General features: G+C 64.4%; 37 protein-coding genes and 2 pseudogenes (1 of these 39 running past the window's edge). 22 read left to right on the top strand and 17 right to left on the bottom strand.

Annotated elements, in window-relative coordinates:
* From N3J91_10990 to N3J91_10980, 3 genes are all read left to right on the top strand, one after another.
* Positions 1 to 639 carry the 3' portion of a squalene/phytoene synthase family protein gene (locus N3J91_10990; GenBank protein MCX8156952.1) on the top strand. It extends 381 nt beyond the left edge of the window, so only the last 639 of its 1,020 coding nucleotides appear in the window; its start codon lies beyond the left edge, outside the window; it ends in the stop codon at positions 637 to 639.
* 44 nt (positions 640 to 683) lie between these two features.
* Positions 684 to 2,564, top strand: coding sequence for a hypothetical protein (locus N3J91_10985; protein ID MCX8156951.1), 1,881 nt, complete (start codon positions 684 to 686; stop codon positions 2,562 to 2,564).
* A gap of 72 nt (positions 2,565 to 2,636) precedes the next feature.
* Positions 2,637 to 3,440 (top strand): ABC transporter ATP-binding protein, encoded by an 804-nt coding sequence (locus tag N3J91_10980; protein MCX8156950.1) that lies wholly within the window; start codon positions 2,637 to 2,639, stop codon positions 3,438 to 3,440.
* Here N3J91_10980 and N3J91_10975 read toward each other — a convergent pair.
* The 5 genes from N3J91_10975 to frr all read right to left on the bottom strand — a co-directional run bounded on the left by N3J91_10975 (position 3,437) and on the right by frr (position 9,973).
* Positions 3,437 to 4,336 carry a PfkB family carbohydrate kinase gene (locus tag N3J91_10975; GenBank protein ID MCX8156949.1) on the bottom strand — a complete coding sequence of 300 codons (900 nt, stop codon included), beginning with the start codon at positions 4,334 to 4,336 and terminating at the stop codon, positions 3,437 to 3,439. The two genes, N3J91_10980 and N3J91_10975, sit on opposite strands and share 4 nt — an antisense overlap.
* A gap of 177 nt (positions 4,337 to 4,513) precedes the next feature.
* Entirely contained in the window at positions 4,514 to 4,981 is a 468-nt protein-coding gene (locus tag N3J91_10970) for a Uma2 family endonuclease (protein MCX8156948.1), read from the bottom strand.
* Positions 4,978 to 7,671 (bottom strand): ATP-binding cassette domain-containing protein, encoded by a 2,694-nt coding sequence (locus tag N3J91_10965; GenBank protein ID MCX8156947.1) that lies wholly within the window; start codon positions 7,669 to 7,671, stop codon positions 4,978 to 4,980. The genes N3J91_10970 and N3J91_10965 overlap by 4 nt, the downstream gene beginning before the upstream one ends.
* A gap of 153 nt (positions 7,672 to 7,824) precedes the next feature.
* Positions 7,825 to 9,351, bottom strand: coding sequence for an ASKHA domain-containing protein (locus N3J91_10960; protein MCX8156946.1), 1,527 nt, complete (start codon positions 9,349 to 9,351; stop codon positions 7,825 to 7,827).
* A gap of 58 nt (positions 9,352 to 9,409) precedes the next feature.
* Positions 9,410 to 9,973 (bottom strand): ribosome recycling factor, encoded by a 564-nt coding sequence (frr, locus tag N3J91_10955; protein MCX8156945.1) that lies wholly within the window; start codon positions 9,971 to 9,973, stop codon positions 9,410 to 9,412.
* Positions 9,974 to 10,158: 185 nt separating this feature from the next.
* Here frr and N3J91_10950 point away from each other — a divergent pair, with 185 nt between their 5' ends.
* The 3 genes from N3J91_10950 to N3J91_10940 are packed head-to-tail and all read left to right on the top strand — an operon-like array spanning position 10,159 to position 12,571.
* Positions 10,159 to 10,932: an ABC transporter ATP-binding protein gene (locus N3J91_10950; protein ID MCX8156944.1), complete on the top strand. Its 774-nt coding sequence runs from the start codon at positions 10,159 to 10,161 to the stop codon at positions 10,930 to 10,932.
* Positions 10,929 to 11,705 (top strand): ABC transporter permease, encoded by a 777-nt coding sequence (locus tag N3J91_10945; GenBank protein ID MCX8156943.1) that lies wholly within the window; start codon positions 10,929 to 10,931, stop codon positions 11,703 to 11,705. The genes N3J91_10950 and N3J91_10945 overlap by 4 nt, the downstream gene beginning before the upstream one ends.
* Positions 11,706 to 11,707: 2 nt before the next feature.
* Positions 11,708 to 12,571, top strand: coding sequence for a hypothetical protein (locus N3J91_10940; GenBank protein MCX8156942.1), 864 nt, complete (start codon positions 11,708 to 11,710; stop codon positions 12,569 to 12,571).
* Positions 12,572 to 12,600: 29 nt separating this feature from the next.
* Here N3J91_10940 and N3J91_10935 read toward each other — a convergent pair whose 3' ends face one another.
* Both N3J91_10935 and nrdR read right to left on the bottom strand, forming a co-directional pair.
* Positions 12,601 to 13,149, bottom strand: coding sequence for a hypothetical protein (locus N3J91_10935; GenBank protein ID MCX8156941.1), 549 nt, complete (start codon positions 13,147 to 13,149; stop codon positions 12,601 to 12,603).
* Complete coding sequence (gene nrdR / locus N3J91_10930) at positions 13,115 to 13,600, bottom strand: transcriptional regulator NrdR (protein MCX8156940.1); 486 nt, start codon at positions 13,598 to 13,600, stop codon at positions 13,115 to 13,117. The genes N3J91_10935 and nrdR overlap by 35 nt, the downstream gene beginning before the upstream one ends.
* 306 nt (positions 13,601 to 13,906) lie before the next feature.
* On the opposite strand from nrdR, the gene glgB reads away from it, so the two are divergent.
* Positions 13,907 to 16,108 (top strand): 1,4-alpha-glucan branching protein GlgB, encoded by a 2,202-nt coding sequence (gene glgB / locus N3J91_10925; GenBank protein MCX8156939.1) that lies wholly within the window; start codon positions 13,907 to 13,909, stop codon positions 16,106 to 16,108.
* A 73-nt stretch (positions 16,109 to 16,181) separates the two neighbouring features.
* Positions 16,182 to 16,901: an FAD-binding oxidoreductase gene (locus N3J91_10920; protein MCX8156938.1), complete on the top strand. Its 720-nt coding sequence runs from the start codon at positions 16,182 to 16,184 to the stop codon at positions 16,899 to 16,901.
* A gap of 321 nt (positions 16,902 to 17,222) precedes the next feature.
* Here the strand turns inward: N3J91_10920 and N3J91_10915 are convergent, their stop codons facing one another.
* On the bottom strand, positions 17,223 to 17,783 hold the full coding sequence (locus N3J91_10915) for a cob(I)yrinic acid a,c-diamide adenosyltransferase (protein MCX8156937.1): 561 nt from the start codon (positions 17,781 to 17,783) through the stop codon (positions 17,223 to 17,225).
* A 108-nt stretch (positions 17,784 to 17,891) separates the two neighbouring features.
* Here N3J91_10915 and nadA point away from each other — a divergent pair, with 108 nt between their 5' ends.
* Complete coding sequence (nadA, locus tag N3J91_10910; protein ID MCX8156936.1) at positions 17,892 to 18,905, top strand: quinolinate synthase NadA; 1,014 nt, start codon at positions 17,892 to 17,894, stop codon at positions 18,903 to 18,905.
* Between the two features lie 20 nt (positions 18,906 to 18,925).
* Here the strand turns inward: nadA and waaF are convergent, their stop codons facing one another.
* Genes waaF through lpxK form a run of 3 tightly spaced genes read right to left on the bottom strand, consistent with a single transcriptional unit; the run spans position 18,926 to position 22,148 of the window.
* A complete protein-coding gene (gene waaF / locus N3J91_10905; GenBank protein MCX8156935.1) occupies positions 18,926 to 20,041 on the bottom strand; it encodes a lipopolysaccharide heptosyltransferase II in 1,116 nt (371 codons plus the stop codon).
* A gap of 5 nt (positions 20,042 to 20,046) precedes the next feature.
* Positions 20,047 to 20,964, bottom strand: a complete 918-nt coding sequence (locus tag N3J91_10900) for a hypothetical protein (GenBank protein MCX8156934.1) — start codon at positions 20,962 to 20,964, stop codon at positions 20,047 to 20,049.
* An 8-nt stretch (positions 20,965 to 20,972) separates the two neighbouring features.
* A complete protein-coding gene (gene lpxK / locus N3J91_10895) occupies positions 20,973 to 22,148 on the bottom strand; it encodes a tetraacyldisaccharide 4'-kinase (protein MCX8156933.1) in 1,176 nt (391 codons plus the stop codon).
* Between the two features lie 137 nt (positions 22,149 to 22,285).
* On the opposite strand from lpxK, the gene N3J91_10890 reads away from it, so the two are divergent.
* Complete coding sequence (locus N3J91_10890; protein ID MCX8156932.1) at positions 22,286 to 23,098, top strand: hypothetical protein; 813 nt, start codon at positions 22,286 to 22,288, stop codon at positions 23,096 to 23,098.
* A 12-nt stretch (positions 23,099 to 23,110) separates the two neighbouring features.
* On the opposite strand, the gene N3J91_10885 is transcribed toward N3J91_10890, so the two are convergent.
* Positions 23,111 to 23,872 carry an SDR family oxidoreductase gene (locus N3J91_10885; protein ID MCX8156931.1) on the bottom strand — a complete coding sequence of 254 codons (762 nt, stop codon included), beginning with the start codon at positions 23,870 to 23,872 and terminating at the stop codon, positions 23,111 to 23,113.
* A gap of 137 nt (positions 23,873 to 24,009) precedes the next feature.
* On the opposite strand from N3J91_10885, the gene N3J91_10880 reads away from it, so the two are divergent.
* The 7 genes from N3J91_10880 (at position 24,010) to eno (ending at position 32,721) form a co-directional block, all read left to right on the top strand.
* Positions 24,010 to 25,221, top strand: coding sequence for a serpin family protein (locus N3J91_10880; protein MCX8156930.1), 1,212 nt, complete (start codon positions 24,010 to 24,012; stop codon positions 25,219 to 25,221).
* Positions 25,222 to 25,270: 49 nt separating this feature from the next.
* Positions 25,271 to 25,606: a zinc ABC transporter substrate-binding protein gene (locus N3J91_10875; protein ID MCX8156929.1), complete on the top strand. Its 336-nt coding sequence runs from the start codon at positions 25,271 to 25,273 to the stop codon at positions 25,604 to 25,606.
* 12 nt (positions 25,607 to 25,618) lie between these two features.
* Positions 25,619 to 26,374, top strand: a complete 756-nt coding sequence (locus N3J91_10870) for a hypothetical protein (GenBank protein ID MCX8156928.1) — start codon at positions 25,619 to 25,621, stop codon at positions 26,372 to 26,374.
* 115 nt (positions 26,375 to 26,489) lie between these two features.
* Complete coding sequence (gene acnA / locus N3J91_10865; protein MCX8156927.1) at positions 26,490 to 29,201, top strand: aconitate hydratase AcnA; 2,712 nt, start codon at positions 26,490 to 26,492, stop codon at positions 29,199 to 29,201.
* A 21-nt stretch (positions 29,202 to 29,222) separates the two neighbouring features.
* The gene (locus N3J91_10860; protein MCX8156926.1) at positions 29,223 to 30,410 is read left to right on the top strand and encodes an RsmB/NOP family class I SAM-dependent RNA methyltransferase; all 1,188 of its coding nucleotides are present in this window, start codon (positions 29,223 to 29,225) and stop codon (positions 30,408 to 30,410) included.
* Between the two features lie 69 nt (positions 30,411 to 30,479).
* A complete protein-coding gene (locus N3J91_10855; GenBank protein ID MCX8156925.1) occupies positions 30,480 to 31,403 on the top strand; it encodes an 8-oxoguanine DNA glycosylase in 924 nt (307 codons plus the stop codon).
* 37 nt (positions 31,404 to 31,440) lie between these two features.
* Positions 31,441 to 32,721, top strand: a complete 1,281-nt coding sequence (eno, locus tag N3J91_10850; protein ID MCX8156924.1) for a phosphopyruvate hydratase — start codon at positions 31,441 to 31,443, stop codon at positions 32,719 to 32,721.
* 77 nt (positions 32,722 to 32,798) lie between these two features.
* On the opposite strand, the gene hemA is transcribed toward eno, so the two are convergent.
* The 3 genes and pseudogenes from hemA to N3J91_10835 all read right to left on the bottom strand — a co-directional run bounded on the left by hemA (position 32,799) and on the right by N3J91_10835 (position 38,958).
* Complete coding sequence (hemA, locus tag N3J91_10845) at positions 32,799 to 33,851, bottom strand: glutamyl-tRNA reductase (GenBank protein MCX8156923.1); 1,053 nt, start codon at positions 33,849 to 33,851, stop codon at positions 32,799 to 32,801.
* Positions 33,848 to 34,669 (bottom strand): cytochrome c biogenesis protein CcsA, encoded by an 822-nt coding sequence (gene ccsA, locus N3J91_10840; GenBank protein MCX8156922.1) that lies wholly within the window; start codon positions 34,667 to 34,669, stop codon positions 33,848 to 33,850. The genes hemA and ccsA overlap by 4 nt, the downstream gene beginning before the upstream one ends.
* A 1,343-nt stretch (positions 34,670 to 36,012) precedes the next feature.
* Positions 36,013 to 38,958 (bottom strand): annotated as a pseudogene (locus N3J91_10835) (TIR domain-containing protein).
* A 589-nt stretch (positions 38,959 to 39,547) separates the two neighbouring features.
* Between N3J91_10835 and glmS the strand changes: the two are divergent.
* Together glmS and N3J91_10825 are read left to right on the top strand one after the other, a co-directional pair.
* A complete protein-coding gene (gene glmS, locus N3J91_10830; GenBank protein ID MCX8156921.1) occupies positions 39,548 to 41,401 on the top strand; it encodes a glutamine--fructose-6-phosphate transaminase (isomerizing) in 1,854 nt (617 codons plus the stop codon).
* Between the two features lie 127 nt (positions 41,402 to 41,528).
* A complete protein-coding gene (locus tag N3J91_10825) occupies positions 41,529 to 42,317 on the top strand; it encodes an HNH endonuclease (GenBank protein MCX8156920.1) in 789 nt (262 codons plus the stop codon).
* A gap of 66 nt (positions 42,318 to 42,383) precedes the next feature.
* Here the strand turns inward: N3J91_10825 and N3J91_10820 are convergent, their stop codons facing one another.
* Together N3J91_10820 and N3J91_10815 are read right to left on the bottom strand one after the other, a co-directional pair.
* Entirely contained in the window at positions 42,384 to 43,298 is a 915-nt protein-coding gene (locus N3J91_10820) for an HNH endonuclease (GenBank protein ID MCX8156919.1), read from the bottom strand.
* A gap of 299 nt (positions 43,299 to 43,597) precedes the next feature.
* Entirely contained in the window at positions 43,598 to 44,782 is a 1,185-nt protein-coding gene (locus N3J91_10815; GenBank protein MCX8156918.1) for a DNA-binding transcriptional regulator, read from the bottom strand.
* A gap of 404 nt (positions 44,783 to 45,186) precedes the next feature.
* Between N3J91_10815 and N3J91_10810 the strand changes: the two genes are divergently transcribed.
* The 3 genes and pseudogenes from N3J91_10810 to N3J91_10800 all read left to right on the top strand — a co-directional run.
* Positions 45,187 to 50,598, top strand: a complete 5,412-nt coding sequence (locus N3J91_10810; protein ID MCX8156917.1) for an autotransporter-associated beta strand repeat-containing protein — start codon at positions 45,187 to 45,189, stop codon at positions 50,596 to 50,598.
* A gap of 116 nt (positions 50,599 to 50,714) precedes the next feature.
* Positions 50,715 to 52,046: pseudogene (locus tag N3J91_10805) on the top strand (Ig-like domain-containing protein).
* 123 nt (positions 52,047 to 52,169) lie between these two features.
* On the top strand, positions 52,170 to 57,671 hold a 5,502-nt coding region (locus tag N3J91_10800; GenBank protein MCX8156916.1), incomplete at its 3' end, for a lamin tail domain-containing protein.

Raw genomic sequence — 57,671 nt, 5'->3', positions numbered from 1 at the left:
GTCCTGGACCTGCAACGTTTCGGCAGCCCATCCCACCCCCACCAGCTCCAGGCCCTGCGCCACCGCGCCGAGCTGGTGGATTACACCTTCCGCGTGGCCGGCTGCGTCGGGGATTTTTGGACCCGCCTCTGCCGGGCGCATTTGCGCCCCGTCCCCTCCCTCGACATCGCTCAGCACGTGGCCCTGGGCGTGAACTTCGGCCAGGGGCTGCAACTGGTCAACATCCTCCGCGACCTGCCCCGCGACTTGCGCCAGGGACGTTGCTACCTGCCCGCCGACGAATTGCGCGAGGCCGGCCTGTTGCCAGGCGACCTGCTGGACCCGCGCAACGAAGCGCGTTTGCGGCCCGTCTATGAACGCTGGCTCGCCCACGCGCGCCACTGGCTGGATGACGGCTGGCGCTACACCCTGGCCCTCCCCACGGCCTGGCACCGTGTACGCCTGGCCTGTGCCCTCCCCATTTTATTGGGCATAAAAACACTGGCTAAACTGCAGGAAAATGCTATACTCAACCCCGATTTGCGCCTTAAAGTAACCCGAAAAGAATTGCGGGGCATTCTTTGGCGCATGTTATTATGCCATCCGTGGCCCAAACATTGGCAACAGTTGCCGGTCAGCTCGTTTTTCGTAAAGCCTTGATTTGTATTGCATTTTGAGTGTAAAAAAAGCCCAATAATACAGCTATGAAACTAACCCAAATCCTCACGGTGACGCTGGTGGCTGGCTTTTGTACCCTCGCTGTAGCGGCGGACAGCAGCGCGGAAAAAGCCGCCAAGGCCAAGGCTGCCGCCGAGGCCAAAGCCAGGGCCGACGCCGAGAAAAAAGCTCAGGAGGCGGCCAAGCGCGCCGCGGCTGAACAGTTGAAAGCCCAAAAGGAGGCGGAAGCCAAAGCCAAAAAGGCCGCCGAGGAACGCGCCAAGGCTGAGGCCAGAGCGCAAGCCGAAGCCAAACGCAAGGCCGAGCTGGGAGCCAAAGCCCAGGCTGAGGCCTCCAAAAAGGCCCAGGCCGAGATTAAACGTGAGGCCGAATTACAGGCCAAGGCGCAGGCCGAAGCAGCCCGCAAAGCCCAGGAGGCCGAAAAAGCCCGCGCCGCCGCCGAAGCCAAGGCCAAGCGGGAAATGGAAGCCAAGGCCAAAGCCGAGGCCGAAAAACAGGCCCGCGCCAAAGCCGAAGCCGAACGCCTGGCCAAGGCCGAGGCCGAGCGCAAAGCCGCCGAACAGGCCAAAGCCGCCAAGTTGCGCGAAGAACAGCGCAAGAAAGAAGAGGCCGCCCGCCGCAAACAGGAGGCGGAGATGCGGAAGAAGACCGCCCAACAGGCCGCGGCAACCAAACCCAAGACGCAACCTTCGACCGCCAAGGCCGCCCCTGCCAAAACAACCACCTCCAAAACCGCCACCACCCGGACTACTGCCGCCAAAACCACCAAACCTAAAGCCAATATCATGACCCCTGAGGAGGCCAACGCCGAGCTCCTCCGCAACCGCGATGCCGCACGCCGTGCCGCCGAAATCGGCGCCGCCGCCGCCCGCGCCCGCGCCGAGCAGGCCGCCCGTCAGGAGGCCGAAGCCAAGCTCCAAATCTTGCAACGCATGCGCACCACCGACACCGCCGCGCCCCCGCCGCCGCCGCCCGCCGCCAAACCGGCCGCCCCGGCGCCCGCCGCCAAACCCGCGGTCAAACCTGCTCCCGCCGCCCCCAAACGCACGGCCGATGATTCCAAACGCCTGGCGGAGGAAAAACGCCGCGCCGCCGAGCAGCAGAAAGCCGCCGCCAAGGCCAAGGCCGAAGCCGAAAAACGCGCCAGGGAAGAAGCCGCCGCCCGCGCCGCCGCGCAAAAGAAGGCCGAACAGGAGGCCGCCGCCCGCGCCGAAGCGGAGCGTAAAGCCAAGGCTGAAGCCGAGCGCAAGGCCAAGTTGGAGGCGGAAAAACGTGCCAAGGAAGAAGCCGCTGCCCGCGCGGCCGCCGAGAAAAAAGCTCGTGAGGAAGCTGCCGCCCGCGCCGCCGCCGAGAAAAAAGCGCGCGAAGAAGCCGCCAAAGCCACCAAGCCGCCCGTGGTGGAAAGCAAGCCCGTCAAAGTCGAACCTTCCGCGGCGGAAAAAGAGGCCGCCCGCCTGAAGGCGCAACAGGAGGTGGAGGCCAAAAAGGCCCAAAAAGCCCGTGAAGAAGCCCAGGCCAAAGAGCAGGCCCGCCTTCGCGCCGAGGCCAAGGCCCGCGAAGAGGCCGAAGCCCGCATTCGCCGCGAACAACAGGCCCGCCTCCGCGCCGAAATGAAGGCCCAGGAGGAGGCCCGCGCGCGTGAACAGGCCCGCCTCCGCGCCGAGGAAAAACGCAAAGCCGAGCTGCAGTTGCAGGCCCGCAAGGAAGCCGAGGCCCAGGCCAAGGCTGCCGCCAAAGCCGCCGAGGCGAAAAAAACCACGGCCAAAGCCCCCGCCGCCCCCGCCGCCACCAGCTCCGCCCGGAGCAAGGAGCAGCGCCTGGCTGAATTGTTGGAGCTTTATAAAGCCGACAAAATCACGCCCGCTGAATATCATCAGCGCCGCCAGCAAATCCTCAGCGGCAACTAATGCCCAACCCATTCATCAAAACCCGTCAGGATGGCCTGACGGGTTTTTTATTGGCCATCACCCCGCCGCTCTATGCGCCTTGAACTGCAGGGCTTGACCCGCCATTTCCCCGGCACCGCCCGGCCGGCCGTGGACAATTTCTCGCTGGTCATTCCCGCGGGCACGACCATGGTCCTCGCCGGCCCGTCGGGTTGTGGCAAAACCACCCTCCTCCGTCTCATCGCCGGCTTGGAACAGCCCGATGCCGGGGACATCCTCGCCGACGGCCAGACCTGGCATGGCCTCCCCCCGGAGCGGCGCCCCGTGGCCTTGGTTTTTCAAAACGGCGCCCTGTTTCCCCATTTGACCGTCCGCGAAAACCTGACCCTCGGACTCGTCCTGCGAAAAACGCCCCCCCCGCAAATCGCCGCCCGCCTGGCCGAAATCGTGAACCTCCTGGGACTTTCCGGCTTGTTGGGACGCTGGCCGGAACATCTCTCGGGCGGTGAACGCCAGCGCGTCGCCCTGGGCCGGGCGCTGATCCGGCGTCCCCAACTGCTGCTCCTGGACGAGCCCCTGGCCGGCCTCGACGCCCCACAGCGGCGCGCCTTGCGCGGCGAAATGATCCGCCTTTGCCGTCCCTGGGTCCCCACGCTCCTCTGGGTCACGCACGATCAGGAGGAAGCCCTCGAAATGGCTGACTGGCTCGGCATCATGCACGCCGGCCGGCTGCTCCAGTGCGGCCCCCCCGCGGAAGTTTGCCTCCGGCCTGCGAACCCCTTTGTCGCACAATTCCTGGCGCCCGTTTTAACCCCGCGCTCCTGGCCATGGCAGGCCGGCGCCGCCCCGGCGCAGGATACGGCACCCAAAGAACCACGCCCGTCAGCGACAGCCTAAAACCGGCACATCCGCTCCAGCTCGGCCATCCGTTGCTCGATCTCCGCGAGGGTCAAACGATCCGTGCGCTGCAAACCAAAACCTTCACAACAAAAACTGGCCACCACCGTCCCAAACATCACCGCCCGCCGCACGTTGCGTTTGATGCCCCCTTCGCTCGACGCCAGATAACCCACCAGCCCCCCCACAAACGAATCCCCGGCCCCCGTCGGATCCACCACTTTCCGCAGCGGATACGCCGGGGCCAGAAACAGCCCCTCCGGCCCCGACAGCATCGCCCCGTGCGAACCCTTCTTGATGATCACCCACGCCGGCCCCAGCCGGTGAATCCGCTCCGCCGCCACCCGCAGGTTGTCCGTTTTGGTGAGCATCTGCGCCTCACTCTCATTCAACACCAGCGCGTCCACCCGCTTCAGCAGCTTCAATAAATCCGGCAGCGCAATGTTCAACCACAAGTCCATCGTGTCCGCCACCACGAATCGGGGGCGCCGCACCTGTTCGAGCACCTCCAGTTGCAGGGCGGGCGAAACGTTGGCCAGCAGCACATACGGGGAATCCCGGTAGGCCGGCGGCAGGGCAGGGGAGAACTGCTCCAGCACGCCCAGCTCCGTCTTCAACGTGCGCCGCTGATTCATGTCCGCCAGGTATTCGCCCGACCAGTGAAAGGTCTTGCCCTCCGCCCGCTGCAACCCCTGCAAGTCTATGCCATGCCGCTCGTACAGCCGCCAGTAGGCCGCGGGAAAGTCGCTCCCCACCACCCCCACCAGCCGCACCGGTGCCACAAAACTCGCCGCCACCGCCGCATGACTGGCCGAGCCGCCCAGCAGCCGCGGATTTTCCCGCCGGGGCGTCTTGATGGAATCCAAGGCCGTGGTGCCGACAACGAGTACGCTCATGGTTTTCAATTTTTAACGCAGCAAAACTAAAAGACACCCCGCCCGCGCCGCAAGCTTTTACCACTCCGGATGCCCCGTCAGCTCCAAGTTGCATTCCCCATGGGCTTTGCTTCCTCCCTGAAAAACTGAACCAGCGGCCCAACGGCCCGCGCCTCTCCCCGTGGCCTCAATCCCGGCCTAGTCCGCAAACAAGTCGCGGATGGTGATCCCCAGTTTCGGCAGCAGGGCCTCGGTCAGCCGCTCCCGCCCCGCCAGAATGTGGCGCAGCGCCATGCCATACGGGCTCCCGTGGTACACTTCCACATTGTCATACCGCGGATCCACCATCCACAAACGCGGCAGGCGCGCCTCCTCGTACACATTCTTTTTCACCACCGTATCCGCCCGATGGTCATCCGAATCCACCACCTCCGCAATCAGCCACGCCTTGCCCGTCGCGCTCGTGACCAGCGTGATGTCCGGCCGCACTATCGTCCCCGGCCGCAACTCAATCGGCGCCCGCACCTCCAGCAGGCGGCTGGTGGTCACACCCTCCAGCGCCTCGGCCACCAGCGCATGCAGCCGCTCGCAGATCAGCTCATGGCGGGGACCCGGCGGATACCGCAGCAACGTCTCGCCATCCACCACTTCTTCGTAATAGTTCATGGGCGCGCAGGGGTTGGGCGATTCAACACCGGCCGCAGATATTGGCCGGTGTAAGATTGAGGACAGGCGGCCACTTCTTCCGGCGTCCCTTCCACCACGATCCGCCCCCCGCCGCTGCCGCCTTCCGGGCCTAAATCAATGATCCAGTCGGCCTCCGCAATCAAATCCAGGTTGTGTTCGATCACCACCACTGTGTGCCCGGCGTCCACCAGCCGGTGCAACACGTCCACCAGCCGCTGCACATCGGCCATGTGCAATCCAATCGTCGGCTCCTCCAGAATAAACACATCCCCTTTGGCCGTCTTGTTGCCCGGGGCACGACTCTCCCTCGTGGCGCTCAGCCCCCCCAGCAGATGCGTCACCAGCTTGACCCGCTGAGCCTCCCCGCCGCTCAGCGTCGGACTGGTCTGGCCCAGTTTGAGGTAATCCAGGCCGGTGTCATGCAGCGCCTCCAGCGCCCGCCGCACCCGCGGCACCGCCCCAAAAAACTCCAGGGCCTCCGCCACGCTCAGCTCCAGCACCTCGGCAATGTTCTTCCCCCCATACGTGACCTCCAGCGTTTCCGCATTGAAGCGCAAGCCCTGGCACCGGCTGCATTTGACCAGCGCCGGCGGCATGAAACTCATTTCCAGTTTGATCACTCCCGCCCCTTCGCACTCGGGACACCGGCCCTGCGCGCTGTTAAAACTGAAGCGCCCCGGCCCATAACCCCTCATGCGGGCCTCGGGCGTCTGCGCAAACAACGCCCGAATCTCATCCAAAAAACCCACATACGTCGCCGGCGTCGAGCGCGGCGTGCGCCCAATCGGCGATTGATCCACCTCATGCACCGCCCGCACCCGCGCCAGACCGGCCGTGATCTGCCCGCAGGCCTTCGCCGGCTCGCGTTGCTTCAACGCCGCCTGCAGCGCCGGCAATAAACAATCCCGGATCAGCGTGCTCTTCCCGGAGCCGCTGATGCCCGTGATCACCACCAAACGCTGCCACGGAAACCGCACCGTCAGATTTTGTAAATTGTGCCACCGGGCCCCCTTCAAGGTCAGATACTGCCCCGCCCGAAACTCCACCGGCCGCCGCTGACCCCGGCTCGGATGCGCCACCGGATGACTCAAACAATGCCCGGTGAGCGAATTCGGATGCCGCAGCAATTCCTGCAACGTGCCCGTGGCCACCACCTGCCCGCCATGGATGCCGGCCCCGGGGCCAAGATCCACAATGAAATCCGCCTGCCGCATCGTGGCGTCGTCGTGCTCCACCACAATGACCGAATTGCCCCGCCCCTTCAGCCGGGCCAAAACCCGCAACAATCGGTCATTATCCCGCGGATGCAGCCCAATCGTCGGCTCATCCAGTATGTACAACACCCCCGTCAGATTTGAGCCAAGCTGCGCCGCCAGCCGGATCCGCTGCGCTTCCCCACCCGAAAGACTCGGCACCCCCCGGCCCAGCTCCAAATACCCCAGCCCCACCTCCTGCAAAAACCGCAGGCGCTCGCGTATCTCCGGCAGAATGTCTCGCGCAATCCGGGCCGCATCCCCCTCAAACTCCAGCTTCTCAAAATATTCCTGCGCCTCCGCAATCGTCATCCGCCCGAAGGTTTCTATCGTGGGCGCCCGGGCCAGCTCCCGATCCGTGGCCTCCGGATCCGTCGGCAGGCGCACCGCCCGCGCAACCGGATTCAACCGCGCCCCGTGACACGCCGGACACAGCTCCCGCCGGCCCTCCATCCACTCATACCACGATTCCTCAATCGCCTCCGCCCGCGCCCCACGATCCACCTCCGGCATCTCAAAAATCTCCCCAAAACCCCGGCATTCGGGACACCACCCCACCGCCGAATTGTAGCTGAAGTGCTTCGGATCCAGCGCCTCAAACGATCGCCCACAGTGGGCGCAGCACCGCTCCGTCGAATACACCACCAGCCGCCGCCTGGCATCCAGCGTCATCAGCGTCCCTCGCCCCACCTCCAATGCCTCCAGCAATAGTTTTTTCCCGGCCTCCTCCGCCGCGGTGCCGGCGGTCCGCCCGCGGGGCCTCGCCAGACGCCCAATCGCCGCCTCAATGGTGTGCTCCCGATAACGATCCAGCCGCAATTCCGGCGTGACCTCCATCAGCTTGCCGTCCACCCGCAACTGGCTGTATCCCCGCCGGTGCGCCCACTGCCCAATGTCGGAATGAAACCCCTTCCGATGCCGCACCAGCGGCGCCAGCACCAGCAGCTCCCCCTGCCGCGCCACCTCGCGCCATACCCGCTGGCACACCTCCTCCGCGCTCTGCCGGCGCACCGGCGCCTGGCAGTCGGGACAAAAAATCACGCCCAGCCGCGCAAACAACAACCGCAGAAAATGTTGAATCTCCGTGACCGTGGCCACCGTGCTTTTGCCCCCGCCCCGGCTGTTGCGCTGCTCAATGCTCACCGTCGGCGGCAGCCCGGCGATCAAATCCACCTCCGGCCGGCTCAGTTGCTCCACAAACTGCCGCGCATACGTGTTCATGGAATCCAGAAAGCGCCGCTGGCCCTCCGCAAACAGCAAATCAAACGCCAGCGTGCTCTTGCCCGAACCGCTCACCCCCGTGATCACCACCAGTTGCCCCCGCGGAATGGCCAGCGAAATATTCTTCAGGTTATGCTCACGCGCCCCCTGAATCCAGATGCACCCGCCATGGTCCATGTCTTCTCGCCCACGCACACCCTATCAGTACCACTATTTTCCGGATTCTCAACGTCCAACTCCGTCCCCGCTCGCGGCCCGGCAGGGCAGGGGACGCCCCCGGCCTGCGCTGAGGTACTCCGCCCCCTGGCTCCTCGCCCCAATTTTCTCAGCACGGCCACCCCTGCCTTCTCAGCCGGCCACGCCTGCCGACGGAAATAGCATGGCCTCCCCATACACCTCCTCGAAGCCCGCACACTCATGCAGGGAGATATGCCGGCCTGCCCGCCGCAACTCAGGATACCCCTCCAGCACGCGCTCCCACTCAAACAACGCCAGTTTCGCCCCGCGCAGCGCCGTATTGCCCGCCGGCGTCACCTTCTCCGGCGGCAGCGGCAGCAACCCGATGCGATAGGCACTCGCCCGGCTGATGTAATTGCCAAACGCCCCCGCCAGCCACACGTTCTCCAACTCGCTCAGCTCGGCGCCCTGTTGCTGCAGCAACAGCCGAATCCCCGCCGCTATCGCCCCTTTCGCCAGTTGCAATTCCCGCACGTCCTGTTGCGTCAGGCCAAGCCCCGCGGCCAAGGGCAGAAGGCTCCCACACGTCAACCGTCCTGACGGCGCAATCCAGTTTAATTCCAACCCCGCTGCCACTGCGTCCACCAGCCCGCTGCCACACACCCCCCGCGGCGGCCCTCCCCCCAACGTGTGACATTCTACCCCGCCATTTTTCACTGCCACCGCAGAAATCGCGCCCGCGTCGGCCCGCATCCCGCACGAAATGCGTGCCCCTTCAAAGGCCGGCCCCGCGGCGGTGGAAGCGCAGAGAAATCCCTCCTTGTTGCCCAGCACCATCTCCCCATTGGTGCCCAAATCCATCAGCAACCCCAGTCCGCTTTGCCGGTGCAGCCCCGTGGCCAGCAGGCCCGCCAGAATATCACTCCCCACAAACCCGCCCAGGCACGGTAAAAACGCAATGCTCACGTGATCTGGCAGCATCCACCTCAGCTCGAAGGGACTGAAAACCAAGGTCTCCTCCCTTTCCGGCACGAAAGGATGGCGGGCCAGCGGCGCAAGCTGCAACCCGCCAAAAAGATGATGCATCACCGTGTTCCCCACCAGCGCAATCCGCCGCAGCCGCTCGGGAGACGCATGGGCCTCGATAATTAAATCCGTGAGCATGTCGCTGATCTTCTCACGGATCATCCGCGTCAGCCTTTTGGCGCCCTCGGGCTGCAGCGCGTATTCCACCCGGCTCATGATGTCCGCCCCATGCCGCGCCTGGGGATTCAGCCCCGTCGCCACAGCCAGCACGTGGCCCTTCTCCATGTCAATGAGTTGCGCCGCCAGCGTGGTGGTGCCCACATCCACCGCTATCCCCAAACCCTCCTGCGGCTCGAAAGGAAATGGCGCCTCATCCTGCAGCACCGAAGCCTCCCATTGCGCCATCTCCAGCCGCAAGGGGCCGGTCACGGCATGCCGGCAGCTCAGCCGCCAGCCCTCGGCCAGCCTGCCCGATCCCAGCAAACGCTCCTCCTCCGGCGTCGGCCGCAGCTCCCCCTCCAACAACTTCACCCGGCAGCCACGGCACTTGCCCCGCCCACCACAGGGAAACTCCACCCCCAGCGGAAACAACACATCCGCCAGCGCCGCGCCCGCCTCCGCCTCCACCTTGCGCCCCCAGGGAAGCAACTCGACTGGGTAATGAACCTTCATGGGGTGCAAGGACGGCTTCGGCGCCAGCCCCTCATCCCGGGGCGGCTCCGGCCCCCGCTCAGACGGTCATAATCTCTTTTTCTTTGTGGGCCAGATGCTGGTCAATCTTCTGGATGTAAGTGTCGTGCAGCTTCTGCAAATCTTTCTCGGCGTGCTCCACGTCCTCCTCACTGACCCCGCCTTGTTTGGACTCCTTCTTGATATGCTCCAGCGCGTCGCGGCGAATGTGCCGGATCGCAATCCGGGATTCTTCCGCCATCTTGTGCGCCACCTTGACCAGCTCCTTGCGGCGCTCCTCGCTCAGCTCCGGAAACACCAGGCGGATGACCTTGCCTTGCACCACCGGATTCAATCCAATGTTGGCCTTCTGGATCGCCTTCTCTATCGCCGACGTCGTGCTCGCATCCCACGGCTGGATCACCAGCATCCGCGGCTCCGGCGAGGTGATGCCCGCCAGCTCCCGTATCCGCATCACCGACCCGCCATACACCTCGGCGGTGATGTTCTCCACCAGGGCCGGCGAGGCCTTGCCCGTCCGCAGCCCCGCAAATTCACGATGCAAAACCTCCTCGGTCTTGATCATTTTCTCTTCCGCTTCCAATAAGATGTCGTCGAGTGCCATAGGTTCTGAAGGCTACAACTACCAAAGAGCCGCCCCGCTGGCAAGCGCCGGTTCTCCCTCGCCGCCCCCGCCGGCCCTCCCTTGCCGCCTCCCCATCCACCCCGCGCGTTGACGAAGCAAAGCCGGTTCATTACATTATCGCCGCTGACTTGTTCATTAACGTTTTTGGGTGTTTCAGGGACTTTATGACCGCACCGAGCCAGACGGTGATCGAGGTGGAAAACCTGGTGGTGGAATACCCCGCCCGCGAGCGCAACAGCCCACCCGTCCGGGCCGTGGATGGCCTCAACCTCCAGGTGCGCCAAGGCGAGGTGTTTGGCTTCCTCGGCCCCAACGGCGCCGGCAAAACCACCACCATGCAGGTCCTCCTGGGCTTCCTGCCCCCCACCCGCGGCGCCGCCCGCCTCTTCGGCACCGATGTCCGCCAGCCCATCGCCCGCCAGCGCCTGGGCTACCTCCCCGAAATGACCTACTACTACAAGTTCCTCACCGCCGAGGAGCTCCTGCAGTTTTATGCCGACCTCTTCCAACTCCCGCCCGATACCGCCCGCCGCCGCATTGACGAGTTGTTGCAACTGGTGGAACTGAACCACGTCCGCAAGCGCCTCATCCGCACCTATTCCAAAGGCATGCAGCAGCGCGTCGGCCTCGCCCAGGCCCTCATCAATGACCCCGATCTGCTCATCCTCGACGAACCCACCAGCGGCCTCGACCCCTTGGGCCGCATGAAAGTGCGCGACATCATCCAGCGCCTCAAAAACCAGGGTAAAACCGTCCTCTTCTCCTCCCACGAGCTGGGCGAAGTCGAGCTGGTCTGCGACCGCGTCGCCATCCTCCACCAGGGCCGCTTGCGCGCGGTGGGGGCCGTCAAGGATTTGCTCGGCCAGTATCAAATGAATCTCGAGCAGGTCTTCCTGCATCTGGTGGGATTCTCGGAGCCAAAGGAGGTTGCCCCATGAAAATCATCTGGGCCATGGCCCGCGTAGTGATTCTGGAACTGATCCGGCGCAAGGATTTCTATGTGCTCTTTACCCTCGCCGCCGTCCTCACCCTCCTGGCCGGTTCCGTTAACATCTTTGATGACCGCCAGATCGCCCGCTACGTCGTGGAGCTGAACTATCTGCTCGTCATGCTCTCCAGCCTGGTCATCGCCGTCACCACCACCGCCCGCCAGATCCCCGCCGAATTCGAGCAGCGCACCATCCTCTCCCTGCTCGCCAAACCGGTTTCTCGCGCCCAGGTGCTCGCCGGCAAATTCGCCGGCGCCTGGATCGCCTGCGGCCTCTGCCTCATCGTCTTTTATCTTTTCATGATGCTGCTCACCTACTCCAAACAACATGGCCTCGGCTTGCCCCTCCTCATTCAAGCGGCCTGGCTGCACTGGATCATGTTGGGCGTGGTGATCGGCCTCGCCCTGGCCGGCTCGCTCGTCTTCGCCGCGCCTTCCTCCAACGCCACCATCTGCCTCGTCGTCGTCGTCGGTTTGCTGGGCGTCGGACGGTATCTCGACAAGCTGGCCCTGGCCACCGCCGAGCCGCTCCAATCCCTTCTGCTCGCCGCTTACTACGCGCTCCCCCACCTCGAGTTTTTTGATCTGCGGGAGCTGTTGATCCACCATTGGCCCCCGCCGCCCTGGTGGGCCGTGGGCCTGGCCACCCTTTACGGCCTGTTCTACATGGCCTTGCTCTACGCCCTGAGCTGCTGGCTGTTCCAACGCAAGCGCACCCAATGAGCATGATCCGACCCCCGTTCATCCTCGCGCTGCTGGCGGCCGGGGCCTTGACCCTCGCCACGCTCCTCGGACGCCTCGGCTGGGCCGCCTCGCTCACCCCGCGCCAGAGCGACTCCCTGACCGCCGTCTTTCTGGGCGAAACCCGCAAACTCCTGGCCAATCACTTCTTCATCAAAGCCGACGCCTACTTCCACGGAGGCTATTATCCCTCCATCTTCGACAACCAAAACGCCTATCAAACCGCCCACTTCGTCGAGGACGCCGGCCACGCCCCCAGCCAGAACGAGGGCGACGAGCACGATTTCCTTGGCCGCCCCCGCAACTGGCTGGACCGCTTCGGCCGCCATTTCTATCCCTCAGAGCACATCCATCTCGGCGAAAACAGCAAGCACCGCCACGAGGGGCACGGCGAAGAGCGCGAAATCCTCCCCTGGATGCGCCTGGCCGCCACCCTCGACCCCGAAAATCCGGTGACCTATGCCGCCACCGCCTACTGGCTCCGCCGCATGGGCAAGGCCCAACAGGCCGAGCAATTCTTGCGCGAAGGCTTGCGCCATCTGCCGGGCGATCCCCAAATCCTTTTCGAGCTGGGCCAAATCCACCGGGAAATCAACCAGGACCCCAACAAGGCCCGCAACCTCTGGGAGGCCGCCCTCCGCCGCTGGGACGAACGCGAAGCCCCCAAGCCCGAACCAAATGTCTTCCTCCTCAATCAAATCCTCGCCAACCTGGCCAAAATGGAGGAGGAAACCGGCCGCACGCAGCGGGCACTGGAATTATTGCAGCGGCTCAAGCAGATCTCGCCCTACCCGCAGGCCATTGAGGAATGGCGCCAACGCCTGCAATCCGGCGCCCCGCCACCTTGACCCTCCCTTTATTGCCCGCAGCCCGCGGCTCACGAAATCACCATCGCCCACACCTTCACCGCGGGCTCATCGGCCAGCCGCCGCCGCAGAAAATCCACAATCTGATCGCTCAGTTGCTCGCAATCCGGCGTCCAGCGCCGCGTGCCGCGCAGATGCTTCACACAGGCGCGCAGCCCATGCAGCCGCAACAATCGCGGCGATTTCCCCAGCGCCTTGCGCAGCTCTTGTTGCAGTGACGGGAAAAACACCAGCTCGCAGCCGCCCGAAACCTCCGTGGCCAGCCGAAATAAATCCATCTCCGCCGCCCGCATCTTCAGTTGTCCCTTGGCCGTCCATTGCAGCCCAAAGGACTTCAACGCCTGCTCCAGCGCCTGGATGAATTCCCCCAGCGTGATCGTCTCCCGTCCTTGCTCGTGTTTGAAATAATGCAACACCGCCGCCGTGGCCTGCCGCACCAGCTCCCGCGTCCCGGGTCCAAAAACATCGCCCAATATTTCCGCCGCCAGCTTCTCCACATGGGCAGGCTGTCCTTCGCCGTGGTCTTCAAACACCAGGCAATCGGAGTGTAGCTGTATCATTTTTTATCTCCAATTTCTTCACCGCCTGCACAAAGTCCGTGGCTTCCTGAAAACGGCGGTACACGCTGGCATACCGAACATACGCCACTTCATCCACCTCGCGCAACACATTCATTACTTTTTCCCCAATCGCCGTCGAGGGCACCTCCGATTCAAACTCGGCCGCAATCTGGTCCAGGACCCGGCTGCCAATGTCATGCAGTTGTTCGTTGCTGATCGGCCGCTTCTCAAACGCCTTCTGAATCCCGGCCATCAATTTGTCCCGGCTCAACACCTCCCGCCGCCCATCCCGCTTGACCACCATCAAATGCGTATGCTCTATCTCCTCGTAGGTGGTAAAACGATGCCCGCATTTCAGACATTCACGCCGCCGGCGAATAGTCGCCCCCTCGCGCGAACTGCGCGAATCAATCACCTTGTCATCTTGACCACCGCACTTGGGGCAACGCATAAATTAACCATCAATAACCAACCCCACAGGTAGTGCCACAAGCCAAATAAATACACAAGCCCTAGCGGTGTCAATGCTCAATTTTCCCCACGCCATTGCTCCTCCCTCGGCTGCCCCTCCCGGCTCTGCGCCAGGCCCCCTCCCGTCATTTGTTTTATCCCACATCCCACTCCCCCCAGCCCCTGCCGGAATCCTCTCCAGCCCGATAAGTATCTGGCGCGAATCCTGCCTGCCCCCGCCGCTCCGCCGGAATCCACGCAATTTTTTACTGCTCCCGCCCGCCGGTTGGGGCATAATGCCGAAGCTATGATTCTGACCGAGGCCGAGCTGTTAAGTCTGGTTCAACTGCAGCATCCCAATCCGCATCAATTGTTGGGGATGCATCCCCTGGGGGACGGCCTGGGGGTGGTGGCCCGCGCCATGATCCCGGATGCCGCCAAAGTCGAGCTGCGGCCCGTGCACGAACCCTCCAAACCCTCATTCGAATTAAAACTCATTCATCCCGCCGGCATCTTCGAGGGCTTGACCACCCAGACCCGGCAGGTGTACGCCTACGATCTGCTCATCACCGATCGCCAGGGGCGCACCCGCATCACCCGCGATCCCTATTCCTTTCTCCCCTCCTTGGGCGAGGCAGACCTGTACCTGTTCAATCAAGGCAACGAGCGCCGCATTTACGACAAGCTGGGCGCCCAACTGAAGACCTTCGACGGCGTCTCCGGCACATCCTTCGCCGTCTGGGCGCCCAACGCCGCCCGCGTCAGCGTCGTCGGCGATTTTAACGGCTGGGACGGCCGCTTTCATCCCATGCGCCTCATGGGCCTTTCCGGCGTCTGGGAAATCTTCATCCCCGGCGTCGGCGAAGGCGCCCATTACAAGTTTGAAATCCGCGATGTCCACGGCAACGTCCGCCTCCGCGCCGATCCCTACGGATTCTTCTTCGAAGTCGCCCCCAAAAATGCCTCCATCGTCTGGAACAACCGCCGCTTTGCCTGGTCCGACGACGCCTGGCTCAAACACCGCCGCGAAGCCAATCCCTTCAAGTCGCCCATGAGCATCTATGAAGTGCACCTGGGCTCCTGGCGCAAAAAAAGCATCGCCGAATCCTTCGGCTACCGCGAGCTCGCCGGCCCGCTCATTGACTACGTGCGCCAGATGGGCTTCACCCACGTCGAGTTTCTGCCCGTCAGCGAGCATGCCTACTATCCCTCCTGGGGCTATCAGGTCACCGGTTTTTATGCCCCCACCAGCCGCTACGGCACCCCCGACGATTTCCAGTACCTCGTCAACGCCCTCCACGAGGCCGGCATCGGCGTACTGGTGGACTGGGTGCCCGCCCATTTCCCGCGCGACGAATGGGCCCTGGCCCGCTTTGACGGCACCGCCCTCTACGAGCATGAAGACCCCCGCAAGGGCGCCCATGCCGACTGGGGCACGCTCATCTTCAATTACAGCCGCCACGAGGTCCGCAATTTCCTCGCCGCCAACGCCCTCTTCTGGTGTGACCGCTTCCACATTGACGGCCTCCGCGTGGACGCCGTCGCCTCCATGCTCTACCTCGACTACTCCCGCAAACCCGGCGAATGGGTGCCCAATCCTTACGGCGGCAACGAAAACCTCGAAGCCGTCGAGTTCTTGCGGCACTTCAATCACCTCGTCCACACCGAGCATCCCGGCGTCGTGACCATCGCCGAGGAGTCCACCGCCTGGCCCCAGGTCACCCGCCCCGATTACCTCGGCGGCCTCGGCTTCTCCTTCAAGTGGAACATGGGCTGGATGCACGACACGCTCAACTACTTCAAACGCGATCCCATCTACCGCAAATACCACCACAACGACCTCACGTTTGCCATGATTTACCACTACTCCGAAAACTTCATCCTGCCCCTCTCCCATGATGAAGTGGTCCATGGCAAACGCTCCCTCCTCGGGCGCATGCCCGGCGACGACTGGCAGCGCTTCGCCAACCTCCGCGCCTTGCTCGCCTATCAATGGCTCTTCCCCGGCAAAAAATTGCTCTTCATGGGCGGCGAATTCGGCCAGAGCGGCGAATGGAATGAAAACAGCGGCCTCCAATGGTGGCTCCTCGACGAAGGCCCCTATCACCGCGGCGTCCAGCGCTTCGTCCAGGACCTCAATCAACTCTACCGCCAGGAACCGGCCCTCTGGCAGGGCGACTACGACCGCGAAGGTTTCTTCTGGGTGGACTGCAACGACGCCGAGCACAGCGTCCTCTCCTTCATGCGCCAAACCCCTGACGGCGCCACCCAGTTGTTGGTGATCCTCAATCTCACCCCCGTGCCCCGCGACCATTCCCGCGTCGGCTTGACCCGCCCCGGCTTCTGGCAGGAGGTCCTGAACAGCGACTCCGCCATCTACGGCGGCTCCAACCAGGGCAACCTCGGCGGCGTCCAGGCCGAGCCTTATTGCGTGCATCACCAGCCCTTTTCCGCCGCCATCCTGCTGCCCCCGCTCTCCGTGGTCGTGTTCAAAAGCCCCCCGGTTTAGACACCACCCCCAGCCGCCGCGCCGGCTGTTTTTTTGCGGCGGCCACAACCTGCGCTAGATTACCCGCTTAACTATGGCGCGTGAAGCTGTCGAAATGGTGGTCGAGGCCGTGACGCAGGAAACCCCTGAAGTCAAATCCGTCCGCTTGAAATGGCCGGAGGGCTACGACGTGGACTTCAAAACGGGCCAGTTCATCACCCTCCACTGGCCCGATACACCCAACTACAAACGGGCATACAGCCTCTCCTCCTGCGCCCTCGACCGCGGCTTTTACGAGGTCACCGTCAAGCGCGAGGGCAAAATGGGCACCCGCCTCGTGGACTGGGCCGAGGTCGGCAACCGCCTCATGGTCCTCCCGCCCACCGGCGTTTTCCTCCCGGTGTACGAGCCCGATAAACACCTCCTCTGCATGGCCGGCGGCTCCGGCGTCACCCCCTTTCGCGGTTTCGTCCGCGAAGCCTGGCTCCGCCACCTGACCACCCGCATCACCGTCCTCTACAGCGTCAAAACGCCCGACGAAATCATCTTCAAAAAGGACTTTGAAGCCCTCGCCGCCGCTTACCCTCACTTCCGTTTCCTGGTCACCTGCACCCGCGTGCCCGAGGGCGATCCCTCCTGGAGCGGTCGCCGCGGGCGCATCACCCTCGACTGGATTCAGGAGCAAATCACCGACCTGCCCAATACCATCTTCTATGCCTGCGGCTCCAACGAAATGGTGGACGCTCTGAAATCGCTCGTCCTCAATGAACTCAAAGCCGACAAGCGCCAGATGAAAGTGGAAAAATGGGGCTGAACCACCGCCGCCCTTCCCCTTGCGGCGCCCGTCTCGCCGACGTGCCACGGGCTTGCAGCCGCTGTAACTTCCCATCCCCCAACAACTTGGCCATCCACCGGCCCCCCGGCCGGCTTGTCCCCCATTTATTTTCGCAGTTTTGTTGAACAAACCCCCGCCTCGCTTCGTCCAAAGCTGTGGAGACTGTTGCGTGAGTCCCACCATATCATCAACAGTCACCCTCCGGCAAACCGGAGCACCTGCATTGGACGCAAGTCCAAAGGAGGCGTTTGGTTGTTTGGGTTGCAGCGGGCACTGAAAACACAGTGCCCGCTGTTCTTTTCATCCACCCCCGACCGGCGGACGGCCCCCTCCGCTCCGCGTCTCATCCCGCCGCGCCAGCAGCCACAGCAAATCACTCAGACGGTTGAGAAAAATGATGATTTCCGTGTTCTGAAGCTGCCCCTGCTCCACCAAATCACACACCCGCCGCTCCGCCCGGCGGCACACCGTCCGCCCCAGATCCAGCGCCGCCGCATGCACCGTGGCCCCCGGCGTCGCCCACCCTTTGAACGAAATTTTTTCCCCCTCGATCTCCTTGATCCACTGCTCCAGCCGCGCCGTCAATTCGGGCGTCACCCGCGGATACCCCTCCCGCGTGTAACGCTCCAAATCCTCCGGCAGCGTGGCCAGCTCCCCCATCAGCGTCACCAAATCCTTCTGCACCCCCAGCAGCACCGCCCTCGCATACTCCTCCGTCGCGCTCGCCCGCGCCAGCCCCAGCGCCGCATTCAACTCATCCACGCTCCCATAAGCCTCCACCCGGGGATGGTTTTTCGGCACACGCCGATTGTACATCAGCCCCGTCTGCCCGCCGTCGCCGGTCTTGGTCACCACGCTCATGCGCCGCAAAGATGCGCCCGTTTTTGCCCCCTGCCAAGCTTTCATCGCGCCCCAACCCCCCAGCCCGGCCGGTTGACGATCGCCGGCCGGAGGGATAGGCTTCCAGTAATGAGTGACGCGATCACCATCACGCCGCCGGAACTGCGCGTGCGAACCTGTGCCCCGCCGCCCCCGGCCCGCCTGGATGCCTTGTCCCGCGAGATCCTCGCGCTCAAGCGCCGGCTCAACGCCGTCATCCTGGCCCATAATTACCAGGTGCCGGAAATCCAGGACATCGCCGATTTTGTCGGCGACTCCCTCGGCTTGTCCCAACAGGCCGCCCGCACCAGCGCCGAGGTCATCGTCTTCTGCGGCGTCCATTTCATGGCCGAGACCGCCAAAATCCTCAACCCCGGCAAGCTCGTCATTCTGCCCGACCGCGAGGCCGGCTGCTCCCTGGAGGAAAGCTGCCCCGCGGACAAATTGCAGGCCCTGCAGGCCACCAACCCCAATTTCTACACCGTCTCCTACATCAACTGCAGCGCCGCCGTGAAGGCCCTCAGCGATGTCATCTGCACCAGCGGCAACGCCGAGCAAATCGTCCGCGCCTGTCCGCCCCAACGCGACCTCCTCTTCGTCCCCGATGAAAACCTCGGCGCTTGGGTCATGGAAAAAACCGGCCGCCCCATGACCCTCTGGAAGGGCAACTGCTATGTGCATGTCGAATGGACCCACGCCGCCCTCGTCCGCATCCGCCAGCAATATCCCGACGCCCCCATCGTGGCCCATCCCGAATGCCCCCGCTCGGTCCGCATGCTCGCCGACGAAGTCTGCTCCACCGAAAAAATGGTGGCCTATTGCAAACAATCCCCGGCCCGTTGCCTCATCGTGGCCACCGAGCCGGGCATGATCCATCGCCTGCAGAAGGAATGTCCCGATAAAATCTTCGTCGCCGCCCCCACCGAGCGTTGCGCCTGCAATAATTGCAAATACATGAAACTTAACACCCTGGAGAAACTCCTCGATTGCATGCTCCAGCTCGAGCCGCGGGTGGAACTAAGCCCGGACATCCTCCAGCGCGCCCGCCTCCCCATCGAGCGCATGTTGCAGGTCTCCTCCGGCCTCCTCCAGCAATTGCCCTGACCCGTTCTCCCGCCGCCGGGTCATTCCGTTCTCAAATAAGCCGCCGCCGCCTCCAGCACCTCCGCCACGCGGAGATTTTTCAAACACCGATAACCCACCGGACACTCCCGCAAAAAACACGGCGAGCACGGAACTTTTTGATACAAGATCGCATGCCGCTTCTCCCCCGGCAGCCCGGGCGCCGTCAAATGCGGCGACGTGCTGCCAAACAGGGCCACCACCGGCGTCCCCACCGCCGCCGCCAGATGCATCGGCCCGCTGTCATTGGCAATCACCACCCGGCACGCTCCCAACACCGCCGCCAGCTCGCCCAGCGAGGTCTGCCCCGCCCAGTCCCGGATACGCCCCCCCACGGCCCGCGCAATCTGGCCGGTCACCTGGGCATCATGATGACCGCCCACCAAAAGAATTTCCGCCTGCCACTGGCGCTGCAGCTCCTTCGCCAGTTCAATGAAGTTTTCCCGCGGCCAACGCTTGGCCGGCCCATACTCCGCCCCCGGACATAACGCCACCACCGGGCCCGACACGCCGGCCAGCCGCGCCCGAATGCGCTCGGCGCAATCCGGCGCCACGGCAATCTGCGGCGCCAGCGGCTCGGTGCGGGCGCCCACCGCCCCCACGATATGCAGATAATGATACAGGTGATGCGCCTCCCGCGGCGGCGGCGCTTCCGCCCGCAGGCTCCCCGCCAACAACCCTTGTATCTCCTCCGGCGTCCGCTTCCGCATCCGCACATGCCCCGCGCGCGGCGGCACCGCGTGGGTCAAAAGCCATCGGCGCCACGGGGCCGCCATCCCCACTCGCACCGGCACCCGCCCCAGCCACACCTGCAGGGCGGAGCGGGGGGAGTTGGGAAAAATAACCGCCGCATCAAACCGCTCCCGCGCCAGCCGCCGCCCCGTTTTCCACGCGCTCTCCTCGCTGCTGAACGTCAGCACCTCATCCACCGCCGGATGCGCCTGCCACAGCTCGCCCAGCTTCTCATGGCACAGCAGGGTGATGCGCGCCTCCGCGCAATATTCGCGCAGCCGCATCACCGCCGGCGTGGACATCACCGCATCCCCCAGCCAGTTCACCCCACGAATCAGCAGGTGTCGGGCTTGGCGAAATATCTCGGGCAGTGGCGGCTTCCGCATGGCTCTTACTCCTTGGCTGGGACAAGGGCAGGGGAGGGCGCCGGCGCCCGTCCCGGCGTTTTCCAACGATTGTGCACCCAGAACCAGTTGGCCGGATCCCGGCGAATCGCCTGCTCAAACGCCCGATTCACATCCCGCATGATCTCCGCCACCGCCCGCGGCCGGCCCTCCACCATCGTCGGTATCTGCTCCCCCACCTCCAGCCGCCACCGCCCCAGCCCCGTCCGAAAACAATACCCCATGAACAGCGGCAGCCGGTATCGCAGCGCAAATATCGCCGGCGCCGGGTTGGTCGAGGCCTCCCGCCCAAAAAACGGCAGCCGCAAACCCCGCCGCCCCCCATGCTGATCACTCAGCAATCCCAGAATCAACCGCTCCTGCTGAAGCTGCCGCCGCAGCCGCTCCCCGTCCGTCCGCCGTTCAAAATACAGGCAGCCCGTCCGCTCCCGCAACCCCTGCAAAAGTTGATTCAACCGCGGCTGCCGCAGCGCCCGGTAAGTCGTGGCCATCTGCCACCCCGGCAACAGCCGCCGGGCGCGGGCGTACAACTCAAAGTTGCCAAAGTGCCCAATCGCAAACACCACCGACCGCGGCTGCTGCTGCAACACCGCCGGCAGCTCACCCACCCCCCCAAATTCCAGATGCGCCGCCAGCGCCTCATCCGGCATCGCCGCCGTCTTCACGGCGCAGGCAAAGTTCTCCCCAATCCGCTGGAAGTTCTCGCGCGCCAAAGCCCGCACCTCGCGCGCCGAAAGCTCGGGAAACGCCGCCGCCAGATTCCGCCGCGCCATCCGCCGATGCCGCGCATCCAGGCCATACACCAGTCCCCCGCAAAAACGCCCCAGCCGCGCCACCCACCGCAGCGGCAGCGCCTGCAATAAAGCCACCATGCCCCGCGCCACCCAGTATAACAAAAATTCCATAATCTCTTTCAGCGCAGGAAACAGATCCGGCGCACGTAATCGTTGAAGTCCTTGGCGCCCGCAATGATCTTGATCTCCACCCGCATGAAATAAATCGGCAAATCCCGCCGGTCCAGCTTCGGAAAACGCACCGCGTCCTTCTGTGTCGTGAGGATCATCTCCGCCTGCCGCTTCTTGCTCCGGTTGATCACGTTCAGCACCTCCTGCTGCGTAAACCGGTGATGATCCGCAAAGCGTTTCGCATACACCAGCACCCCTCCCAGCCGGGCCAGCCCCGCCTCAAAACTCTCCGGCTGCGCTATGCCGCTCAGCGCGGCAATCTTCCGGCCCTTGATCAACTCCAGCCCCTCTCGCTCGCCCGTGAACACATCCTCAAAATAAAGCGGATGATGCACGCATTCAATAATCGGCGCATGCGGATTGTACCGGGCAATCCGCGCCCGCAGCTCCGCCGTCCGCCCGTCGCTCTTGGTGATGAAAATCGTGCTCGCCCGCGCCAGATGGCTCGGCGGCTCGCGCAGCGTCCCCCGCGGCAGCAGATGCCCGTTGCCAAACGGCTGCTGGCAGTCCACCAGCACCACATCATGCCGCCGCCCCCGCAATTCCCAGTACTGAAACCCGTCATCCAGCAGCAGCGTGTCGCACCCAAACTTCTCAATCGCAAACCGCCCCGCCTTCACCCGGTCCTTGTCCACCAGCACCACCACATCCCGCAGGTTCGACGCCAGCATGTAGGGCTCATCCCCCGCCGTCTCCGAATCCAGCAGCAGATTCTTCCCGTCCGACACAATGCGCGGCGGCGTTTGATCCTCCCGCAGCAGCACCTTGTTGATCAGCCGCTCCCGCAGCGGCGGCGGCCGTGACCGGTAGCCCCGCGACAAAATCGCCACATTCCGCCCCAAATCCCGCAGCTCCCGCGCAAAACGCTCCACCACCGGCGTCTTCCCCGTCCCTCCCACCGACAGATTCCCGATCGCTATCACCTGCACCCCCAGCGTGGTGTCCCGCAATATCCGCACATTGTACAGCCACTGCCGCAGCCGCACCACCACCCCAAACACCCGGCTCAGCACATACAACAGCGCCCGCAAGACCGGCGTCCACCCGCCTCGTCGCTCTCCGACGATGACTTCCAGGACGTAGGTCTCCACCCGTTCTATCCATTCACGCAGCGCGTGACCCATAAACGCGCAGTCTGCCAAGACCCGCGCCCGGCTTCAACCTTTGGTTCGGATTTTATGCCGCCCCGCCCCCCGCCTCCCGGCAGGGCAGGGGACGCATTTGGCATTCCCCCCCATTGCTGCTATGCTATTTTAGTCCTATGAAAGCGTTCTCTTGCGGCACGGCCCTGGCCTTGGCGGCAGTTGTCACCACGCTCTCACTCCCGGCCCAACCGGGCAGCCCCGACGGCATCACCTATCGCACCGGTTATTCGGTCATCATGTCCCTGGGCGCCGACCTCCATAAATCGCTCGATAAAAAATACCAGAAAATCATCCACAAACAGCCCATCTTCCTCGAAACCGACATGATGCCCAGCATCAAACTCGTCGAGTACGAGGACGAAACCGAACCCATGCGCGCCGTTTTCATCTCGGCGGGCTTTATTGACCTGATGAACTACGTCGCCCACGCCCGCGCCATTGACCGCCTCGAAAAGGGTTACTTCCAGAAGTATATCGTCTCCCTCGCCCAGGAAACCGGCGAAAAAGAACTCCACGAACCCCCCAACCTCAAAGACAAACGTTACTGGTCCGATGACATGCTTAACGAGCAAAAGAGCAACTTCAATCAAATGGTCGGCATGGTCGTCGCCATCGAATTGTCCCATCACTACCTCGGCCACTACAAAAAATACAAAAGCAAGCTCGAGGACGCCCAGGGCAAAACCTCTCCCATCAACAATTTCCTCACCCCCGCCGAATGGGAGGAATCCCTCAAATCGGGCGTCCGCAACGCCCTCGATGCCGGCCTCGGCGTCGAGGGCATCAAGGCGCTCTATGATGCCATTGATAAAATGCCCCAGCGCCCCCCCTGGACCGCCTATTTCCTCCCCAACAACGTGAAAGTGGACAAGGTCAAAAAGGACCTGGAAAAGTGGGAAAAACGATTCTTCGCCGGCCAGTCCTTCTAAACCCCTCCGCCCTTATTGCGCCGTCCATCCGCCATCCACCAGGATATCCGCGCCGGTGATGAATCGCGCGTGCTCCGAGCACAGGAACACCGCCAGCGCCCCAATGTCCTCCACCTGCCCCCATTGCCCCAGCGGTATCCGGCTCAGAAAAAACTGGCTCAGCTCAGGATTGCTTAACAGGGGGCGATTCATCTCCGTGGCAAACGGCCCCGGACTGATGCCGTTCACCGTGATCCCCTCCGGCGCCAGCTCCAGTGCCAGCGCCTTCGTAAATCCCAGCAGCCCCGCTTTGCTGGCCGCATAAGCCGCGCGCCCCGCCAGCGCCACATGGCTCATGATCGACGTCATGTTCAATATCCGCCCCCACCCCTGGCCCCGCATCAACGGCACCACCGCCCGGCACATCAAAAAGGCCCCCGTCAGATTGGTGTCCAGCACCTGCCGCCACTCGGCCAGCGTAAATTCCGTCACCGCTTTGCGCACATTTACCCCCGCATTGTTGATGAGGATTTGCACCTTCCCATGATCCTCTGCCAGCCGCACGCCCAACTGATTCACCGCCTCCTCCTGCAGAATGTCCACCACATACGTCCAGGCCTCGCTCCCGCACGCCCGCACCTCCCCCGCCGTCTGCTCCAGCAGCCGGGCATCGCGCGAAACCAGCGCCAGCCGCGCCCCGGCCCGCCCCAGCGCCAGCGCCATCGCCTTGCCCAATCCCTTGCTCGCGCCGGTGATCACCGCCGTCTTGCCCCGCAGGGAGATGCTTTCGCTCATGGCCCGTCATCCAACCACAAAACGGCCGTCCCCTCAACCTTTTCCCCCGGCGTCCCCGCCGCGGCCGGCCGGCGGCCATCAGCCTGGCCTCCGCTTCCTCGGAGCATTCATCCCGCGCTCGCGTCTAACCCCTCAGCATGAAAAATGTCATCATCGTTGCCCTGAGTTGCGCGATCTTTGCGTTCAACCACCTGCAGGCCGCAGAACCCGCCCCGGCGGACAGTTCACCGGCCCGCGCCAACAATGCCTTCGCGCTGGATTTATACCGCCAGCTCCAGGGCCAGCCCGGCAATCTGTTCTTCTCCCCCTACAGCCTGGCCACCGCCCTCACCATGACCCACGCCGGCGCTCGCGACCACACCGCTGCGCAAATGGCGCGCGTGTTGCACCTGGAAACCCTCGCCGATCCCCCCGCCGCATGGCGCCGCTTCACCCAGGGCCTCGACGAGTCCGCCCGCACCAGCGGCATCCAATGGCATGTGGCCAATGCTTTGTGGCCCCAGGCAGGCTACCCCTTCCGTGAAGAGTTCCTGCGCACCATCAAAAATCAGTTCCAGGCCGGCGTGTTCCCCTGTGACTACGCCCGCGACCCCGAAGCCGCCCGCCAGCGCATCAACACCTGGGTGGAAGAGCAGACCCAGCGCAAAATCACCGAACTGATCTCCCCCGGTGTCCTCACCCCCCTCACCCGCATGGTCTTGGTCAATGCCATCTACCTCAAAGGCCGGTGGGAGTATGCCTTCCCCGCCCGCGACACAGCGGATGCCCCATTTCACCTGCCCGGCGGGCGCACCCGCCTCGTCCCCATGATGACCCAAAAACAAACCCTGGGTTATGCCGAAAACCCGGACTGGCAGGCCTTGTCTCTCCCCTACCAAGGCGGACGCTGGGCCATGGTGTTTCTCCTCCCCCGGCGCGTGGACGGACTGGCGGCCCTCGAGGAGCAGATGACCGCGGAAAAACTCGCTCAATGGTTGCAGGGGCTGCGCCCCCGCCAGGTCACCCTCTTCCTCCCGCGCTTCAAGCTCACCAGCCAGTTTCAGTTGAACCAAAAACTCGCCGCCCTGGGCATGACCGATGCCTTCGACATGAATCAGGCCGATTTCTCCGGCATGGACGGCCGCAAAGCCAACCTCTACCTCACCGCCGTCGTGCACAAGGCCGCAGTCGAAATCAATGAGGAGGGCGCCGAGGCCGCAGCCGCTTCCGGCGTTGTCGTGGGCGTGCGCTCGGCACCCCCCCAGCAACCGTTGGTCTTCCGCGCTGATCATCCCTTCCTTTTTCTCATCCGCGATCAAACCACCGGCGCCATCATTTTCCTCGGCCGCCTCACCCAGCCGGAAATCTGACGGGATTTGCCCCTTTCCTGCCGGCCCGCCCCGCGCTATCCTCCGCCGCGTGAGCCGGAAACAGGAAATCTACCAAGAAATGCTCCGCTGGGGGTTGCCGTACATTCGGGACGTGCTCGCCCAGGGCGCCTGGGCCCGCCTGAAAGACCGCTCCGCCCTGCTGGAAGCCCAGCTCCTTCACTCGCTGCCCCACTCCATCCTCGACCCTGATTTTACCGATAATGATCTCTGGTTTCTCAACCACCATGCGCGCGCCTACCTCACCGAAGCCAGCCCCGCCCTCTGCCGCAACTACGACCTCCACCGCAAATTGATCGCGGAGTTGTTCCTGTTGGTGCCCCCCCCACGCCGCGCCGAGCTGAAATGGAACGGCCCGGAATCCTGACCCGCACCCCCTATGCCCCTGGATCCCCGCCCCAAAATCCGCGTGCGCCTCAAACCCCGCACGCCCCCCGCCGATGCCGCCAACTTCCAGGCCGCCGTCCAAGACACCCTCCGCCAGAAAGTCCAGGAAACCGTCACCGCCAATCTGACCGGCGGGCTTTTGATTTGCGGCGCCGCCCTCCTGGCCGCCCTCTTCACCTACTGGATGGCTTTTGCCTTGCTCAGCTTCACCACCGGCTGGCTCTTCACCCTCCCTTACTGGCTCAAGCGCCTGCTCTCCCTGGCCGTGGTGGTGGGGCTTTTCGTCCTCCATGCCCGCACCAACATGGATGAATTGATGGAACTCAAAGTCGCCACCCGCGACGGCAACCCCCCGTTCTCCATCAAATGGCCCGCCGTCGGGCTCCTGCACAATGTGCAGTTGTTTGCCCCGGAAACCCTCCGCAGCCTGATCCGCCTCATCGCCGCCTTCTGGCTCCTCAGCCCCCAGCTCCTTTGGGCCGGCCTCCAGGACATCCGCCGCGCCCAACGCCTCCGCCAGTTGGACATCCCCGCCTGCGCCACCGTCATCAGCATGATGCTGGGCAAAAATAAAAAAGTCTCTTTCGAGGAAATCCTCGCCGCCTACCCCCACCTCGACGTCTGCGGTGTCGCCGCGCAACTCCTGGAATTGGACGGCGTCGTCCCCCTCCGCGAAGACCCCCCCGGCCTGACCCTCACGCCGGATTTGCGCCAGGACTTCCTCGCCGGCTGCGGTTTGTCCGTTTAAGCCTCCCTCCCGGGCCGCTCGCTCCCGACCGGCTTGACATCGCCCTCCTTGGCTCACACTATCAACCGGCTTGGCTGCGCATGGCAGTCCATCATCACTTGAATGATTAAAACTTATGAGTCTATTGCATGACCCTTTCGGTGTGCGCCGCAATTTTGATCTCGGCAACGGGCGCACGGGCGTTCTTTATTCGCTGCCCGCCCTCGAACAGGCCGGCGTCGGCCGCATCTCCCGCCTGCCCGTCTCCTTGCGCCTCGTCCTCGAAGCCGTCCTGCGCCACTGCGATGGCCGCCGCGTCACCGAGCAAAACGTTCGCGACCTGGCCAACTGGCAGCCCCAGGCCCCTCGCACCGCCGAAATCCCCTTCGTCGTCGCCCGCATCGTCCTCCAGGACTTCACCGGCGTCCCCCTCCTGGTGGACCTCGCCGCCATGCGCTCCGCCATGGCCCGCATGGGCCGGGACCCCAAACGCATCGAACCCCTCGTCCCCGTGGATTTGGTGGTGGATCATTCCGTCCAGGTGGATTTCGCCGGCACCCCTGATGCCTTCGCCCGCAACCTCGAGTTGGAATTCCAGCGCAACCGCGAGCGTTACCAGCTCCTCAAATGGGGCATGCAAGCCTTCAAAACCTTCAAAGTCGTGCCCCCCGGCATCGGCATCATCCACCAGGTCAACCTCGAATACCTCGCCAAGGGCGTGCTCGAGCAGCACGGCGTTTATTACCCGGATACCCTCGTCGGCACCGACTCCCACACCACCATGATCAACGGCCTCGGCATCGTCGGCTGGGGCGTCGGCGGCATCGAAGCCGAGGCCGGCATGTTGGGGCAGCCCGTCTATTTCCTCACCCCCGATGTCGTCGGCGTCCACCTCACCGGCAGCCTGCGCGAAGGCGTCACCGCCACCGATGTGGCCTTGACCGTCACCCAGATGCTCCGCAAGGCCAAAGTCGTCGGCAAATTCGTGGAGTTCTTTGGCCCCGGCGCGGCCGCGCTCCCCGTGGTGGACCGCGCCACCATCGCCAACATGGCCCCCGAATACGGCGCCACCATGGGCTTCTTCCCCATGGACGCGGAAACCGTGGCCTACCTCCGCCAGACCGGACGCAGCGAAGACCACTGCCGCCTGTATGAAAATTACTACCAGGCCCAGGGCTTGTGGGGCATCCCCCAGGCCGGCCAGGTGGATTACTCCCAGGTGCTCGAACTGGACCTGAGCACCGTCACCCCCAGCGTCGCCGGCCCCAAGCGCCCCCAGGACCGCATCGAACTCCCCAAACTCAAGGAATCTTTCCAGGCCGCCTTCAGCCGCCCCATCACCGAGAGCGGCTACGGAAAACCGGCAGCCGAGCTGGATTCCGTGCAGGTGGAGGTGTCCCTCAACGGCCAGGGCAAGGCCCGCCTCGGCCACGGCTCGGTCCTCATCGCCTCCATCACCAGTTGCACCAACACCAGCAACCCCACCGTCATGCTCGCCGCCGGCCTGCTCGCTAAAAAAGCCGTCGAACGCGGCCTCCGCACCCCGGCCGGCGTCAAGGCCTCCCTCGCCCCCGGCTCCCGCGTGGTCACCGAATACCTGCGCGATACCGGCCTCCAGCCTTATCTCGATCAGTTGGGCTTCCATCTCGTCGGCTATGGCTGCATGACCTGCATCGGCAACTCGGGACCCCTCCCCGCCCCCGTCGAGGAGGCCGTCGTCAAGCATGACCTCGTCACCGCCGCCGTCCTCTCCGGCAACCGCAACTTCGAGGCCCGCATCCACCAAAACATCAAAGCCAACTTCCTCATGTCACCTCCGCTGGTGGTGGCCTTCGCCCTGGCCGGCCGCGTCCAGGTGGACCTCAGCCGCGAACCCCTCGGTCTCGGCCGCGACGGCCAGCCCGTCTATCTCCGCGATGTCTGGCCCACCCAGGAGGAAATCCGCCAACTCCTCGCCGCCGCCCTCAAACCGGAAACTTTCCGGCGCCTCTATCAGGACTTCGCCAGCCAGAATCCCAAGTGGAATGAAATCCCGGCCACCGTGGGCGAAGTCTTTGCCTGGGACCCCCAATCCACCTACATCCAGGAGCCGCCCTTCTTCGAAAACTTCAGCCTCCAGCCGGGCACCATCACCGAAATCCGCGGCGCCCGCGCCTTGGGCATCTTCGGCGACAGCGTCACCACTGATCACATCTCCCCCGCCGGCGCCATCAAAAAGGCCTCCCCGGCCGGCCAGTACCTGTTGCAGCACGGCGTGGCCTTTGCCGACTTCAACAGCTACGGCTCCCGCCGCGGCAACGACCGCGTCATGACCCGCGGCACCTTTGCCAACGTGCGCATCAAGAACCTCATGGTCCCCGGCGTCGAGGGCGGCGTCACCATCCATCAACCCTCCGGTGAGCAGATGAGCATCTTCGATGCCGCCATGCGCTACGCCCGCGAACAGGTCCCGCTGGTGGTCCTGGCCGGCCATGAATATGGCACCGGCAGCTCCCGCGACTGGGCGGCCAAGGGCACCCGCCTCCTCGGCGTCCGCGCCGTGGTGGCCCGCAGTTTCGAGCGCATCCACCGCTCCAACCTCGTCGGCATGGGCGTTCTGCCCCTCCAATTCCCCGAACCCATCAGCGCCCAGTCGCTCGGCCTCAACGGCACCGAAACCTATGACGTGCTCGGTCTCAACCCCCAGCTCCGCCCCCAGCAATCCCTGACCCTGCGCATCACCCGCGCCAACGGCCAAATCGAAGAAGTCCCCGTCCAATGCCGCATTGATACCCCCATCGAGATCGAATACTACCAGCACGGCGGCATCCTGCCTTTTGTCTTGCGCCAATTGGCCGCCTCGGGTTAAGTTGCGGTTAACTGCTCACTCATGAGTAATAACAAAAGGCTGCGAGATTTTGCTGTCCGGGTTATCTCTCAGTTCGACCGCGAGCATCCTGCCGATGCCATTTTGCGCCGTGAATTCCGCGGGCGCAAAGACATCAGCCGCGAGGAAAGCTGGCACATCAGCCGCCTGGTCTATTCCCATTTCCGCTGGTACGGCTGGCTGAACCCCGAAGACCCCCCGGCCAAACGCATCGAGCGCGCCCTCGAACTCGACGCCGAGTTTCAAAACAATCCCGGCCTCTTCAGCCCCACCGAACTCCGCCGGGCCGTGCCCGCTTGGATCTTTGAACACGCCGAAGTACCCCCGGACTGGCTCGCTTCCCTCCAGCAACCCGTCAAACTCTGGTTGCGCACCAAACCCGGCCAGGCCGAGGCCGTGGCCAAACTCCTGGGCAGCACCAAGCCCGGCCCGCTCCCTGACTCCCTCCTCTACACCGGCCGCGAAGACCTCTTCCGCATCCCGGAGTTTCAGGCCGGCGAATTTCAGTTGCAGGACATTGCCTCCCAGGCTGTCGGCTGGATTTGCGCCCCCCAGTCCAAACAACTCTGGTGGGACACCTGCGCCGGCGAGGGCGGCAAAATGCTCCACCTCGTTTCCCTCATGGGCACCAAAGGCTCCGTCTGGGCCACCGACCGCGCCGAATGGCGGCTCCAGCGCCTCAAACTTCGCGCCCGCCGCTGCCAGGTCTTCAATTACCGCATCGCCCTCTGGGAGGGCGGCCCGGACCTCCCCACCGATTTGAAATTCGACGGCATCTTGGTGGACGCCCCCTGCAGCGGCGTCGGCACCTGGCAGCGCAACCCCCATGCCCGCTGGACCACCTTGCCCCAGGACGTCATCGAGCTGGCCGCCAAACAAAAGGAAATGCTCCACCACGCCGTGGCCGCCCTCAAACCCGGCGGCAAACTGGTCTATTCCGTCTGCACCACCACTTGGGCCGAAACCATCGAGGTGGTCAAAGCCTTTCAAGCCGCGCATCCCGAATTCGAGCCGCTGCCTTTCCCCAACCCCTTTGATCCTGCTGCCCCTCCCGCCCCCACCCTCCAAATCTGGCCGCACCTCCACGGCGGCAACGGCATGTTTGTCGCCGCCTGGCGCAAAGCCGGCCCGCCCCCCGAAGAAGCCTCCCCCAAATCTGCGGACGGGCCTGCCACCGCCCCACCCGCCTGAGCCTTCCCCCCATGAGCCTGCCCTTCAGCGGGCCTCGCCCGGCGGACCCCTCGCCCTCAGGAGCTGCTCATGAGCAGGGCTTGCCTTAAACTGTTTCCCGTCAGGGACTATAACCTGGACCTGACCCTCTCCTGCGGCCAGGCCTTCCGCTGGCATCGCGTCGCCGACGGCTGGGAAGGCGTCGTCGCCGGCAAATGGATCTTCTTGCAATCCGTCCCCGAGGGCCTGCTGGCCACCTGCGCCGAGCCGCTCAACGACTGGCAATGGCTGGCGGATTACCTCCAAATCAACGTCTCGCTGCCCGAGATTTTGCGGACCTTTCCCCCCGATGACCCCCACCTTCAACAAGCCGTTCAATCCGCTTACGGCCTCCGCCTGTTGCGGCAGGAACCTTGGGAATGTCTTGCCTCCTTCATCCTCTCCTCCACCAAACAAATCCCCCACATCCAGCAAATCATCGCCTGCCTCTGCCAGCGATTCGGCGCGCCCGTCCCCGTCCCCCCGGGACACGCCCCCGCCCATGCCTTCCCCACCGCTGACGTCCTGGCCCGCGTCAGCGAGGCCGACTTGCGCGCCTGCCGCATGGGTTTCCGCGCCCGCGCCCTCCACCAGGCCGCCCGGCGCGTGGCGGCCGGCGAACTGCCTCTCGCGCACCTATCCCGCATGGACGAAGCCGAGGCCCGCCGGACCCTCATGACCCTCCACGGTGTCGGCCCCAAAATCGCCAACTGCGTCCTCCTCTTCGCCTGCGGCTTCCCCCGCGCCTTTCCCGTGGATGTCTGGATCATGCGCGCCCTGCGCCAGGCCTACTTTCCCCGCCGCCGCCCCTCGCCCCGGCGGCTCGAGGCCTTCATTCAAAATCACTTCGGCCCCCAGGCAGGATATGCCCAGCAATATCTTTTTCATTTCTGGCGCACCCGCCCCCGGCCGCCCCGTGGGGCAGGGGACTCCCTCCGAAAGCCTGCCTTGACGCTCCCGCAGGCTGGCTTATAGTGCCCCCCGCTGGTTTGCAAAAAACTGATTAAGCATTATGACCAAAATCGTTGACATCAAAGCCCGCGAGGTCCTCGACTCCCGCGGCAATCCCACTGTGGAAGCGGATGTTTACCTGGCTTGTGGCGCCATGGGCCGGGCGGCGGTCCCGTCCGGCGCCAGCACCGGTGAACACGAAGCCCTGGAGCTGCGCGACGGCGATAAAAAACGCTTCAATGGCAAGGGCGTCACCAAGGCCGTCCAAAACATCGTCACCAAAATCCTGCCCAAGCTCGAAGGCATGGACGCCCTCGACCAGGTGGCCGTGGACAACGCCATGCTCAAGCTCGACGGCACGGAGACCAAATCCAAACTCGGCGCCAACGCCATCCTCGCCGTGTCCCTGGCCACCGCCAAGGCGGCCGCCATCGCCACCGGCACCCCGCTTTACAAGTACCTCGGCGGCGTCAACGCCAAGGTCCTCCCCGTCCCCATGGCCAACATCATCAATGGCGGCGCCCACTCCGACGCCCCCATTGATTTCCAGGAATTCATGATCATGCCCGTCGGCTTCGACTCCTTCTCCGAGGGCTTGCGCTCCATCGTCGAAACCTTCCACGCCTTGAAGGCCGTCCTGAAGAAAAAGGGCCTCTCCACCGCTGTCGGCGATGAAGGCGGCTTCGCTCCCCAGCTCGACAGCACCGAAAGTGCCATCGAGGCCATTCTCCAGGCCATCAAGGACGCCGGCTACAAGGCGGGCAAACAAATCTACCTCGCCCTCGATGTCGCCGCCTCCGAGTTCTACAACGGCGACGGCACCTACACCTTCAAAAAGAGCACCGGCAAGACCGTCAGCGGCCCCGAGCTGGTGGACTTCTACGTCCAGTTGGTGGGCAAATATCCCATCGTCAGCATCGAAGACGGCTGCGCCGAAAGCGACTGGAAAAACTGGAAGCTGCTCACCGAAAAACTCGGCGGCAAAATCCAGTTGGTGGGCGACGATCTCTTCGTCACCAACGTCAAATTCCTCCGCAAGGGCATTGACCAGGGCGTCGCCAACTCCATCCTCGTCAAGGTCAACCAAATCGGCAGCCTCACCGAAACCCTCGACGCCGTCGAGCTGGCCAATGACCACGGTTACACCGCCGTCCTGAGCCATCGCTCCGGCGAAACCGAGGACTCCACCATCGCCGACATCGCCGTCGCCACCAACTGCGGCCAGATCAAAACCGGCAGCCTCAGCCGCAGCGATCGCGTCGCCAAGTACAATCAGTTGCTCCGCATCGAACAGGAGCTGGGCAGCCTCGCCGTGTACGGCGGCAAACTCAAAAACTTCTAATCGCCACCCGGCTGCCGATTTAAATCACACGGGCGCTGCCTCGGCGGCGCCCGTTTTCTTTTCTCTCCGCCCCTCGCTCAGGCCTCGGCCGGCCGCGCGTGCTGGGGGGCTTGCGCCGCTGCCGGTCCCTGCAGTAGCTCCCGCACCCGCTCGCGGATGATGGCCTCGCAGCGGCCCACCTCCTCCTGCCGCTGCTTCAAATAATCCGCCGCAATTTCCTGCAAATCATCAATGTTGTATAAATACACGTTCTCCAGAAAATTAACCTCCGGCTCGATGTCCCGCGGCACCGCCAGATCAATCAACAGCAGCGGCTGATTCTCCCGCAGCGCCATCAACGGCGCCAGCTTCGCCCGATCCAGTATGTAATGCGGCGCCGCCGTGCTGCTGATCACAATGTCCACCGCCGCAAACTCCGCCGCCCAATCATCAAACCGCACCGCCCGCCCCCCCAGCTCCTGCGCCAGCGCCACCGCCCGCTCGTAAGAACGGTTGGACACCAGCACGCTCTTGGCCCCGCGCGACAGCAGCGCCCGCGCCGCCTTCTCGCTCGTATCTCCCGCCCCCAGCACCATCACCACCCGCCCGCGCAGCGTATCAAAAATCTTCTCCGCCAGCTCCACCCCCACCGACGCCACCGAAATGCTGCCCCGCTGGATGTGGGTATGCGTCCGCAGATACTTCGCCGTGTTGAAGGCCCGTTGAAAGGCCTTGTTCAGCCGCGGACCGGTAAACCGCCCCTCCAGCGCCAGCTCGTACGCCTTCTTCAACTGCCCCAAAATCTCCGTCTCCCCCAGCACCATGCTGTCCAATCCCGCGGCCACCTTGAACAAATGCTCCAGGCTCTGCGGCTCCGCATATTGGTAAAACGCCTCCTCCACCACCTCCTGCTGGCCCGTGAACTCATGGAAAAAACGCAGCAACGCCCCAAAAGCCTCCGGCGCCGGCGCCGGCGTGTGCGCGTATAACTCCGTCCGGTTGCAGGTGCACACCAGCACCGCCTCCTGCGCCAGCCCCTTCTCCCGCAGCGCCTTCAACGCCTCCGGCAGCCGCGCCGGCGGCAGCGCAAATCGCTCCCGCAATTCCACGGGCGCAGTGCGATGACTGATGCCGACCACCAGAATGCTCATGGTTGATGCAACGGCGACGCCAGATTCGACCCCCAATACGTCAACAACACAAACGCAAACGCCCCCACCGCCCCCCACGCAAACCGCCGCCCCCGCGTGGCAAAACGCCAGTGCAACAACAACAGCGCCGCATACACCCCCCACACCACGCACGACCACACCACCTTGAAATCTTGGTAATAATGCACCCCCGGCGGCGGCGGTATCCCCGCAAACCCCACCACCAGCCCCGCGCTCAATAACCCCAGCCCCGCCACCGTCAGCCACGTCACCACCTTCTCCAGCCGCGTGATCGGCGGCAGCAGCGAAAACAAAATGCGCGTCCGATGCATCTTCAGATCGCGCTCCTGCGTCAGGTACATCACCCCCGCCGCCGCCGCCAGCCCAAACGACCCGTATGCCAGCAGCGTAAACGCCGCATGCAAACTCACCATCACCCCCGTGTAGCTCGTGGCCGTGCTCGGCGTGTCCAGCCCCGGCATCATCGCAAACACCCCCAATCCCACCATCACCGGATTCGCAAACACCGGCAGAAACCGAAACCGCTGCACCAGCGCCAGCCCCAGGCACGCCGACATCATCGCCCACCCAATAAAAACCGTCGCCTCGTACAGATTCGACGTGGGACAACGCTGCAGCGAATAGCCCCGCTTCATCATCGCCAGCAGATGCAGCGCATACGCCACCAGCAGGATCAAATAATGAATGCGGTCATCCCGCCGGAATCCCCGCCGCCACAAAAAAACCGAATACACCAGCCCGATTCCGTACACGATGACCGCCGCTTGAAACCACATCCGATCCGTCAGCAACGGCATGCAGGCTAAAAGTAGAAGAAGGGCCGTTGACTGCAAGGACTTTTCCGCAGGGCAGGGGAGCTGCCCCCCCCCGTCAACCTCCGCCCGCCCATCCCTCACTCCTTGACCACCGTCAGCTCCATCAGCTCCACCGACGCATCGGCCGGCAGCGTCAACAACCACTCCGCCGCAAAGTCCGTCGGCGCGCTGAACGGGATCTTGAACGGCCGCCAGCGATCCGTCGCCCGGATGGACTGCTCAATCAGTTTTTGATTGCCCCATTGCGACACCGCCCCCACGTTCACGCTCGAACCCCGCAGGCTCCGAATGTTTCCTTGCAGGATATACCGCTGCCCGGCCTTCCCGATAAACCGCGGCCCCCGCAATATCGCCTGCCCTCGCCCCTCGCTGGTGGTAACCTGCCAGATGATCCCGCCCCCCACCGGATCATTCACCTTGGCCATCGTCAGTTTCCCCGACCACCCCCCCACCCGCTCCGACCACCCCCTAGGCAGCCACCCGCTCACCATGGTTTCCTGATTCGTGCTCTGCAGCTCCCGCCCCTCCGGCCCCAACGTCTTCACGAAACGGGCATCCCCCGCCAGCGCCTTCTCCATGATGGGATACGCCTCCTCAAATCGCTTCTGCGCATGCAGCACCTGCGCACGGCCCCACAGCACTTCGCTCGTCCGATCATCATGCCGCATCGCCAGCACCGTCAACGCCTCCGCCTCCGCCGGCGCCCGGCTCAACCGCAGCAGCGCCAGTTTCGTGAGCGCCAGCGGATGATCCGGCGCCAGCTCCAACACCGTTGGCAGTTGCGCCTCCTCCCCCGCCTCCACCTGCCGCTGCACAAACTCCGGCACCGTCAACGTGCTGTGCGGCGACGTGGCCCGCCGATCCCGCGCCTCCAAAAACCAGCGCCCCCACACCTCAAAAGGATTCTCCCCGCCCGCCCCCCGGATTTTCTGCTCCAGCTCCCGCAACAAATCACAGGGACGCGGCAGGCTCTCGCTGCCCCCCGCATCACTGATCCGATACCCCCCCACCGCCTCCGCCAGCGCCGGCAGCCAGGCCGGGGCTTTCGTCGGAAAACTGATCAACCACAGCCGCGCCGCCCGGTCATTCCCCGTGGTAATCGCAAACTTCCCATCCGGACTGAAGGCCCCAAAACGCACCGCCTCCTCGTGCTGCAATGGTTCGGCCACCATCAACCCCAAATCCGCATCCCACACCCGCGCCGCCTTGTCCCGGCTGATCGTCATCAAAATATGCCCCTGCGGACTGAACACCACCTGCCGCACCGGACTGTCCAGCCGCAACGGCTCCGTCACCGGCAGCCCCGTCCGCGTATCATAAATCCGCACACTCTGATCCTCCGACCCCGTGGCCACCAGCCGCCCGTCCCGGCTGAAACTGACGCTGTTCACCGCCCCGTCATGGCGCAACCTCTCCGTCACCGGACTCCCGTCAGCCCGAAAGACCCGCGCCGTCCGATCCTCGCACGCCGTCGCCACCAGCCCCCCGTCCGCCGTCACCTCCACATCCCGCACCTCCCCCCCATGCACCAGCGGCGCGCTCAACGGTTTGCCGCTCTGCCCGTCCCAAATCCGCGCCGTCCGATCCCCCGACGCCGTCACCACCACCTTCCCGTTGGCGCTGAACCGCGCCACCCGGATGGCCCGCTCATGGCTCATCACCTCCCCCAACGCCTGCCCATTCTCCGGATTCCACAATCGCGCCGTCCGATCCTCCGAGGCCGTCAACACCCTTTGCCCATCCGGACTGAACGCCACGCTCACAATCCACCCATTGTGTTGCAGCGGCTTGCCCACCGCCTTCCCCGAGGGCACTTCCCACACCCGCGCCGTATAATCCTCCGACCCGGTCACCACCCGCCGGCTGTCGGGACTAAAATGCACGCACCGGATCGGCTTCTCGTGGGGCAGCGTGGCCACCGGCAATCCCGTCGCCAGCTCCCACACCACCGCATTCCGATCCTGTCCCCCCGTCACCACCCACCGGTTGTCCGGGCTGATCGCCGCCACCTCCACAAAACTCCGATGCGGCAGCACCGTCGGCAGCGGCCGCCCCCGCAAACTGTCCCATAACCGCGCCGTGCCATCCCCCGCCGCCGTCAACACCTGCCGGCCATCGGGCCGGAACATGGCCAGCTTGACCGCCCCCTCATGCCGCAACGGCTCCGCATAAGCCTCTCCCCCCGCCACGCTCCAAATCACCGCCGTCCGGTCATCCGACGCCGTCAACAACCATTGCTCATGCGGGCTGAACTCCACCGTGTTCACCCCATCCCCATGCGCCAGCGGCGGACTCAGCGGCTTCCCAGTCGTCGCATCCCAAATCCGCGCCGTCCGATCCCGCGACGCCGTCGCCACCCGCAAACCGCTCGGGCTGAACACCGCCTGATACACCCAATCCCCATGCGTCAACGGCTCCGTCACCGCCTGGCCCGTGCTCACGTCCCACACCCGCGCCGTCTTGTCCCCCGACGCCGTCACCACCTGTTTGCCATCCCCCCGGAATCGCACACTCACCACCCCCCCATTGTGCTTCAACGGCTCGCTGAGCACGGGCTTCCCCGTGGCCGCCTCCAGCAGGTTGGCCACATTGGCCGCCGCCGTGGCCAGGATCCGATCATCGGGACTGAACATCACATCCACCACCGGCCCCTCGTGGCCCAACGGCTCCGTCAACGGCTGGCCATTCTCCACATTCCAAATCCGCGCCTGCCGATTCTGCGTCCCCGTGGCCACCTTGCGCCCATCGTGGCTGAACCGCGCCACCCGCACCCAGTCCTCATGCGCCAGCGCCGGCCCCGCCGGCTTGCCCGTGGCCGCATCCCAGACCTGCGCCGTCCGATCCGCGCTCGCCGTCACCAGCCGCCGCCCGTCCGGACTGAACTCCAGCGCCAGAATATTCCCCCTGTGCCGCATCGGCTCGCCCACCGCCTCCCCGCTTTGCGCGTCAAACAACTGCGCCACATTCGTCGCCGCCGTCGCCAGCCGCCGCCCGTCCGGACTGAACGCCGCCGCCACCACCGGCGCCGCATGCTCCATCACCCGCAACCGCGGCAGCGCCCAATTCCGGTTGTCCAGCAGCGATCGCAACCGCGCCGCCGCGCTCTCATTCTCCGGATTCCAGCGCAGCGCCCGCGCCAGATACGCCAGCGCCCGGCTCTCCTTCTGCTCCTCCGCCAGCCGGGCCCCCGTGTTGAAATCCGCCATGCTCAACGCCCGCTCCACCTCCCGCTTCTTCTCCTCCGCCTCCTTCTGCGCCGCCAGCGCCCGGCGCTCCGACTCCTCCGCCCGCGCCCGCCTCTCCTCCGCCAGCTTCAGCGCCTCGATGCGCCCCTGCTGCGCCTCCTTCTCCCGCTGCAACGCCTCCTCCGCCTTCCGCTGCTGCTCCAGCGCGTTGTCCCGCGCCTTCTCCGCCTCCCGCAACGCCTGATCCCGCGCCGCCTTGGCCGCCAGCTCCCCCTTCAACGCCTCCTCCGCCTTGCGCTTCTCCTCCATCGCAATCTGCCGCTCCTTCTCCGCCTTCATCCGCTCCGTCCGGGCCTGCTGCTCGTTCGCCTTGGCCGTCCGCTCCGCATCCCGCGCCCGCTGTTGCTCCGTGAACAACTGGAACAACAAAAACAGAAACAACACCAGCAGCGCGCTCACCCCCGCCAGAATAATCTGCAACCGCCGCTGCGCCCGCTCGTGATCCCGCTGCTTCAAATCATCAAAATTCACCCCCAGCACCCCCGCCAGCAGCTTCAACAACGCATTCCGCTTCCCGTCCTTCCCCTTCCGCACATCCGCCGCAATCGGCTCCGTCGGAATATTCGTGATCCGCCGCTCCGCATCCACCCAGTACCGGATGGACTCCGGAAAACACTCCTGCAAACCCAGCTCCGGATGATTCGTCGCATTCGGCTCCCCGTCCACAATCAGGCACAACACCCGATCCTCACGCCCCAGCGACTTGAAAATCCGCACCTCCTGATCCACCCATTGCGACTGCGCCGCCCGCGGCGAACAAATCACAATCAAATACCGCGACTCCTTCAGCGCCCGCGTGAGATTCTCCCCCAAATTCGCCGACCCCGGCAGCTCGTCCCGATCCCGGAACACCGGAAACAACCGCTTCGGTATCACCCCGCTCCGCGTCTTCCTCCCCACCAGCCGCCCCGGCACGCGATACGTCTCCAGCCCCCGATGCAGCCAGTCCGCCCACTTGCTGTCGGCGTGGCTGTAACTGATAAAGGCCCAGTACTTAAACTCGCCCGTTGAATCCTCAGTGCTCATCCGCTGTGACCTTGGCACCTGCCGCCCCCACCGGGCGGCGGCCCATGAACCGGATCAGGCTGCGGTGTTGTGCCATCCAACCGCATCAGAATTGGGCGCTCGTGGCTGACGTTGCCCCCTATCAATGCCAGCTTCCCCAACTTTTGTCAAAAACCTTTGCGCCAGCCCCTTCCCCCTCCTCCCTTCCGACCTCAATCCCCCCTCATGTTCATCTGTGTTCATTTGTGTTCATTCGTGGTCAAAAACGCCCATTCGTGTTCATGATTCGTCTTTCTTCGTGTTTATTCGTGGTCAAACCCTTCTTCGTGTCCCTTCGTGTCCATTCGTGGATAACCCCCCTCCTCATATCCATTCGTGTTCATGATTCGTGTTTCTTCGTGTCCATTCGTGGTTAACTCCCTCCCTTCGTGTCCCTTCGTGGTCACCCCCCCATTCGTGTTCATTGAATAATTCACCTCCCCATTCGTGTTCCTTCGTGTTTATTCGTGGTTAACCCCCTCTTCATGTCCCTTCGTGGTCAAAACCCTCCCCCCTCCCCCCCCAATTTTCTGCTCGTCCCCCGTCCCATCCCCTGCTATCCCTCTTCCCCATGTGCGGCATCATTGCCTATGTAGGTTACAAGGAAGCGGCCCCCCTGCTCCTGGATGGACTCCGCCGCCTCGAATACCGCGGCTACGACAGCGCCGGCCTGGCCGTCCTCGGCGAACACCTCCAAACCCGCAAAAAAGCCGGCAAAATCGAAGACGGCCTCGCCCCCCTCCTCGCCCGCGAACCCCTCCACGGCCTCGCCGGCATCGGCCACACCCGCTGGGCCACCCACGGCCCCCCCACCGATGCCAACTCCCACCCCCACCCCGACGCCTCCGGCCGCATCGTCATCGTCCACAACGGCGTCATCGAAAACTACGCCCTCCTCAAAAACCGCCTCCAACTCGCCGGCCACCGCTTCACCTCCGACACCGACACCGAAGTCCTCGCCCACCTCATCGGCTGGCACTACCAGGCCCGCCGCAACACCCCCGGCGCCCTCCACCCCCTCGCCCAGGCCGTCGCCGACGCCCTCCGCGAAGTCATCGGCACCTACGGCCTCGCCGTCCTCTGCGCCGACTTCCCCGGCCTCATCATCGGCGCCCGCCGCGGCTCCCCCCTCATCGTCGGCCTCGCCCAGGGCGAACACTTCCTCGCCAGCGACTCCGCCGCCCTCGTCCCCCACACCCGCGACGTCATCTACCTCCAGGACCACGACCTCGTCCTCCTCACCCCCCAGCGCCACGAAGTCCACCGCCTCCAGGGCGAGGCCGCCCGCGTCGAAATCAGCCGCCTCGAATTCGACACCGCCGCCGCCGAACGCGGCAACTTCCCCCACTTCATGCTCAAAGAAATCTTTGAGCAACCCCAAACCGTCCGCAACACCCTCCGCGGCCGCCTCGACCCCGACGAAGCCACCGCCCGCTTCGGCGGCCTCAACCTCACCCCCGCCGAACTCCGCGAATTCGACCAGGTCCTCATGCTCGCCTGCGGCACCAGTTGGCACGCCGCCCTCCTCGGCGAATACCTCATCGAAGACCTCGCCCACCTCCCCGTCGAAGTCGAATACGCCAGCGAATTCCGCTACCGCAACGCCCCCATCAACAAACACACCCTCGTCCTCGCCATCACCCAGTCCGGCGAAACCGCCGACACCCTCGCCGGCCTCCGCGAAGCCCGCCGCCGCGGCCACAAAGTCCTCTCCCTCTGCAACGTCGTCGGCAGCACCATCGCCCGCGAAGCCGACGGCGGCATCTACCTCCACGCCGGCCCCGAAATCGGCGTCGCCGCCACCAAAACCTTCACCGCCCAGGTCACCGTCCTCACCCTCCTCGCCATCCTCCTCGGCCGCATGCGCATGCTCGGCGCCGCCCACGCCCGCCGCCTCCTCGCCGCCCTCGAAAACCTCCCCGCCCAAATGCAATCCGTCCTCCACCTCCACGATTCCGTCCGCCGCCTCGCCCAAAAATACGCCCACGCCGAAGACTTCTTCTTCCTCGGCCGCCAGTTCAACTTCCCCATCGCCCTCGAAGCCGCCCTCAAACTCAAAGAAATCAGCTACATCCACGCCGAAGGCTACCCCGCCGCCGAAATGAAACACGGCCCCATCGCCATGATTGACCACCGCACCCCCACCGTCATCCTCGCACCCCAGGACAGCCTCTACGAAAAAACCCTCGCCAACCTCGAAGAAATCAAGGCCCGCCAGGGCCCCATCATCGCCCTCGGCACCGTCGGCGACACCACCCTCCCCCAAAAAGCCGACGACACCCTCCTCCTCCCCCACGCCCCCGAATGCCTCTGGCCCCTCCTGGCCATCCTCCCCCTCCAGCTCCTCGCCTACGAAATCGCCGTCGCCCGCGGCTGCGACGTGGACAAACCTCGCAACCTCGCCAAATCCGTCACCGTCGAATAAACCCCGCGCTACCCCCCTTTCTTGCCCTCGCCTCCCGCGCCATTAAAAAAACGAGTATCTCACCTGCAGCCTCAATCTCAAAGTCTTGAAAAAGACCACGAGCACGATAAAGCTTAATGCTTGATCTATGCCCCCCAAGTACAGACCTTGGACGCGCGAGGAGCACATCCTCGCCTTCAATCTCTATTGTAAAATCCCATTCGGGCGGCAACACAGCCGCGCGCCCGAAATTATTGAACTGGCCAGGTTGCTCGGGCGCTCGCCGGGATCAGTGGCACTCAAACTGAACAATTTTGCCCGCCTCGACCCAGAGCTGGCGGCCCGCGGCATCAAAGGCATGCCACACGGAGCCAAAGGAGAAATTGACATCTGGAGAGAATTCGAGGACGACCCCGCATCGCTGGCTTACGAGAGTGAGCGCCTGCTGGCCCAATACACCGGACGCAAACTTGAAGACCTGGCCGCTATTTCGCCTGATGAGTTGCCCCAGGAAGGACGCGAGCGTGAACGCCTGGTGCGCGTGCGCGTAAATCAACACTTCTTTCGGGCGACCGTACTGGCCGCTTACGACGGCAAATGCTGCATCTCCGGCCTGGCGGTGCCAGAACTGCTGGTTGCCAGCCATATCCTCCCATGGGCCGATAACCCAAAACAGCGGATGAACCCCAGAAACGGCCTTTGCCTGAATGCCTTGCACGATCGCGCCTTCGATCGCCGCCTCATGTTCTTTGACGACAATCTTTGCGTCCGCTTCATACCTGGTATCAAATCCCGTGCCGATTGCGAGGGACTCGACTGGTTGTTGCGTTTCGAGGGCCGCCAGCTTCGAAAACCCAATAAATTCATGCCCTCCCCACAGTTCCTTCAAGCCCACGCAAAAACTTGCACCGAATCAAACTCCGCAAACTCCGCCTAACCTCAGGCATTATTTTGTGGGTCTTTAACTATTTATCTAATTCGGCTCGACAGCTATCCCTTAACCTTAAACAGAAAACCGCTTTTCACGGTGCCAAGCTAAGTATTCTGGATTAGGCCAGTATTTAGGATCCTTGGGAAGAATAAGTCTGCGGCCCTCAAAATCTGCCAAGCGTTGACCAGGTAGGCCATTCTCGGTGAACTTTTTTCGGTTTACTATAATATGGAAGTCGTCAGTGATTGACCACAAACCACGATCAAACTGCCAATGCGCATTCTTGCAGAGTGCGAGGCCATTCCGTGGATCATTGTTCCGGCTGTCGCGAAACTCATGGATGTGCGCGGCATCTACTATGCTTTCCATCTTATCAACCCCCAAAGTCGTCATCCGATAGCCGGTTAAAGCGCAGGTGTGCTGGTAAGCGATAATCACAACTTCGATTCGAAAGCGTGCGTCCCGCCCCCGCTCCACTTGTGCGGTGAACAGCGGCCCCACTTGATTGGCATTGCTACCGCCCGCGTTTTCCAGATTAAACATTGCTCGTAGTGCGACACGCTCCGGCTCCCTGAAGTAAGGTGGCGTATCAATTAACACATGTTTCGCCTTCTCACGAAACAAAGGATCCTTGAGGCATTGGAAAAAATCAGGATCAAAACGAACTTTCACAGTCAACCTGGGGTGAGGCGAAGGCTTACCGTCTGCCATTAGTGGCTGCCAGATGCCAGAAGTCTTCAGGTGATGAAATGGTAATCGCAACTCGAGCGGCCGGCGCTTTCGATCCGCAATTACTTGATTGAACAGGCTAAAGCGATAAGCAAGGTCTGGCGAGAGTGACAATTCTTGGCTCTTGATTTCTCCACGATCCGCCATTTCCAAAACCATCAGTAGCAGAAACGGCTTATGTGGCGCGGGGTCACCGCGAGCGCGGTCTATCTTTAGCGTGGCCAGCTTGTGGAGCCAGTATGCTTGATCTTTTTCCATACCACTAAAGGATTGTGAGGTCTTGTTTTATTCTTGCGCCCATAAGTCGGCAGCGCCTAGCGAGAAATTATAAGTACTCCTCAGCCTCCATCTCTACAATACTTTTGGGCATCGCATGCAACCGAAAATGGTCTCTGAGTTCCTCGACACTAGAGAGGTTACCCTATTTCTCTTTTCCAATTTTGGTTTGCTATGAACTTAATTAACATTGCCCCTCACCCCATCGCCTGTCCGCCATTCACCGCCGCTCTTTCCGGGGCAGGGGAGGGCAGCGCAAAACCAGCGCGCCACTTTTCCCCTCACCCCACCCGCCCCTGGCTCTGCGGACGCCGAAGCTGCCGGGGACTCAACCCCAGCCGCTGCTTGAACACCGCGCTCAAATACTCCACATGCTTGAACCCGCACCGCTCCGCAATCTCCACCATCGGCAAATCCGTGTTCACTATCAAATCCTGCGCCCGCTTCAGCCGCGCCTCAATAATCAGTTGATGCACCGACTTGCGCAACACCGCCCGAAACCGCCGCTGCAACACCGTCCGCGACAACCCCACCTGCCGCGCCAGCACGCTCACCTTGATCCCCTCGCACGCATGCTCCCGGATCAACCGCAGCGCCGCCGCCACCTGCCGGTCCTCAATCGCCAGCGTGTCACTCGATAACCGCGTCACCACCCCCGCCGGCGGCACCAGCACCGGCTTCTCCGGCGCCGGCTGCCCCGCCATAAGCTGCTCCAGCAGCGCCGCCGCCTCGTACCCCACCTGCTCATGATTCGGCACCACGCTCGACAACGGCGGATTACACACCTCGCACAACGGCTCGTCATTATCCACCCCAATAATCGTCAACTCATCCGGCACCGCCACCCCCGCCCGCCGGCACGCCTCCAGCAACAACGGCCCCCGCTGATCCGAACACACCATGATCCCCGCCGGCTTCGGCAGCCGCCGCACCCACGCCGCCAAATCATCCTCCACCTCCTCCCACGAACCAAAACTCTCCACCCCCCGCGGCAGATTGTACACCAGGGCGCTCCCCCCCTCCCGCACCACGGCCTCCACAAAGGCCTCCTCCCGGTTGTGCGACCAGTTCTCCCCCTCAATCCCAAAAAAACCAAAATGATGAAACCCCCGCTCCAACAAATGCCCCGCCGCCAGCCGCGCCACCTGCCCATCGTCCACGTGCACCAGCGGCAAAGGCAGCCCGGGCACCACCCCCAGCACATCCACCGCCGGCAACCCCGACGCCAGCACCGCCTCCGCTATCTTCCGATTCTGCACCCGCACAATAATGCCGTCCCCCCGCCACTGCCGCAGCCACTTCGGCACCGCCTCCTCCAGGCTCCGCGGCTGGTAAAACAACGCCCAGGGCCCATGCCGCCGCACATACCGCGCCACCCCGCGCAAGATCGCCCGCCCCGAGGCCAGGGAGGTCTCCACAATCAGCGCCACGTGCGGACGTCGGCCACGGCCATTTCCACCAGCCATATTCGCGCCCATGCAGATTTTTTAACTTCCCAGCACAATAACCCCTGCCTCTGCGGCTTGAAAGCCGAAACTCATCCGCCCGGGCAAAAAGCAGGGCAGGGGAACCCGCATCCCCCAAATCCATTCCGCCCCTTGCCCTGCAACCTTTTCCTGCACCTGCCCCTCCTCCGGCCGCCCCCCCCCGCTCCTCACGGTCACGCCCACGCCCCGCCACCCTTCCAGCCTGACCCAATTCCTTAAGATTTTGCTCCAATTCCTCATGGCCAGAGTTTCGCCCCCGTGGCATATTTCTGCCATGCCTGAAACATCGAGAGTCCGTCTGATGCCGCTTCAGTGGGGCGGCACCTCGTCCCTTGCTGTTTTTCCTTGATGGAGGCAGAATTATTTAATTAACTAAAATAATTATGAAAACGCTCCGCTCCCTCGCCTGTGCCTGCCTCGCCGCAGGCTTCATCCTCTTCCTCAACCCCCTCCAGGCCGCCAGCGGCGGCTGGGTCGGCGGCCTCGGCGGCCCCTGGCACGAACCCACCAATTGGAGCAACGGCGTCGTCCCCAATGACTCCGACGGCTGGGCCATCGCCGAAGTCACCAACGGCCTCGCCCTCATCACCACCTCCACCCCACGCGTCAGCGAGGCCTGGGCCGGCAACAACGGCATCCCCGGCATCATCGTCGTCACCAACGGCGGCGTCCTCAACGTCGCCAACTGGCTCGTCTCCGGCCGCGCCGGCTCCGGCTTCACCCCCATGAGCCATCTCATCGTCCACAACGGCACCGTCAACAAAACCGGCGACGGCTTCCTCGTCGGCGACATCAACAACTGCCGCGGCACCCTCACCATCGCCGGCACCGGCACCGTCAACGTCAACGGCGGCTGGTTCGGCGTCGGCAACGGCGAAGGCGGCTGGGGCTGGGTGTACATGCGCGATGACGCCCGCCTCCTCCTGGCCGACGGACGCGACTTCAACATCGGCGACTGGGGCACCGGCCGCGGCTGGCTCTACCTCCAGGACAACGCCCGCATCGAAGTCCGCCGCTTCTGGGTCGGCAAAAACGACACCGCCGGCGTCATGATCCAGCGCGGCGGCACCGTCCAGGGCTTCACCCCCACCGCCAACGAATGGCGCATCGGCGAAGGCAACAACGCCTACGGCTTCTACTGGCTCGCCGCCGGCACCTTCAACAACCCCAACAACCTCCACATCGGCGCCAACGGCATCGGCCTCTGGTACCAAAACGGCGGCACCACCACCTGGGGAAGCTGGACCGCCCCCGGCCGCTACGCCAACGGCCGCGGCGTCGTGTACCTCACCTCCGGCCGCGTCAGCCACACCGGCGCCAGCACCCGCTTGTTCGCCGCCGAACAGGGCCGCGGTGAAATCAACGTCCACGGCGACGCCGTCGTGGATTGCAACCTCGGCCTCGTCCTCGCCCACGCCTACAGCGGCGCCACCGGCAAGGGCTACCTCAACCTCAACGGCGGCCGCGTCCAGGTCCCCCGCTTCGAACGCTGGGGCGATGCCCCAGGCGGCCTCGCCTACGTCAGCTTCAACGGCGGCGTCGTCCAGGCCAAGGCCAACGAAGGCGCCTTCTTCGAAAACATGACCGAAGCCCGCGTCTATGCCGGCGGCGCCGTCTTTGACACCGCCGGTTTCAACATCGGCGTCAACCAGCCCCTCCTCGCCCCCTCCGGCAACGGCGTCGCCTCCATCCCCGTCCTCAACGGCGGCAGCGGCTACATGGGCCCGCCCTGGGTTGAAATCGTCGGCGACGGCTTCGGCGCCACCGCCGTGGCCCTCATGGAAGACGACGGCACCAGTAACGGCACCTTCCGCGTCCGCTCCATCCTCGTGACCTGCCCCGGCCGTGACTACGCCACGCCCCCCATGGTCAACCTCCGCGGCGGCCTGCCCGTCACCCCCGCCACCCTCGATGTCGCCACCCTCGCCCCCAATCAAAGCGGCGGCATCACCAAACTGGGCAACGGCATCCTGACCCTCGGCGGCGCCAACACCTTCACCGGCCCCACCCTCGTCCAGGCCGGCGCCATCCGCGCCAACCGCGAAAGCGTCATCGCCGGCGGCGCCAGCCTCACCGTCGCCCTCGGCGCAACCTTCGATCTCAACAACTATGCCCAAACCGTCGGCTCCCTCAGCGGCGCCGGCCAGATCCTCCTCGGCACCGCCACCCTCACCTGTGGCGCTGACAACACCTCCACCGTCTTCTCCGGCTCCATCACCGGCGCGGGCGGCCTCACCAAGCAGGGCACCGGCGCCCTCCTCCTCAGCGGCGTCAACAGCATCGCCGGCACCACCCGCGTCAATGCCGGACGCCTCGTCCTCACCACCGCCTCCACCAACATGGGCAACCTCCGCGTGGCCGACGACGCCACCCTCGGCGTCCAGGTGGCCTCCGCCGGCGGACGCCTCACCGTCGCCAACCTCACCCTGGGCGAAAGCGTCTGGTCCACCCTCGAAGTGGACCTCGGCGCCTTCGGCAATCCCACCATCGCCCCGGTGGAAGTCACCGGCGCCCTCACCTTGAACGGCGATGTCGTCGTCAACCTTTCCGCCGCCAGCCTGGCCGTCGGCCAGTTCCCCATCATCCGCTACGGCACCAAAACCGGCGTCGGCCAGTTTGTCCTCGCCAGCCTGCCCCCGCGCGTCATCGCCGAACTGGTGGACAACGTCGCCAACCAGTCCATTGATGTGCGCGTGACCTCCATCGAAGCCCCCAAATGGGCCGGCATGGTCCCCGGCGGCGCTTGGGATGTCGGCCTCACCACCAACTGGGTGGGCGCTTCCAGCGGCACCCCCATGGTCTTCCAGAATGGCGACGGCGTCTTGTTTGATGACTCCGCCCCCGGCACCACCACCGTCAATCTCCTGACCAACGTCCAGCCCGCCTCCGTCATCCTCAACAACAGCAACCTCACCTACACCCTCACCGGCTCCGGCAAAATCACCGGCCCCGCCGGCCTGACCAAGAACAACGCCGGCGCCGTGACCCTGGCCAACACCGGCGGCAACGATTACGCCGGCCCCACCGTCGTCAATGACGGCCTCTTGCGTGCCGGCGCGGCCAACGTGCTCTCCTCCAACAGCCCCGTGCAGGTCGCCGGCGGCACCCTCGACATCCAGAATTTCAACCAGACCGTGCCGCAGGTAACCCTGGCCTCCGGCGTCATCGCCGGCTCCGGCGGCACCTTGCTGGCGGGCAGTTATCAGGCCCAGAGCGGCCTCATCAGCGCCAACCTCGCCGGCCCGGGCGGCCTCACCAAAACCAGCCCCGGCCAGTTGACCCTCAGCGGCAACAACACCTATGCCGGCGCCACCCTCCTCACCGAGGGCGCCCTCGTCGCCGCCGTCCCCAACACCCTCTCCCCCAACAGCCCCCTCCAGTTGTCCGGTGGCACCCTGAACCTCCTCACCAACCACCAGACCGCCGGCGCCGTGACCCTCACCTCCGGCACCATTGACGGCAGCGGCATGTTGACCGCCCCCTCCTTCAGCCTCGTCAGCGGCACCATCAACGCCAGCCTCGCCGGCCCCGGCAACGTCACCAAGTCCGGCGGCGGCTCCGTCACCGCCAACGGCGCACTCACCCACGCCGGCTCCACCATCGTCAACGGCGGCACCCTCGTCCTCACCGCCCCCAACAGCTACGGCGGCAACACCATCGTCGCCAACGGCGGCGTGGTGGTGGTGAACTCCGATGCCAGCCTCGGCTCCGGCCGGCTCGAACTCAACCCCGGCGGCACCTTGCGCGTCACCGGCACCAACGGCTTTGTCTCCAGCCGCAACATTAACTTCGGCGTGGCCGCCTGGAATGGCGGCACCGTCGCCGTGGATGCAGGCCAGTTCGCCCTCTTCACCGGCGCCATGACCGGCGCCGGCAGTGACACCTACTTCTTCAAAACCGGCCCCGGCGTCATGTATTACGCCGGCAATACCGCCTTCGCCGACGCCACCCACTTCTTTGTCAACGAAGGCTGGCTCGTCCTTAGCAACGCCACCATGTCCGTCAACCGCTGGAGCGGCGTCGCCAGCGCCGCCAATGCCGACGCCGGCCTGGCCATCATGGGCAACACCCGCCTCACCGTCGCCCATGACTTCAACATCGGCGACGTCACCCCCTCCCGCGCCCGCTTCGTCATGATGGGCCAGGACGCCGAAGTCGTCTGCAACGCCTTCGACATCGGCAAACCCGCCAACTGCGTCGGCGTCGCCTACCAGACGGCCGGCGTCATCCGTAACGGCGCCAACTGGTTCGGCGACTGGCGCATCGGCGGCCAGTGGGGCACCGGCGATGTCGGCGCCTATGGCTTCTACCAGCTCGCCGGCGGCGTCTTCTCCAACGTCGTCAACAACTGGCAGGTCGGCGCTTACGCCCAGGGCGTCTATTACCAGTCCGGCGGCACCAACTACCAGGGCGGCTGGACCGCCTTCGGCCGCTTCGGCGGCAGCCCCAGCTACGGCTACGGCGTGGGCTACCTCACCGGCGGCAAGTTCTTCCACGTGCTCCCCGGTCAGCGCGTCATCGTCGCCGAGCAGGGCCGCGGTGAACTGACCCTCGCCCGCTCGGCGGAAATGGATACCGCCGCCGGCATCTGGATCGGCCTCAACTACGGCGGCTTCGCCGGCTACGGCATCCTCAACCTCAACGGCGGCGTCCTCTCCACCCCCAGCGTCACCATGCGCGACGTCGGCGCCACCTCCTACCTCAACCTCAACGGCGGCACCCTCAAGGCCAAGGCCAATGAGCCTAACTTCATCGCCAACCTCTCCGGCGCCTATGTCTATGCCGGCGGCGCGGTGATTGATACCGCCGGGTACGACGTCGCCATCCCGCAACCGCTGCTCGCCCCCGATGGCCAGGGCGTTGTCAGCATCACCCTCGACAACCCCGGCAGCGCCTACCTCGGCCCGCCCATCGTCCAAATCGTCGGCGACGGCACCGGCGCCACCGCCGTGGCCGAAATTGACGTCGCCGCCGGCACCGTCACCAACATCATCGTGACCTCCCCGGGCCGCGGTTACACCGTCGCCACCGTCACCCTCTCGGGCGGCGGCGGCTCCGGCGCCACCGCCACCGCCGTCCTCGGCGACAACGTCTCCGGCGGCCTCACCAAGCTCGGCGGCGGACGCCTCGCCCTCACCGGCGCCAACACCTTCACCGGCCCCGTGCGCGTCTCCGGCGGTACCCTCGTCCACGACGGACGGTTTGCCGGCAACGTCACCGTCGAGGCCGCCGGCGCCCTCGACCTCGGCCCGGCCCTCGAAGACCTCGAAATCCGCGGCACCCTCAACCTGCAGGGCACGCTCTTCCTGGACATCAATCCGGACCAGATGGACAGCGACCGCATCTTCGGGCCGACCAACGTCATCTTCAACGGACGCCTGGTCATCCGCAACCTCGGCGGCCCGCTCCGCGCCGGCGATTCCTTCTGGCTGTTTGACGCCCTGGCCTTCGAGGGCGCCTTCACCGAAGTCGTCCTGCCCGCCCTCGACCCCGGCCTCGCCTGGGATGTTGCAGCCTTGCAGGTCAGCGGCATCCTCCAGGTGGTGCCCGTGATCACCGTGCCCCCGGCCGTCAGCGGCTGGACCCTTGACCGCAACCATAACTCCCTCACCCTCGAGTTCACCGGCCAGGCCGGCCAGACCTACTGGCTCCAGAGCGCCTCGCAGCTCTCCACCAATACCGTCTGGCAGACCATCAGCACCAACACGGCCAACCTCGACACCGGCCGCTTCCTCCACATCATCACCAACTTGACGGAGTTTCCGCAACGCTACTTCCGCTTGGTGAAGCCCTAGGGGCGTCCCGGGCGGGCGGCTCCCCTGAGCCGCAGCGAGCTGGTGACCTTGTCCAAGCCGCCGGGCGCAATGCCCGGCGGCTTTTTAATCTGCAATATGTTACAATGAGGTTAACTATGAAATCCGGTTGGCATCGCTGGCTGGCCCGCGCGGGCGCCTTGCTCCTCGCTGGCTGTTGGTTCTCCCTCAACCCGCCCCTCCCGGCGGCCACCCTCGCCTACTGGCGCTTCGAGGAAGGCCCGGCTGGCGCCCTGGTGTTTAACAACCCCACCCGCTACTCCGCCGATGCCTCCGGCAACGGACACCACGGCTTCTCCGCCTCCCTCCAAAACTCCGCCAGTTATTCCGACCTGATCCCGGGATTCGTCATCCCTCAGACCGGCACACCCAACCGTTTCAGCCTCTACACCGGCCCGGGGGGGGCCGTGCGCGACCTCTACACCACCTCCTCCCTCAATCAGGCCGTCCTCTCCAGTTTCACCATCGAAGCCAGCGTCATGTTTGACGGCCTGGGCACCTGGCAGACCTTTGTCGGACGCGATGCCAACTTCAGCCCCCTCGCCGCCGTCTATTTCCAGATGGTCCAGGACAGCGGACGCCAAAACCATGTCGGCTGCAAAATCATGGACAACGGCAACGTCTTCCGCTCCGTCTTCACCCAGGCCCCCGTCCAGCCGGGCCGCTGGTATCATTTCGCCGTCATCGCCAACGCCACCAATCGCACCCTCTCGCTCCTGCGTTTCGACGAAACCCAGGGCACCTATGTCACCGAAGGCACCACCTCCTGGTTGGGGCCTATGGCCTCCCAAGGCGGCTCCTGGACCCTCGGCCGCGGCATGTACAATGGCAACCCCACCGACAGCTTCAACGGCCGCCTCGATGAGGTCCGCATCAGCGATGTCGCCCTCACCATCCCCGAACTGCTCTGGTCCTGGGCCGTGCCCCGCCAGGTCAGCATCCTCACCCAACCCGCCGATCTCTCCGTGCCCGAGGGCGGCTTCGCCAGCTTTGCCGTCCAACTGGGCGGTCAACCCCCCTTTTCTTTGCAATGGTACCGCAATGGCCAGCCTCTTGCTGGAACCCAGCAATCTACACTCTCCCTCGGCCCGGTGACGCCCGAAGACCACGGCGCCACCTTCTTTGTGACCGCCGCCAACGTGGTCAACGGCCAGCCTTATTCCGTCACCAGTCGCGTCGCCTCCCTCACCGTCGCCGCCGATAACACCCCCCCGGCATTGCTGCGCGCTCAATGGCTGGGCCAGCCCCAGCAAATCAGCCTGCTCTTCTCCGAACCCTTGGAACCGGCCTCGGCCACCACCACCGCCAACTATTCCTTGGACAACGCCGCAGCCGTTCTGGCCGCCCGTTTGACCGCCGACGCCCGCACCGTGCTGCTCGAAACCACCCCCCTCACCCCCGGCCAGCCCTACACCGTCACCGTCAATGGTGTGCGGGATGCCTCCGCCGCCCGCAACCCAATCCCCCCCGGCACCCAGGCCACCTTCACCTGCAACTATCAACCCCTCGCCCGCGCCGGCATCCCTTGGGAAGGGCCTTCCCTGGATGAACCCTTGGGGCCTGCCAGCCGCCGCACCTCCTGGGTCATCTCAGAAATCCATTACCACCCCCCAACCCGCGCGGATGGCCGCAACGCCGAGTTCATCGAAATCTTTAACAGCAACCCCTGGCCCGAGGACCTGAGCGGCTATTACCTCTCCGGCGCAATCAACTACACCTTCCCTTCCAACACCCTCGTCCCCGCCTTGGGCTTTGTCGTCGTGGCCGCCGCTCCCGCTGATCTCCAATCCATCTATGGCCTTTCCGGCGTCCTGGGCCCCTGGGGCCTGGGCCAGAGCCTCCCCAACGACAACGGCCTCCTCCGTCTGCACCACCGCCAGGGCGCCATCCTGTTGGAAGTCGAGTATGAAGACAGCGACCCCTGGCCGGTCGCCCCCGATGGCGGCGGCCACTCCCTCGTTTTGCGCCGCCCCAGCTACGGCGCAAGCGACCCCCGCGCCTGGGGCCCCAGCCAATCCCCCGGCGGCTCCCCCGGGGCCCCCGAACCTGCCCCCCCACCCCTCGGCGGCCTGGCTTGGGTGCGCGTCAATGAAATCCTCGCCAATGCCCCCACCGGAGCAGTGGACTTTGTGGAATTGTTTAACTACGGCACCCAGGCCGTGGACCTCGCTGGCTGCTTCCTCACCGATAACCCGGAAACCAATAAATACATCTTCCCTCCCGGCTCGCTCATTCCTCCCCAAGGTTTTCTGGTGGTGAACCAGCCCGCTCTGGGCTTCGGCCTCAAAGCCGGCGGCGACACCCTCTGGTTCAAGGCTCCTGACGGCTCCCGCGTGCTTGAGGCCGTCCGCTTCGGCCCCCAGGAGCAGGGCGTGACCTGGGGACGCCATCCCGACGGCGCCGCCCTGTTCAACCGCCTGCATACCCCCACCCCCGGCGCCCCCAATGCCCCCGCCAAAATCAGCGAAGTGGTCCTCAACGAAATCATGTTCAACCCCATCAGCCGCAATAACGAGGAGGAGTTTGTGGAATTGCATAATCGCTCCTCCCAGCCCATGGACATCAGCGGCTGGCAGTTGCGCGGCGGCATCAGTTACGTCCTCCCCCCCAACACCTCCATCCCCCCCGGCGGCTTTTTGACCATCGCCCGCAACGCCTCCCGCCTCCGTGCCCTCCACCCCAATCTGCCCCCTTCCTCCATCCTCGGAGATTTCAGCGGCCAGTTGAGCAATCAGGGCGAACGCCTCCAGTTGGCCCGGCCTTCCCCTTCGCTCAGTTGGGAATCCGGCACGCTCGTCACCAATACGCTGATGGTGGGGGTGGACGAAGTCTCCTATCGCGACGGCGGCCGCTGGGGCCGCTGGGCCGATGGCGGCGGCAGCAGCCTCGAACTGGTGGACGCCCGCGCCGACAAACGCCTCGCTCCCGCCTGGGCCGACAGCGATGAATCATCCCGCAGCGGCTGGGCCACAATCGAAGCCACCGGCCTTCTCGATCATGGCAACGGCCCCGCCGACTCCTTGCAAATCCTTCTCCTCGGCCCGGGCGAGTGCCTCGTGGACAACGTCGAAGTCATCCCCCAAGGCGGGGCCAACCTGATCCGCAACCCCGATTTTGAAGGCGGATTGGACTCTTGGTACGCCCAGGGCGCCTTCAAGTACTCTTTCTGGGAAACCAATCAGGGTTACCAAAGCGCCCGCTCCCTCCACGTCGTGGCCACCGACCGCGGCGACACCGGCGCCAACCGCATCCGCACCCGCCTGACCTCCCCCCTCACCGCCGGCCAGACCGCCACCATCCGGGCCCGCGTCAAATGGCTCCGCGGCGAGCCCCAAATCCTCCTCCGCTTGCGCGGCAACTGGTTGGAAGCCGTCGGCAACGCCCTCACCACCACCGCCCTGGGCACCCCCGGCAGGCCCAATTCCCAGCGCCGCCCCAACGCCGGCCCCGCCATTACTGAAGTCAACCATTGGCCCGTCCTGCCCGCCGCCCAGGAACCCGTCACCGTCGCCGCCCGCGTCAGCGACCCCGACCCCCTGGCCTTCGTCTCCTTGCTCTATCGCGTGGACCCCTCCACCAACTGGCTCATCCTCCCCATGCAATATCGCGGCGCCGGCTGGTTCGCCGCACAAATCCCCGGCCAGCCCTCCGGCACTTTATCAGCCTTCTTCATCAGCGCTGGCGATGCCGGCACCCCTCCCGCCACCTCCCGCTTTCCCGCAGATTCCCCTCGCGAATGTCTCGTCCGTTGGGGCGAGCCGGAGCCGGAGGGCGCTTTGGGCGTGTACCGCCTTTGGTTCACCCGCGCCACCCTCGAGGAATGGGTGCGCCGTGAAAAATTGAGCAATGACCCCCTCGATTCCACCTTCGCCTATGGCCGTTACCGCGCCATCTACAATGCCGGCGCCCAGTTCAGCGGCAGCCCCTGGCACAGCCAGTTTTACGATTCGCCCCTGGGCAACTGGTGCAATTACGCCCTCTTCATGCCCTCCGATGACCGCCTCCTGGGCATGACCGATTTCCGCATCTTTTTCCCGGGTAATGATGCCGACGACACCACCGCCCTCCGCGAGCAATTCGGCCTCTGGCTCTGCGAGTGGCTCGGCCTGCCTTTCAACCACCACCGCTTCATCCATTTCTATGTCAACGGCCAGCGCCGCGGCACCATCCTCGAAGACGCCCAAACCCCAGACCCCGACACCATGGAATCCTTCTGGCCCGATACCGGCGGTGACGGTGAACTCTACAAAGTCACCATGTGGCACGAATTCGAGGACAACGCCGCCACCTACGTCACCACCCAGGCCACCCTCCAAAACTTCACCACCTCCGGCGGCGCCAAAAAACTCGCCCGCTACCGCTGGATCTTCTCCCAGCGCGGCAACCCCGACTCCGCCGTGGCCTACACCAATTTGTTTGCCCTGGTGGATGCCGCCAACCTCCCCCTCTCCTCCGTCGAATCCCGCCTCAACCTCATCGCCGACATGGATAAATGGATGCGCCTCTTCGCCTTCGAGCACGCCATCGGCAACTGGGATTCCTGGGGCAACAACAACGGCCAAAATGTCTTCCTCGCCCGCCCCCAAGGCCGTCCCTGGACCTTGATGCCGGTGGATGCCGACATCTTGCTCGGCTCCGCCCCCAGCGACCCCCCCACCTCCGATTTGTTCCGCTCCTCCGACCCCGTCCTCGCCGGCTTGTACACTGTCCCCGCTTACCGCCGCGCCTACTGGCGCGCCTTGTTGGAATTGGCCAACGGCCCCTTCCTCCCCGCCAACGCCAACGCCTGGCTCGACCCCCGTTATGCCGCCCTCCTGACCAACGGCGCGCCGGTCAGCTCCCCTCAGCCCATCAAAAATTACCTCGCCACCCGCCGCAATCAAATCCTCACCCAGGCCGCCGCTGAAGCCACCAGCCCCTTCTCCCTGGCCACCCCCACCAATTTGCTTTCCTCCACCAATCTGCTCACCCTCTCCGGCACCGCCCCCATCGAAGTCGAGCGTTTCCTCGTCAATGGCCTCCCCTGGCCGGTGACCTGGACCACTCTCTCCAACTGGTCCCTCCGCGTGCCTCTAACCCAGGGCCTTCAGACCCTGCAAGTGCAGGCCGTGGATCGTTTCGGCGCCGTGCGTCCCGGCGCCTCCGCCACCTTGACCGTGACCTACCAGCCTCCCCCCGAATCGCCCGTGGGCAAGGTGATGTTCAGCGAGCTGATGTACCAGCCCGCCTGGCCCGGCGCCGAATACGTGGAATTATACAATGCCTCCACCACCTCCGGCTTCGACCTCTCCGGTTGGCGCATCAACGGCCTCGACTACACCTTCCCCCCCGGCGTGTGGATTGCTCCAGCAAGCTACTTGGTAGTCACCAAAGATTTGCATGCCTATTGGAACGCCTACGGCATCAATGCCCCCGCTGTCGGCCAATTCGCCGGTAACCTCCAGAGCGATGGCGAAACCCTCACCCTCCTCAAACCCGGCATACCCCCCGCGCCGGACCTCATCGTGGACCGCGTCCGCTACAGCCCCTTGCCCCCGTGGCCCTCCGGCGCAGCAGGGCAGGGGGCCGCCCTCCAGCTCATAGATGCCGCCCAGGATAACAGCCGCCCCGGCAACTGGAGCGACAATACCCCCCTCTGGCGCTTCTTCTCCTACACCGCCAACGTCGGCAGCGTCACCCGCTTCAGCCGCTTGTCCCTCTACTTCGATAACGGCGGCGATGTGCTCCTCGACGACCTCGCCCTCGTGGTGGGCAATACCCCCGAATCCGGCACCAACTTCCTCGCCAACGGCGGCTTCGAATCACCGCTCCCGCCCGCCTGGCTGATCAGTCCCTCCGGCCTGGCCACCAACAGCTTCATCACCAATGGCACCGCCCGCTCCGGCGCCGCCAGCCTCCGTTTCCACAACGTCCCCGGCTCCGGCAGTGTCTCCCAGTTCTATCAAAACTTGACCAACGTCGTGGCCGCCGGACTGCCCGCCAACACCGTCTGCACTCTGAGTTTCTGGTACCGCTCCGATGGCCGCGGCACCCTCAATCTCTACCTCAACTCCGGTTTCCGCGTCACTCTTCCCCTCGGCTCCGGCTCCGGGAGCACGGCCCGCTTCACCCCGGGCACGTCAAACTCCGTCGCCGCCGTCCTGCCCCCATTCCCTCCCATCTATCTCAACGAAGTGCAGCCCGAAAACCGCTCCGGCCCGCTCGACGGCAGCGGCGAACGCGAACCCTGGCTCGAAATCTACAACGCCGGCGCCGAACCGGTGGACCTTTCCCAGTGCTGGCTCACCGATGACCCGGAGCAGCTCAAACGCTGGGCCTTCCCCACCGGCGCCGTGCTGCAGCCCGGCGAATTCCGCCTCCTCTGGGCCGATGGCGAAACCAACGAAAGCACCCCCGCGGAATGGCACACCAATTTCCGCCCGTCCCCCACCTCCGGCGTGGTGGTCCTCACTCTCGTCTCCTCCAACGTCACCGTCGTGCTCGATGAACTCCGCTACGCCCACCTCGCCCCAGACCGCTCCCACGGCAGCCTCCCCGATGGCCAGCTCTTTTTCCGCCAGAACTTCTATTACCCCACCCCCGCCGCGCCCAATGATGGCCGCGAGCCTTTGCCCGTCATTTTCATCAATGAATGGATGGCGGCCAACACCCGTTTCCTCGCCGACCCGGCCGATGGCGATTATGAAGACTGGTTTGAGCTTTACAACCCCGGCGACTCCCCCGTCGCTCTCGGCGGTTATTACCTCACCGATAACCTGGCCAATCCTCGCCAATTCCGCATCCCCAACGGCTGGTCCATCCCCCCTCGCGGCTTCCTCCTCGTCTGGGCCGATAACGAACCCGGCCAGAACGCCGCCGGCTCCGGTTTGCATGTGAATTTTGCCCTCCGCCAGGCCGGCGAGGCCCTCGGTTTGTTTGCTCCGGATGGCCTGACCCCCATTGACGCCCTCACCTTTGGCCCCCAAACCAACGACCTCAGCCAGGGCCGCTACCCCGACGGCGCCGCCTCCCTGGCCTTCTTCACCTACCCCACCCCCTGTCTCTTATACACATCT

It is taken from the genome of Verrucomicrobiia bacterium (assembly GCA_026414565.1).
GTDB lineage: Bacteria > Verrucomicrobiota > Verrucomicrobiia > Limisphaerales > Fontisphaeraceae > Fontisphaera.
The sequence above is the reverse complement of the archived record's forward strand: the minus strand, read 5'-3'. Positions and strand labels throughout refer to the sequence as shown.

Bases quoted from the DNA above. Each gene is read 5' to 3' on its own strand.
- N3J91_10985 (MCX8156951.1), top strand. From the start codon at position 684: ATGAAACTAACCCAAATCCTCACGGTGACGCTGGTGGCTGGCTTTTGT.
- N3J91_10980 (MCX8156950.1), top strand. From the start codon at position 2,637: ATGCGCCTTGAACTGCAGGGCTTGACCCGCCATTTCCCCGGCACCGCC.
- N3J91_10975 (MCX8156949.1), bottom strand. From the start codon at position 4,336: ATGAGCGTACTCGTTGTCGGCACCACGGCCTTGGATTCCATCAAGACG.
- N3J91_10970 (MCX8156948.1), bottom strand. From the start codon at position 4,981: ATGAACTATTACGAAGAAGTGGTGGATGGCGAGACGTTGCTGCGGTAT.
- N3J91_10960 (MCX8156946.1), bottom strand. From the start codon at position 9,351: ATGAAGGTTCATTACCCAGTCGAGTTGCTTCCCTGGGGGCGCAAGGTG.
- frr (MCX8156945.1), bottom strand. From the start codon at position 9,973: ATGGCACTCGACGACATCTTATTGGAAGCGGAAGAGAAAATGATCAAG.
- N3J91_10950 (MCX8156944.1), top strand. From the start codon at position 10,159: ATGACCGCACCGAGCCAGACGGTGATCGAGGTGGAAAACCTGGTGGTG.
- N3J91_10945 (MCX8156943.1), top strand. From the start codon at position 10,929: ATGAAAATCATCTGGGCCATGGCCCGCGTAGTGATTCTGGAACTGATC.
- N3J91_10940 (MCX8156942.1), top strand. From the start codon at position 11,708: ATGATCCGACCCCCGTTCATCCTCGCGCTGCTGGCGGCCGGGGCCTTG.
- N3J91_10935 (MCX8156941.1), bottom strand. From the start codon at position 13,149: ATGATACAGCTACACTCCGATTGCCTGGTGTTTGAAGACCACGGCGAA.
- nrdR (MCX8156940.1), bottom strand. From the start codon at position 13,600: ATGCGTTGCCCCAAGTGCGGTGGTCAAGATGACAAGGTGATTGATTCG.
- glgB (MCX8156939.1), top strand. From the start codon at position 13,907: ATGATTCTGACCGAGGCCGAGCTGTTAAGTCTGGTTCAACTGCAGCAT.
- N3J91_10920 (MCX8156938.1), top strand. From the start codon at position 16,182: ATGGCGCGTGAAGCTGTCGAAATGGTGGTCGAGGCCGTGACGCAGGAA.
- N3J91_10915 (MCX8156937.1), bottom strand. From the start codon at position 17,783: ATGAGCGTGGTGACCAAGACCGGCGACGGCGGGCAGACGGGGCTGATG.
- nadA (MCX8156936.1), top strand. From the start codon at position 17,892: ATGAGTGACGCGATCACCATCACGCCGCCGGAACTGCGCGTGCGAACC.
- waaF (MCX8156935.1), bottom strand. From the start codon at position 20,041: ATGCGGAAGCCGCCACTGCCCGAGATATTTCGCCAAGCCCGACACCTG.
- N3J91_10900 (MCX8156934.1), bottom strand. From the start codon at position 20,964: ATGGAATTTTTGTTATACTGGGTGGCGCGGGGCATGGTGGCTTTATTG.
- lpxK (MCX8156933.1), bottom strand. From the start codon at position 22,148: ATGGGTCACGCGCTGCGTGAATGGATAGAACGGGTGGAGACCTACGTC.
- N3J91_10890 (MCX8156932.1), top strand. From the start codon at position 22,286: ATGAAAGCGTTCTCTTGCGGCACGGCCCTGGCCTTGGCGGCAGTTGTC.
- N3J91_10885 (MCX8156931.1), bottom strand. From the start codon at position 23,872: ATGAGCGAAAGCATCTCCCTGCGGGGCAAGACGGCGGTGATCACCGGC.
- N3J91_10880 (MCX8156930.1), top strand. From the start codon at position 24,010: ATGAAAAATGTCATCATCGTTGCCCTGAGTTGCGCGATCTTTGCGTTC.
- N3J91_10870 (MCX8156928.1), top strand. From the start codon at position 25,619: ATGCCCCTGGATCCCCGCCCCAAAATCCGCGTGCGCCTCAAACCCCGC.
- acnA (MCX8156927.1), top strand. From the start codon at position 26,490: ATGAGTCTATTGCATGACCCTTTCGGTGTGCGCCGCAATTTTGATCTC.
- N3J91_10860 (MCX8156926.1), top strand. From the start codon at position 29,223: ATGAGTAATAACAAAAGGCTGCGAGATTTTGCTGTCCGGGTTATCTCT.
- N3J91_10855 (MCX8156925.1), top strand. From the start codon at position 30,480: ATGAGCAGGGCTTGCCTTAAACTGTTTCCCGTCAGGGACTATAACCTG.
- eno (MCX8156924.1), top strand. From the start codon at position 31,441: ATGACCAAAATCGTTGACATCAAAGCCCGCGAGGTCCTCGACTCCCGC.
- hemA (MCX8156923.1), bottom strand. From the start codon at position 33,851: ATGAGCATTCTGGTGGTCGGCATCAGTCATCGCACTGCGCCCGTGGAA.
- ccsA (MCX8156922.1), bottom strand. From the start codon at position 34,669: ATGCCGTTGCTGACGGATCGGATGTGGTTTCAAGCGGCGGTCATCGTG.
- glmS (MCX8156921.1), top strand. From the start codon at position 39,548: ATGTGCGGCATCATTGCCTATGTAGGTTACAAGGAAGCGGCCCCCCTG.
- N3J91_10825 (MCX8156920.1), top strand. From the start codon at position 41,529: ATGCCCCCCAAGTACAGACCTTGGACGCGCGAGGAGCACATCCTCGCC.
- N3J91_10820 (MCX8156919.1), bottom strand. From the start codon at position 43,298: ATGGAAAAAGATCAAGCATACTGGCTCCACAAGCTGGCCACGCTAAAG.
- N3J91_10815 (MCX8156918.1), bottom strand. From the start codon at position 44,782: ATGGCTGGTGGAAATGGCCGTGGCCGACGTCCGCACGTGGCGCTGATT.
- N3J91_10810 (MCX8156917.1), top strand. From the start codon at position 45,187: ATGAAAACGCTCCGCTCCCTCGCCTGTGCCTGCCTCGCCGCAGGCTTC.